Origin of the sequence: Escherichia sp. WS1152 (genome assembly GCF_046487665.1) — a bacterium.
GTDB lineage: Bacteria > Pseudomonadota > Gammaproteobacteria > Enterobacterales > Enterobacteriaceae > Escherichia > Escherichia coli.
In genome coordinates this window covers 172,610-229,604 of the sequence record NZ_JBJQJA010000004.1, presented here as the reverse complement: position 1 = coordinate 229,604, position 56,995 = coordinate 172,610, and the positions used below count along the sequence as shown (strand labels likewise).

At 48.8% G+C, this 56,995-nt stretch carries 58 protein-coding genes and 1 other annotated feature (2 of these 59 cut by a window edge); of the genes, 34 read left to right on the top strand and 24 right to left on the bottom strand.

Annotation, left to right across the window (positions count from 1 at the left end; genetic code table 11):
- From astE to ves, 3 genes are all read left to right on the top strand, one after another.
- A protein-coding gene (gene astE, locus ACJHW7_RS09080) for a succinylglutamate desuccinylase (RefSeq protein ID WP_000368529.1) crosses the window boundary here: on the top strand, positions 1-868 show its 3' portion. Its footprint begins 101 nt before the window's first position; the window shows 868 of its 969 coding nt (coding positions 102-969); its start codon lies beyond the left edge, outside the window; the stop codon is at positions 866-868.
- Between the two features lie 329 nt (positions 869-1,197).
- A complete protein-coding gene (gene spy, locus ACJHW7_RS09075; RefSeq protein WP_001228981.1) occupies positions 1,198-1,683 on the top strand; it encodes an ATP-independent periplasmic protein-refolding chaperone Spy in 486 nt (161 codons plus the stop codon).
- Between the two features lie 202 nt (positions 1,684-1,885).
- Positions 1,886-2,461 (top strand): environmental stress-induced protein Ves, encoded by a 576-nt coding sequence (gene ves / locus ACJHW7_RS09070; protein ID WP_021556873.1) that lies wholly within the window; start codon positions 1,886-1,888, stop codon positions 2,459-2,461.
- Here ves and cho read toward each other — a convergent pair.
- Positions 2,421-3,308: an excinuclease Cho gene (gene cho / locus ACJHW7_RS09065; protein WP_000252379.1), complete on the bottom strand. Its 888-nt coding sequence runs from the start codon at positions 3,306-3,308 to the stop codon at positions 2,421-2,423. The genes ves and cho overlap by 41 nt on opposite strands.
- A gap of 229 nt (positions 3,309-3,537) precedes the next feature.
- A complete protein-coding gene (gene nadE, locus ACJHW7_RS09060; protein ID WP_000175037.1) occupies positions 3,538-4,365 on the bottom strand; it encodes an ammonia-dependent NAD(+) synthetase in 828 nt (275 codons plus the stop codon).
- Between the two features lie 201 nt (positions 4,366-4,566).
- Here nadE and osmE point away from each other — a divergent pair, with 201 nt between their 5' ends.
- The 7 genes from osmE (at position 4,567) to chbG (ending at position 10,446) form a co-directional block, all read left to right on the top strand.
- Entirely contained in the window at positions 4,567-4,905 is a 339-nt protein-coding gene (gene osmE / locus ACJHW7_RS09055; protein ID WP_001039044.1) for an osmotically-inducible lipoprotein OsmE, read from the top strand.
- A 298-nt stretch (positions 4,906-5,203) separates the two neighbouring features.
- Positions 5,204-5,524, top strand: a complete 321-nt coding sequence (chbB, locus tag ACJHW7_RS09050) for a PTS N,N'-diacetylchitobiose transporter subunit IIB (protein WP_000412169.1) — start codon at positions 5,204-5,206, stop codon at positions 5,522-5,524.
- 84 nt (positions 5,525-5,608) lie between these two features.
- The gene (chbC, locus tag ACJHW7_RS09045) at positions 5,609-6,967 is read left to right on the top strand and encodes a PTS N,N'-diacetylchitobiose transporter subunit IIC (protein ID WP_000073041.1); all 1,359 of its coding nucleotides are present in this window, start codon (positions 5,609-5,611) and stop codon (positions 6,965-6,967) included.
- Between the two features lie 50 nt (positions 6,968-7,017).
- Positions 7,018-7,368: a PTS N,N'-diacetylchitobiose transporter subunit IIA gene (chbA, locus tag ACJHW7_RS09040; protein ID WP_000968919.1), complete on the top strand. Its 351-nt coding sequence runs from the start codon at positions 7,018-7,020 to the stop codon at positions 7,366-7,368.
- 7 nt (positions 7,369-7,375) lie between these two features.
- On the top strand, positions 7,376-8,218 hold the full coding sequence (gene chbR / locus ACJHW7_RS09035; RefSeq protein WP_000983653.1) for a transcriptional regulator ChbR: 843 nt from the start codon (positions 7,376-7,378) through the stop codon (positions 8,216-8,218).
- Between the two features lie 104 nt (positions 8,219-8,322).
- A complete protein-coding gene (celF, locus tag ACJHW7_RS09030) occupies positions 8,323-9,675 on the top strand; it encodes a 6-phospho-beta-glucosidase (RefSeq protein ID WP_000078747.1) in 1,353 nt (450 codons plus the stop codon).
- Positions 9,676-9,687: 12 nt separating this feature from the next.
- The gene (gene chbG / locus ACJHW7_RS09025; protein WP_000440441.1) at positions 9,688-10,446 is read left to right on the top strand and encodes a chitin disaccharide deacetylase; all 759 of its coding nucleotides are present in this window, start codon (positions 9,688-9,690) and stop codon (positions 10,444-10,446) included.
- Between the two features lie 46 nt (positions 10,447-10,492).
- Here the strand turns inward: chbG and katE are convergent, their stop codons facing one another.
- Complete coding sequence (katE, locus tag ACJHW7_RS09020) at positions 10,493-12,754, bottom strand: catalase HPII (RefSeq protein ID WP_021556872.1); 2,262 nt, start codon at positions 12,752-12,754, stop codon at positions 10,493-10,495.
- A 182-nt stretch (positions 12,755-12,936) separates the two neighbouring features.
- Between katE and cedA the strand changes: the two genes are divergently transcribed.
- Positions 12,937-13,200: a cell division activator CedA gene (gene cedA / locus ACJHW7_RS09015; protein ID WP_001241561.1), complete on the top strand. Its 264-nt coding sequence runs from the start codon at positions 12,937-12,939 to the stop codon at positions 13,198-13,200.
- 288 nt (positions 13,201-13,488) lie between these two features.
- On the top strand, positions 13,489-14,292 hold the full coding sequence (gene ydjO, locus ACJHW7_RS09010; RefSeq protein WP_021556871.1) for a protein YdjO: 804 nt from the start codon (positions 13,489-13,491) through the stop codon (positions 14,290-14,292).
- A 3-nt stretch (positions 14,293-14,295) separates the two neighbouring features.
- Here ydjO and tcyP read toward each other — a convergent pair whose 3' ends face one another.
- The 3 genes from tcyP to hxpB form a co-directional block, all read right to left on the bottom strand.
- A complete protein-coding gene (gene tcyP, locus ACJHW7_RS09005; RefSeq protein WP_001010706.1) occupies positions 14,296-15,687 on the bottom strand; it encodes a cystine/sulfocysteine:cation symporter in 1,392 nt (463 codons plus the stop codon).
- 132 nt (positions 15,688-15,819) lie between these two features.
- Positions 15,820-16,410, bottom strand: coding sequence for a metal-dependent hydrolase (locus ACJHW7_RS09000; RefSeq protein ID WP_001295408.1), 591 nt, complete (start codon positions 16,408-16,410; stop codon positions 15,820-15,822).
- A 162-nt stretch (positions 16,411-16,572) separates the two neighbouring features.
- Positions 16,573-17,241 carry a hexitol phosphatase HxpB gene (gene hxpB / locus ACJHW7_RS08995; RefSeq protein ID WP_021556870.1) on the bottom strand — a complete coding sequence of 223 codons (669 nt, stop codon included), beginning with the start codon at positions 17,239-17,241 and terminating at the stop codon, positions 16,573-16,575.
- Positions 17,242-17,387: 146 nt separating this feature from the next.
- On the opposite strand from hxpB, the gene ACJHW7_RS08990 reads away from it, so the two are divergent.
- A complete protein-coding gene (locus ACJHW7_RS08990; protein WP_000222172.1) occupies positions 17,388-17,924 on the top strand; it encodes a YniB family protein in 537 nt (178 codons plus the stop codon).
- A 40-nt stretch (positions 17,925-17,964) separates the two neighbouring features.
- Here the strand turns inward: ACJHW7_RS08990 and ACJHW7_RS08985 are convergent, their stop codons facing one another.
- From ACJHW7_RS08985 to pfkB, 3 genes are all read right to left on the bottom strand, one after another.
- Positions 17,965-18,825 (bottom strand): fructosamine kinase family protein, encoded by an 861-nt coding sequence (locus tag ACJHW7_RS08985; protein ID WP_021556869.1) that lies wholly within the window; start codon positions 18,823-18,825, stop codon positions 17,965-17,967.
- A 105-nt stretch (positions 18,826-18,930) separates the two neighbouring features.
- Positions 18,931-19,221, bottom strand: coding sequence for a type V toxin-antitoxin system endoribonuclease antitoxin GhoS (gene ghoS / locus ACJHW7_RS08980; RefSeq protein WP_000146159.1), 291 nt, complete (start codon positions 19,219-19,221; stop codon positions 18,931-18,933).
- Positions 19,222-19,321: 100 nt separating this feature from the next.
- Positions 19,322-20,251 (bottom strand): 6-phosphofructokinase II, encoded by a 930-nt coding sequence (gene pfkB, locus ACJHW7_RS08975; protein ID WP_000251735.1) that lies wholly within the window; start codon positions 20,249-20,251, stop codon positions 19,322-19,324.
- Positions 20,252-20,537: 286 nt separating this feature from the next.
- Here pfkB and ACJHW7_RS08970 point away from each other — a divergent pair, with 286 nt between their 5' ends.
- On the top strand, positions 20,538-21,296 hold the full coding sequence (locus ACJHW7_RS08970) for a YdiY family protein (protein ID WP_000771396.1): 759 nt from the start codon (positions 20,538-20,540) through the stop codon (positions 21,294-21,296).
- Between the two features lie 52 nt (positions 21,297-21,348).
- Here the strand turns inward: ACJHW7_RS08970 and yniD are convergent, their stop codons facing one another.
- Both yniD and espL1 read right to left on the bottom strand, forming a co-directional pair.
- Positions 21,349-21,456: a small membrane protein YniD gene (yniD, locus tag ACJHW7_RS08965; protein WP_001142445.1), complete on the bottom strand. Its 108-nt coding sequence runs from the start codon at positions 21,454-21,456 to the stop codon at positions 21,349-21,351.
- Positions 21,457-21,628: 172 nt separating this feature from the next.
- Positions 21,629-23,527: a type III secretion system effector EspL1 gene (gene espL1 / locus ACJHW7_RS08960; protein ID WP_021556868.1), complete on the bottom strand. Its 1,899-nt coding sequence runs from the start codon at positions 23,525-23,527 to the stop codon at positions 21,629-21,631.
- A gap of 522 nt (positions 23,528-24,049) precedes the next feature.
- Here espL1 and thrS point away from each other — a divergent pair.
- From thrS to selO, 14 genes are all read left to right on the top strand, one after another.
- Positions 24,050-25,978 (top strand): threonine--tRNA ligase, encoded by a 1,929-nt coding sequence (gene thrS / locus ACJHW7_RS08955; RefSeq protein ID WP_001144199.1) that lies wholly within the window; start codon positions 24,050-24,052, stop codon positions 25,976-25,978.
- 3 nt (positions 25,979-25,981) lie between these two features.
- Positions 25,982-26,524, top strand: a complete 543-nt coding sequence (gene infC, locus ACJHW7_RS08950) for a translation initiation factor IF-3 (RefSeq protein ID WP_001700733.1) — start codon at positions 25,982-25,984, stop codon at positions 26,522-26,524.
- Positions 26,525-26,620: 96 nt separating this feature from the next.
- Positions 26,621-26,818 carry a 50S ribosomal protein L35 gene (rpmI, locus tag ACJHW7_RS08945; protein WP_001124225.1) on the top strand — a complete coding sequence of 66 codons (198 nt, stop codon included), beginning with the start codon at positions 26,621-26,623 and terminating at the stop codon, positions 26,816-26,818.
- 52 nt (positions 26,819-26,870) lie between these two features.
- Positions 26,871-27,227 carry a 50S ribosomal protein L20 gene (gene rplT / locus ACJHW7_RS08940; protein WP_000124850.1) on the top strand — a complete coding sequence of 119 codons (357 nt, stop codon included), beginning with the start codon at positions 26,871-26,873 and terminating at the stop codon, positions 27,225-27,227.
- A 116-nt stretch (positions 27,228-27,343) separates the two neighbouring features.
- Positions 27,344-27,468 (top strand) — a sequence feature (Phe leader region).
- Entirely contained in the window at positions 27,350-27,394 is a 45-nt protein-coding gene (gene pheM / locus ACJHW7_RS08935) for a pheST operon leader peptide PheM (protein WP_001386830.1), read from the top strand. It overlaps the preceding feature by 45 nt.
- A gap of 208 nt (positions 27,469-27,676) precedes the next feature.
- Entirely contained in the window at positions 27,677-28,660 is a 984-nt protein-coding gene (gene pheS / locus ACJHW7_RS08930) for a phenylalanine--tRNA ligase subunit alpha (RefSeq protein ID WP_000018588.1), read from the top strand.
- A 14-nt stretch (positions 28,661-28,674) separates the two neighbouring features.
- Complete coding sequence (pheT, locus tag ACJHW7_RS08925; protein ID WP_021556867.1) at positions 28,675-31,062, top strand: phenylalanine--tRNA ligase subunit beta; 2,388 nt, start codon at positions 28,675-28,677, stop codon at positions 31,060-31,062.
- 4 nt (positions 31,063-31,066) lie between these two features.
- On the top strand, positions 31,067-31,366 hold the full coding sequence (ihfA, locus tag ACJHW7_RS08920) for an integration host factor subunit alpha (RefSeq protein ID WP_001229265.1): 300 nt from the start codon (positions 31,067-31,069) through the stop codon (positions 31,364-31,366).
- Between the two features lie 100 nt (positions 31,367-31,466).
- Positions 31,467-32,447 carry a vitamin B12 ABC transporter permease BtuC gene (gene btuC / locus ACJHW7_RS08915; RefSeq protein ID WP_000956516.1) on the top strand — a complete coding sequence of 327 codons (981 nt, stop codon included), beginning with the start codon at positions 31,467-31,469 and terminating at the stop codon, positions 32,445-32,447.
- Positions 32,448-32,509: 62 nt separating this feature from the next.
- Positions 32,510-33,061 (top strand): bifunctional thioredoxin/glutathione peroxidase, encoded by a 552-nt coding sequence (gene btuE, locus ACJHW7_RS08910; RefSeq protein WP_001154167.1) that lies wholly within the window; start codon positions 32,510-32,512, stop codon positions 33,059-33,061.
- Positions 33,061-33,810 (top strand): vitamin B12 ABC transporter ATP-binding protein BtuD, encoded by a 750-nt coding sequence (btuD, locus tag ACJHW7_RS08905; RefSeq protein ID WP_000029466.1) that lies wholly within the window; start codon positions 33,061-33,063, stop codon positions 33,808-33,810. Before btuE ends, btuD begins: the two co-directional genes overlap by 1 nt.
- A gap of 77 nt (positions 33,811-33,887) precedes the next feature.
- On the top strand, positions 33,888-34,352 hold the full coding sequence (locus tag ACJHW7_RS08900; protein WP_001209780.1) for an NlpC/P60 family protein: 465 nt from the start codon (positions 33,888-33,890) through the stop codon (positions 34,350-34,352).
- A gap of 246 nt (positions 34,353-34,598) precedes the next feature.
- On the top strand, positions 34,599-35,312 hold the full coding sequence (gene ydiV / locus ACJHW7_RS08895) for an anti-FlhDC factor (RefSeq protein ID WP_021556866.1): 714 nt from the start codon (positions 34,599-34,601) through the stop codon (positions 35,310-35,312).
- Positions 35,313-35,374: 62 nt separating this feature from the next.
- The gene (gene selO / locus ACJHW7_RS08890) at positions 35,375-36,811 is read left to right on the top strand and encodes a protein adenylyltransferase SelO (RefSeq protein ID WP_021556865.1); all 1,437 of its coding nucleotides are present in this window, start codon (positions 35,375-35,377) and stop codon (positions 36,809-36,811) included.
- Between the two features lie 3 nt (positions 36,812-36,814).
- Here the strand turns inward: selO and hemP are convergent, their stop codons facing one another.
- The 3 genes from hemP to ppsR all read right to left on the bottom strand — a co-directional run bounded on the left by hemP (position 36,815) and on the right by ppsR (position 39,174).
- On the bottom strand, positions 36,815-37,006 hold the full coding sequence (gene hemP, locus ACJHW7_RS08885) for a hemin uptake protein HemP (protein WP_001270809.1): 192 nt from the start codon (positions 37,004-37,006) through the stop codon (positions 36,815-36,817).
- Positions 37,007-37,137: 131 nt separating this feature from the next.
- Complete coding sequence (gene aroH / locus ACJHW7_RS08880; RefSeq protein WP_001082226.1) at positions 37,138-38,184, bottom strand: 3-deoxy-7-phosphoheptulonate synthase AroH; 1,047 nt, start codon at positions 38,182-38,184, stop codon at positions 37,138-37,140.
- 156 nt (positions 38,185-38,340) lie between these two features.
- Positions 38,341-39,174: a posphoenolpyruvate synthetase regulatory kinase/phosphorylase PpsR gene (gene ppsR, locus ACJHW7_RS08875; RefSeq protein ID WP_000368046.1), complete on the bottom strand. Its 834-nt coding sequence runs from the start codon at positions 39,172-39,174 to the stop codon at positions 38,341-38,343.
- A 332-nt stretch (positions 39,175-39,506) separates the two neighbouring features.
- Here ppsR and ppsA point away from each other — a divergent pair, with 332 nt between their 5' ends.
- The 5 genes from ppsA (at position 39,507) to ACJHW7_RS08850 (ending at position 46,016) form a co-directional block, all read left to right on the top strand.
- Positions 39,507-41,885 (top strand): phosphoenolpyruvate synthase, encoded by a 2,379-nt coding sequence (gene ppsA / locus ACJHW7_RS08870; RefSeq protein ID WP_000069369.1) that lies wholly within the window; start codon positions 39,507-39,509, stop codon positions 41,883-41,885.
- A 489-nt stretch (positions 41,886-42,374) separates the two neighbouring features.
- A complete protein-coding gene (locus ACJHW7_RS08865) occupies positions 42,375-43,775 on the top strand; it encodes an anion permease (RefSeq protein WP_001278076.1) in 1,401 nt (466 codons plus the stop codon).
- Between the two features lie 35 nt (positions 43,776-43,810).
- Entirely contained in the window at positions 43,811-44,770 is a 960-nt protein-coding gene (locus ACJHW7_RS08860) for a 2-hydroxyacid dehydrogenase (RefSeq protein ID WP_021556864.1), read from the top strand.
- Positions 44,771-44,780: 10 nt separating this feature from the next.
- The gene (locus tag ACJHW7_RS08855) at positions 44,781-45,260 is read left to right on the top strand and encodes a YhcH/YjgK/YiaL family protein (RefSeq protein ID WP_021556863.1); all 480 of its coding nucleotides are present in this window, start codon (positions 44,781-44,783) and stop codon (positions 45,258-45,260) included.
- A gap of 12 nt (positions 45,261-45,272) precedes the next feature.
- Positions 45,273-46,016 carry an SDR family oxidoreductase gene (locus ACJHW7_RS08850; protein ID WP_000160968.1) on the top strand — a complete coding sequence of 248 codons (744 nt, stop codon included), beginning with the start codon at positions 45,273-45,275 and terminating at the stop codon, positions 46,014-46,016.
- A gap of 50 nt (positions 46,017-46,066) precedes the next feature.
- Here the strand turns inward: ACJHW7_RS08850 and fadK are convergent, their stop codons facing one another.
- From fadK to ACJHW7_RS08825, 5 genes are read right to left on the bottom strand one after another with little or no spacing between them, the layout of a single operon-like run.
- Complete coding sequence (gene fadK, locus ACJHW7_RS08845) at positions 46,067-47,707, bottom strand: medium-chain fatty-acid--CoA ligase (RefSeq protein ID WP_021556862.1); 1,641 nt, start codon at positions 47,705-47,707, stop codon at positions 46,067-46,069.
- Between the two features lie 56 nt (positions 47,708-47,763).
- The gene (locus ACJHW7_RS08840) at positions 47,764-48,057 is read right to left on the bottom strand and encodes a ferredoxin family protein (RefSeq protein WP_021556861.1); all 294 of its coding nucleotides are present in this window, start codon (positions 48,055-48,057) and stop codon (positions 47,764-47,766) included.
- Entirely contained in the window at positions 48,054-49,343 is a 1,290-nt protein-coding gene (locus ACJHW7_RS08835; RefSeq protein ID WP_021556860.1) for an FAD-dependent oxidoreductase, read from the bottom strand. Before ACJHW7_RS08835 ends, ACJHW7_RS08840 begins: the two co-directional genes overlap by 4 nt.
- A gap of 55 nt (positions 49,344-49,398) precedes the next feature.
- Positions 49,399-50,337 carry an electron transfer flavoprotein subunit alpha gene (locus ACJHW7_RS08830; RefSeq protein WP_021556859.1) on the bottom strand — a complete coding sequence of 313 codons (939 nt, stop codon included), beginning with the start codon at positions 50,335-50,337 and terminating at the stop codon, positions 49,399-49,401.
- 19 nt (positions 50,338-50,356) lie between these two features.
- A complete protein-coding gene (locus tag ACJHW7_RS08825; RefSeq protein ID WP_000692154.1) occupies positions 50,357-51,121 on the bottom strand; it encodes an electron transfer flavoprotein in 765 nt (254 codons plus the stop codon).
- Between the two features lie 315 nt (positions 51,122-51,436).
- Between ACJHW7_RS08825 and ACJHW7_RS08820 the strand changes: the two genes are divergently transcribed.
- On the top strand, positions 51,437-52,348 hold the full coding sequence (locus ACJHW7_RS08820) for an AraC family transcriptional regulator (protein WP_000284781.1): 912 nt from the start codon (positions 51,437-51,439) through the stop codon (positions 52,346-52,348).
- 42 nt (positions 52,349-52,390) lie between these two features.
- On the opposite strand, the gene ACJHW7_RS08815 is transcribed toward ACJHW7_RS08820, so the two are convergent.
- From ACJHW7_RS08815 to ACJHW7_RS08795, 5 genes are all read right to left on the bottom strand, one after another.
- Positions 52,391-53,542 carry an acyl-CoA dehydrogenase gene (locus ACJHW7_RS08815; protein ID WP_000347850.1) on the bottom strand — a complete coding sequence of 384 codons (1,152 nt, stop codon included), beginning with the start codon at positions 53,540-53,542 and terminating at the stop codon, positions 52,391-52,393.
- Between the two features lie 13 nt (positions 53,543-53,555).
- Complete coding sequence (locus ACJHW7_RS08810) at positions 53,556-55,151, bottom strand: acetyl-CoA--acetoacetyl-CoA transferase subunit alpha/beta (RefSeq protein ID WP_021556858.1); 1,596 nt, start codon at positions 55,149-55,151, stop codon at positions 53,556-53,558.
- Between the two features lie 145 nt (positions 55,152-55,296).
- Positions 55,297-56,055 carry a type I 3-dehydroquinate dehydratase gene (aroD, locus tag ACJHW7_RS08805; RefSeq protein WP_000860181.1) on the bottom strand — a complete coding sequence of 253 codons (759 nt, stop codon included), beginning with the start codon at positions 56,053-56,055 and terminating at the stop codon, positions 55,297-55,299.
- A gap of 30 nt (positions 56,056-56,085) precedes the next feature.
- Complete coding sequence (gene ydiB, locus ACJHW7_RS08800) at positions 56,086-56,952, bottom strand: quinate/shikimate dehydrogenase (protein ID WP_000383484.1); 867 nt, start codon at positions 56,950-56,952, stop codon at positions 56,086-56,088.
- An 11-nt stretch (positions 56,953-56,963) separates the two neighbouring features.
- On the bottom strand, positions 56,964-56,995 hold the end of the coding sequence (locus ACJHW7_RS08795) for an MFS transporter (RefSeq protein ID WP_001297389.1). 1,234 nt of this gene lie beyond the right edge of the window; 32 of the gene's 1,266 nt are visible here — the last part of the coding sequence; its start codon lies off the right edge, out of view; its stop codon occupies positions 56,964-56,966.

The following is a 56,995-nucleotide window of genomic DNA, read 5'->3' as shown; positions in this document are numbered from 1 at the left end:
GGAACTGACGCCATTAACGCCACCGCAAGGCGCACTGGTGATTTCAGCGGGGATCCACGGTAATGAAACGGCTCCGGTGGAAATGCTGGACGCGTTGCTTGGCGCGATATCTCACGGCGAGATCCCGTTACGTTGGCGGTTGCTGGTGATCCTCGGGAATCCTCCTGCGCTGAAGCAAGGGAAACGTTATTGCCATAGCGATATGAACCGAATGTTTGGCGGTCGTTGGCAGCTGTTTGCTGAAAGCGGAGAAACCTGTCGGGCGCGCGAACTGGAACAGTGCCTGGAAGATTTTTATGACCAGGGCAAAGAATCTGTGCGCTGGCACCTTGATCTACATACCGCAATTCGTGGCTCCTTGCATCCGCAGTTCGGTGTATTACCGCAACGCGACATTCCCTGGGACGAGAAATTTCTGACGTGGCTGGGTGCGGCGGGTCTGGAGGCACTGGTGTTCCATCAGGAGCCTGGTGGTACGTTTACCCATTTCAGCGCCAGACATTTTGGCGCGCTGGCCTGTACGCTGGAACTCGGCAAAGCGTTGCCCTTTGGGCAAAACGATCTTCGCCAGTTTGCAGTAACTGCCAGCGCAATTGCTGCGCTGCTATCTGGTGAGAGTGTTGGTATCGTGAGAACGCCGCCGCTCCGTTATCGGGTGGTTTCGCAAATTACTCGCCACTCGCCGTCCTTCGAAATGCATATGGCAAGTGACACGCTGAATTTTATGCCGTTTAAGAAAGGAACGTTGCTGGCGCAGGACGGTGAGGAACGTTTTACCGTAACCCATGATGTAGAGTATGTGTTATTCCCTAATCCGTTGGTAGCGTTGGGATTACGCGCGGGATTAATGCTCGAAAAAATAAGCTAATACTTACCCGCAGAAATCATTCTGCGGGTATTAAGTTACTTTCTTATAAATTAATACAGATTAATCCTGGTTATTTGCTTTATTTATCACCAGTCATCCGGTATAGTTCTTCATAATCTCTGCAAAATCATCGTGTTGTAATATTCTCTCATCACTCTCCATCAAATTTTCTTTTTTTCTCCATAATTGGCGCAAAAGTGTTTTTTACACTTTCATTGTTTTACCGTTGCTCTGATTAATTGACGCTAAAGTCAGTAAAGTTAATCTCGTCAACACGGCACGCTACTTAAGAAAGCCGTAATAAATAACTGAAAGGAAGGATATAGAATATGCGTAAATTAACTGCACTGTTTGTTGCCTCTACCCTGGCTCTTGGCGCGGCTAACCTGGCCCATGCCGCAGACACCACTACCGCAGCACCGGCTGACGCGAAGCCGATGATGCACCATAAAGGCAAGTTCGGTCCGCATCAGGACATGATGTTCAAAGACCTGAACCTGACCGACGCGCAAAAACAGCAGATCCGCGAAATCATGAAAGGCCAGCGTGACCAGATGAAACGTCCGCCGCTGGAAGAACGTCGCGCAATGCATGACATCATTGCCAGCGATACCTTCGATAAAGCAAAAGCTGAAGCGCAGATCGCAAAAATGGAAGAACAGCGCAAAGCTAACATGCTGGCGCACATGGAAACCCAGAACAAAATTTACAACATCCTGACGCCGGAACAGAAAAAGCAATTTAATGCTAATTTTGAGAAGCGTCTGACAGAACGTCCAGCGGCAAAAGGTAAAATGCCTGCAACTGCTGAATAATCTTTCAGCCAAAAAACTTAAGACCGCCGGTCTTGTCCACTACCTTGCAGTAATGCGGTGGACAGGATCGGCGGTTTTCTTTTCTCTTCTCAAACAGTTGTAAAAAAAGCCTGATCACCACTAACGTAAATCACCCGAGTTGCCGATAACCATCCACGGTTACCTGAACGATAACAATGAAAAGAACGGGCCGGGAGCGAGTATGGAATACTTTGATATGCATAAAATGTCGGTAAATCTGTGGCGAAACGCTGCCGGTGAAACGCGAGAAATTTGCACTTTCCCACCGGCAAAACGTGATTTTTACTGGCGTGCCAGCATTGCATCCATCGCGGCGAATGGGGAGTTTTCTTTGTTTCCCGGTATGGAAAGGATAGTGACGTTGCTGGAAGGCGGCGAGATGTTCCTTGAAAGCGCAGACCGCTTTAACCATACCTTAAAACCGTTACAGCCTTTTGCCTTTGCGGCGGACCAGGTGGTAAAAGCGAAACTGACGGCAGGGCAGATGTCGATGGATTTCAATATTATGACGCGCCTGGATGTCTGTAAGGCGAAAGTCAGAATTGCCGAACGTACGTTTACTACCTTTGGCTCACGCGGCGGGGTGGTGTTTGTGATTAACGGGGCGTGGCAACTGGGCGACAAACTGCTCACTACCGACCAGGGCGCGTGCTGGTTCGATGGCAGGCACACCCTGCGGCTTTTACAACCGCAAGGTAAACTGTTGTTCAGTGAAATCAACTGGCTCGCTGGTCATTCGCCGGATCAAGTTCAGTAATTTCATAGTTACCGGAAAGCAGCGGCTTACAAAGAATTTTATAACCGTCGTGATCAAACCCGGCGGGTGTCCGAATTAACGTTGTCGCTTCTTCCAGCGAATTAACCGCCCCCAGCCACAGCCAGTTTTGAATAATATGATATTGAGTCATTTCCGGGTGCTGTTCTTTCAGCGCCACCGCACCTTGCCAAGGCCAACACACCACCCGCAAACGCTCCAGAGACTGGCGCAAGCGTAGCGCATGTTCCTCATGGCTCTCTTTACCGCAGCATGCTCCGGCGCAACGTTTTAGCGCTGAACGAAAACATGCACGACCGCGACTTAACGGTTCCAGTCCCAGCAGGCCATAACAAAGTTTTTGTTCATCAGCGATGGTCTGCAATGCTTGCAAAGCTGCGCGCCTATTGGCAAACAGGCCAAACAGGTTGGGAGCTTGTGAAAAATCCACCTCTTTGGCATACACCACATCGACGCGCTTTTCATTTAATTGCAGGGCACAGAGCTGGCGATTGCGGCGCAACCGTTTATTAAACAGCGGCTGTTGTTCTTTGATTAATCGCGCTTCAAGGAGCAGAGCGCCGATTTCGCCTGCGGTGCAGATCCAGCTAATTCGCCGGGATTGCCGTAGCATGGCGGCTTCATCCGGGGTGCGTAAATGAGAAAGCACCCGACTGCGGATATTAACGCTTTTGCCGATATAGAGCGGCATGGTGTCACTTTCGCCATGAAACAGATACACCCCTGGTCGGGTGGGTAAGTCATTAAGGAATGAACGTAAATGTTCGGGATATTCATAAATTGCCGCAGCTTCAAATTCGAGCCGCGGAGAAGTTAAACGCCGTACCACTGTTGACTCCGAATGCTGGTTATCTATCCAGTGTAACAGGCGGGAAGCGATTAAAAAAGAGGCGGGTCGATGACAAAGGTTACACCGTCTGACGTGCTACGCCTGTCAGGCCTATTCGACTCCTGCAATGTATTGAATTTGCATAGTTTTGTAGGTCGAACAAGGCGTTCACGCCGCATCCGGCGTGAACAAATTACTCTTTTTCGCACAATCCAATAGGTGCAAATTATTACTTTTTCCAGAAATCATCGAAAACGGTAATTGGCGGACGGCGTTTATGTTCGGTTTTCAGATACCAGTTCTCTATTGTTCTGGCGACCTGTTCAGGTACGTTTTTCCCTTCCAGATAGTCGTCGATATTGTCATAGGTCACGCCGAGTGCCACTTCATCTGGCAGAGAAGGGCGATCATCTTCCAGATCGGCCGTTGGCGCTTTCTTATAAAGGTGTTCCGGGCAACCTAATGCCGCCAGTAACTGTTTACCCTGACGTTTGTTGAGACGATACAGCGGATTAATGTCCGTACCGCCGTCACCATATTTAGTGAAGAATCCGGTAATGGCTTCTGCTGCATGATCGGTGCCCACCACGACACCGCTGGTCATACCCGCAATGCTATATTGTGCTTTCATCCGCTCACGCGCTTTTTCATTGCCACGGACAAAATCGCTCAGTTCAATGCCTGCTTCCCGCAATGCCTGCTCGCTAGCCAATACCGCGCCCTTGATATTAACGGTTAATACGCGATCCGGTTGAATAAAGGCAATGGCATCCTGGCAATCTTGTTCGTCGGCCTGAACACCATAGGGCAGGCGTACGGCAATAAATTGCAGTGATTCGTTGCCAGTTTCCTGGCGCAGCTCATTAATCGCCATCTGGCACAGCTTTCCGGCAAGCGTGGAGTCCTGACCGCCGCTGATCCCGAGCACCAGTGATTTAATGAACGGATAAGTTTGCAGGTAGCTTTTCAGAAAATCGACACTACGACGAATTTCCTCTTCAGCATTAATCTGCGGTTTTGCGCCCAGCGCCTTTATTATTTGTTGTTGCAATGTCATTGAACCCCTCCAGACAGAAAAGACAAAACTTCCTTAAAGCTAACCCGTTGCTACTGAAACGACAAGCGACAGCGGGCTGAATGGTGGTTAAAACATCATACAGGAATCCTCTGAAAGCGGAGCCGTTTCGTTCACGGGCTTGAAAAAGCGCCCAATGTATTCCAGGCTTATCTAACACGCTGATAAACAAGAGGACGGAATATGAACAAGAATATGGCAGGAATTCTGAGTGCAGCGGCGGTATTAACCATGCTGGCGGGTTGTACGGCTTATGATCGTACTAAAGACCAGTTTGTACAGCCTGTGGTGAAAGACGTCAAAAAAGGCATGAGCCGGGCGCAGGTTGCACAAATTGCAGGTAAGCCTTCGTCTGAAGTGAGCATGATCCATGCTCGTGGTACTTGCCAGACCTACATCCTGGGTCAACGTGATGGTAAAGCAGAAACCTACTTTGTCGCGTTAGATGATACCGGACATGTCATCAACTCCGGTTATCAGACCTGTGCTGAATACGACACTGATCCACAGGCTGCGAAGTAATCACTTCGCCTGAAAGCTTGAGTTACAACGGAAACCGGCCATTGCGCCGGTTTTTTTTGGCCTGAGTTCTTAATTATCTTCGCGAATTATTTGCCCGAAATGTGAAGAGGGTCATAACCGCAGGTCAAGGAGAGACAATTTATAAGGTCAAAGAAATACTATTGCTCAGGTCTATACCGTATACTCCTTTCAGCCACAAAAAAAGTCATGTTGGTTTCGCAAGTTACCCAGAGCATGGAAGCAGGTTAAGGCTTGCGGAGTGTCTGGCTGACAGATAATCGTCGATGAGGGCAGTTTTATGGAAAAGAAACACATTTATCTGTTTTGTTCTGCGGGCATGTCTACCTCTTTACTGGTATCAAAAATGCGCGCACAGGCAGAAAAATATGAAGTTCCGGTCATTATTGAAGCATTTCCGGAAACACTGGCTGGTGAAAAAGGTCAGAATGCCGATGTCGTGTTATTAGGGCCGCAGATTGCTTATATGTTGCCCGAAATCCAGCGTTTGTTACCCAACAAACCGGTTGAAGTAATTGACTCGCTGCTTTATGGCAAAGTCGATGGTTTAGGCGTGCTTAAGGCTGCGGTTGCAGCGATTAAAAAAGCCGCAGCAAATTAATTTATTTTAAATTTTCCCGTCAAAGAGTTATTTCATAAATCAATACCGCAATATTTAAATTGCGGTTTTTAAGGGTATTTTTCTATGAGTAATGTTATTGCATCGCTTGAAAAGGTACTCCTCCCTTTTGCAGTTAAAATAGGAAAGCAGCCACACGTTAATGCAATCAAAAATGGCTTTATTCGCTTAATGCCGTTAACCCTTGCGGGGGCCATGTTTGTATTAATTAACAACGTTTTTCTAAGCTTTGGGGAGGGGTCGTTTTTTTATTCCTTAGGTATTCGCCTCGACGCCTCAACCATTGAAACACTTAATGGTCTGAAAGGTATTGGCGGCAACGTATATAACGGAACATTAGGGATAATGTCTTTAATGGCACCGTTCTTTATTGGCATGGCGCTGGCAGAAGAGCGTAAAGTCGATGCGCTGGCGGCTGGGTTGTTATCCGTTGCAGCATTTATGACCGTCACCCCATATAGTGTCGGTGAGGCCTATGCGGTTGGCGCAAACTGGTTAGGTGGGGCGAATATCATCTCCGGGATTATTATTGGCCTGGTGGTGGCAGAAATGTTTACCTTTATTGTCCGCCGCAATTGGGTCATTAAACTGCCCGACAGCGTACCTGCTTCAGTATCGCGTTCCTTCTCGGCATTAATTCCCGGCTTTATTATTCTTTCCGTGATGGGGATTATTGCCTGGGCGTTGAATACCTGGGGCACCAACTTCCATCAGATCATTATGGATACCATCTCAACCCCACTGGCATCGTTGGGTAGCGTGGTGGGCTGGGCCTATGTGATCTTTGTTCCACTGCTCTGGTTCTTCGGTATTCATGGCGCGCTGGCGCTGACCGCACTGGACAACGGCATTATGACGCCGTGGGCGCTGGAAAATATCGCGACCTATCAGCAATATGGTTCCGTCGAAGCGGCGCTGGCAGCCGGTAAGACCTTCCATATCTGGGCCAAGCCGATGCTGGACTCCTTTATTTTCCTTGGGGGCAGTGGTGCGACTTTAGGCCTGATCCTGGCTATCTTTATCGCCTCTCGCCGTGCTGATTATCGTCAGGTGGCAAAACTGGCGCTGCCGTCCGGCATCTTCCAGATTAACGAACCGATTCTGTTTGGTCTGCCAATTATTATGAACCCGGTGATGTTTATCCCGTTTGTACTGGTACAACCGATTCTGGCGGCAATCACCCTGGCAGCGTACTACATGGGCATTATTCCTCCGGTGACCAATATTGCACCGTGGACCATGCCAACCGGTCTGGGAGCCTTCTTTAACACCAACGGTAGCGTCGCCGCATTGCTGGTTGCACTCTTCAACCTTGGTATCGCAACGTTAATTTATCTGCCCTTTGTTGTGGTGGCTAACAAAGCACAAAACGCGATTGATAAAGAAGAGAGCGAAGAAGATATCGCTAACGCCCTGAAATTTTAATCGATGCCGGTACGGGTAATCGTGCCGGTAAGAATAGAGAGGAACGATATATGATGGATCTCGATAATATTCCCGATACGCAAACGGAAGCTGAAGAGCTGGAAGAAGTGGTGATGGGGCTTATCATCAACTCCGGACAAGCGCGCAGCCTGGCGTATGCGGCACTGAAACAGGCGAAGCAGGGCGATTTTGCCGCAGCAAAAGCCATGATGGATCAGTCACGGATGGCATTGAATGAAGCGCATCTGGTACAGACGAAACTGATTGAAGGCGATGCGGGCGAAGGTAAGATGAAAGTGAGTCTGGTGCTGGTCCACGCTCAGGATCATTTAATGACGTCCATGCTTGCGCGTGAACTGATTACAGAATTAATTGAGCTTCATGAAAAACTGAAGGCATAAGGAGTCGATGATGCAGCCAGTGATTAACGCGCCGGAAATTGCCACTGCCCGAGAACAGCAGTTGTTTAATGGCAAAAACTTCCATGTGTTTATCTATAACAAAACTGAGAGTATCAGCGGACTGCATCAGCACGACTATTATGAATTTACTCTGGTATTAACCGGGCGTTATTTCCAGGAGATTAACGGTAAGCGCGTGTTACTGGAACGGGGCGATTTTGTTTTTATTCCGTTAGGTTCGCACCATCAAAGTTTTTATGAGTTTGGTGCCACGCGTATATTGAACGTTGGGATCAGTAAACGCTTTTTTGAGCAGCATTACCTGCCGTTGTTGCCTTATTGCTTTGTAGCTTCGCAGGTATACCGGACCAATAACGCTTTTCTCACCTATGTGGAAACAGTGATTTCTTCATTGAATTTCCGCGAAACAGGGCTGGAAGAGTTTGTTGAGATGGTTACTTTTTATGTCATTAACCGTTTACGTCATTACCGCGAAGAACAGGTGATTGATGATGTACCGCAGTGGCTGAAAAGTACGGTAGAAAAGATGCATGATAAAGAGCAGTTTAGTGAATCGGCGCTGGAGAATATGGTGACGTTGTCAGCCAAATCACAGGAATATTTGACGCGGGCGACTCAACGATATTATGGCAAAACGCCAATGCAGATTATTAATGAAATCCGTATTAATTTTGCCAAAAAACAACTGGAAATGACCAACTATTCAGTGACGGATATTGCGTTTGAGGCCGGTTATAGTAGCCCGAGTTTGTTTATTAAAACGTTTAAGAAATTAACGTCCTTTACGCCTAAGAGCTATCGTAAGAAATTGACTGAATTTAATCAGTAAGTCGTTATACCTGACAATTCACATATCTGTCCTGTTGCTGGATTATTTATGTCCGGGGGGGCAGATATGCCAGATATCAGTATTCTGTACTGAAGGGAGAAATTATGAGCCAGAAATTAAAAGTCGTCACTATTGGTGGCGGGAGCAGCTATACCCCGGAGTTACTGGAAGGATTTATTAAGCGTTATCACGAATTGCCGGTCAGCGAATTATGGCTGGTGGATGTCGAAGGTGGCAAAGCTAAACTGGATATTATTTTCGATCTCTGCCAACGGATGATTGATAACGCTGGCGTCCCGATGAAGCTTTATAAAACGCTGGATCGCCGCGAAGCATTGAAAGATGCTGATTTCGTTACTACCCAACTGCGCGTAGGCCAATTACCGGCGCGCGAACTGGATGAACGTATTCCATTAAGTCATGGTTATCTTGGTCAGGAAACCAACGGCGCGGGCGGTCTGTTTAAAGGTCTGCGTACCATTCCGGTGATTTTTGACATCGTAAAAGATGTCGAAGAACTTTGTCCGAATGCATGGGTGATTAACTTCACTAACCCGGCGGGAATGGTCACTGAAGCCGTTTATCGTCATACCGGATTTAAACGCTTTATCGGCGTGTGTAATATTCCGATCGGCATGAAGATGTTTATTCGCGATGTTCTGATGCTGAAAGACAGCGATGATTTATCTATCGATCTGTTCGGCCTCAACCATATGGTGTTCATTAAGGATGTGCTGGTAAATGGCAAATCTCGCTTTGCCGAATTACTTGATGGTGTGGCATCCGGGCAGTTAAAAGCATCTGGCGTTAAAAATATTTTCGATCTGCCATTTAGCGAAGGCTTAATTCGTTCGCTGAATCTGTTGCCGTGTTCTTATTTGCTTTATTACTTCAAGCAAAAAGAGATGCTGGCTATTGAAATGGGCGAATACTACAAAGGCGGCGCACGAGCGCAGGTAGTACAGAAAGTCGAGAAACAACTTTTTGAGCTGTATAAAAACCCGGAGTTGAAAGTTAAGCCGAAAGAACTGGAACAGCGCGGTGGGGCTTATTACTCTGATGCAGCGTGCGAAGTGATCAACGCTATCTACAACGACAAGCAAGCAGAACATTACGTTAATATCCCGCATCATGGGCATATTGATAATATTCCGGCAGACTGGGCGGTAGAAATGACCTGTAAGCTGGGGCGCGATGGCGCGACGCCACATCCGCGCATTACGCATTTCGATGATAAAGTGATGGGGCTGATTCACACCATTAAAGGCTTCGAGATTGCTGCCAGCAACGCCGCACTTAGCGGAGAATTTAACGATGTGTTACTGGCGCTAAACCTTAGTCCGTTGGTGCATTCCGATCGCGATGCTGAGCTGCTGGCACGCGAGATGATTCTGGCGCACGAGAAATGGCTGCCAAATTTTGCCGACTGCATCGCAGAGCTTAAAAAAGCACATTAACCGAGGCTGATTATGGAACGCTTACTGATTGTTAATGCCGATGATTTTGGCTTAAGCAAAGGTCAGAACTACGGCATTATCGAGGCCTGTCGCAATGGGATTGTCACATCGACGACGGCGCTGGTGAATGGGCAGGCTATTGACCATGCGGTGCAGTTGAGTCGTGATGAACCGAGTCTGGCCATAGGGATGCACTTTGTCCTTACTATGGGCAAGCCACTGACAGCTATGCCGGGGTTAACTCGCGATGGTGTGCTGGGAAAATGGATCTGGCAGTTGGCAGAAGAAGATGCTTTACCGCTGGAAGAAATTACTCAGGAGCTTGCCAGTCAGTATTTGCGTTTCATTGAGCTATTTGGACGCAAACCTACGCATCTTGATAGCCATCATCATGTGCATATGTTCCCGCAGATTTTCCCTATTGTTGCCAGGTTTGCGGCTGAAGAGGGGATTGCGTTACGCATCGACCGTCAGCCGCTATCTAACGCTGGTGATTTACCGGCTAATCTGCGCAGTTCGCACGGATTCAGTAGCGCGTTTTATGGTGAAGAGATTAGCGAGGCACTGTTCCTGCAAGTGCTTGATGATTCCAGCCATCGCGGGGAACGCTCGCTGGAAGTCATGTGCCATCCGGCGTTTGTCGATAATACGATTCGCCAGAGTGCTTACTGTTTCCCACGGTTAACGGAGCTGGAAGTGCTGACATCAGCGTCGTTGAAATATGCAATTGCTGAGCGTGGTTATCGGTTGGGTAGTTATCTTGATGTGTAAGTAAGGTGGTAAGGTCACTCCCCAGGGGACGTGACCTTATCCATATTTACGCCGGAATTTTGTCAATCTTAGGAATGCGTGACCACACGCGGTGTGCTGCCATCAGCGTTAACAGTTCATCCATAAAACTACCGTCGGCGCTGTCAGCTTCCACAATCCCTTCTTCACCCTGGTCAGCGACCTTGATTGTTGCTTTGAACTTGCGCGCGTCTCCCGCCAGCGCAATCGGTTTAAGGTGTTTGTAGGCTTCCATCAGGTAGTAGTTGGCATCGCCGTTGTCAGCGATATCCGCGATATTGCCGCAAGGGACAATGACCGCATCGACCGTCAGCGAAGGCGCACCGGCAAAGGTAGCGGCTATAGGCAACACCGTACCGTCATCCGCAGTCACTTCACCCATTCGGGAGTAGAGCAGTTTGGCATGAACGCCTTTGGCCTTCAGGGCCTTGAGAATGGCCAGAAGGTCTGCCGATCTCACTTCATCATTAAGTAAAATCGCTACCACGCGACCTTTCACATCACCGTCAGGAATGGCGTACAAACTTAAGGATGGATCCTTTTTCAGACCGTTGACGTCCGGAGGTGGGGTGATATTCAGCTGGTCGTCAGTTAGTTCGATACCGAGATTTTTCGCCACCGCCTTGGCCAGAGTGAGATCAATATGCGCCAGCTGGTCAACAACGCGCTCACGAATATAGGGACGAACGACTTTGCTTAACTCAAAACTGAAACCATCGACAATATGACGCTGCTCGAATGGCGTCTGACTTAGCCAGAACAGACGCGGATGGGAATAATATTCGCCAAACGATGGGCTGCGCTCGCGAACTTTATTGCCTTCCACGCGCTCCTGGTATGATTCAAAACCGCCGCGTTTCGGCCCCGGTGGTGTTTCGCGCGGCCAGTTATCGTTGATCGAGTTCGGTTCATAATTCGCCGGGTTAGTGTCGATCCCCATACGATGCATGCCGTCACGCTGGAAATTATGGTAAGGGCAGGTCGGGCGGTTAATCGGAATCTCATGGAAATTCGGCCCACCAAGACGACTGATTTGTGTATCGGTATAGGAGAACAAACGTCCCTGCAACAGGGGATCGTTGGTGAAGTCCAGACCAGGAACAATATGACCTGGATGGAATGCTGCTTGTTCGTTTTCGGCAAAGAAGTTATCCGGATTGCGATTGAGCACCATTTTGCCGACACGCTGAACGGGCACCAGTTCTTCCGGGATCAGTTTGGTTGGATCGAGAAGATCGAAGTCGAACTTGAATTCATCTTCTTCAGGAATCAACTGGAAGCCCAGTTCGTATTCCGGAAAATCGCCTGCTTCAATGGCTTCCCACAACTCGCGGCGGTGGAAGTCCGGGTCACGTCCGGTTAGTTTTTGTGCTTCATCCCAAACGAGTGAGGCTTTACCTGCCAGTGGTTTCCAGTGGAAACGTACAAACGTTGCCTTCCCTTCGGCATTAATCAGGCGGAAGGTATGAATACCAAAGCCTTCCATGGTGCGGTAACTGCGGGGGATGCCGCGATCCGACATCGCCCACATCACGTTGTGCAGAGTTTCAGGTTGCAGAGAAACATAATCCCAGAAAGTATCGTGGGCGCTTTGCCCTTGTGGAATTGCCCAGTGTGGTTCTGGTTTTACCGCATGAACAAAATCGGGGAATTTATGCGCATCCTGGATAAAGAAGATTGGCGTGTTATTGCCAACGAGGTCAAAAATACCCTCTTCAGTATAGAACTTGGTGGCAAAGCCACGGATATCACGCACGGTATCGGCAGAGCCAGCACCACCCTGAACGGTAGAGAAACGTACAAATACTGGGGTGATTTTGTTCGGATCTGAGAGGAAATCCGCTTTGGTGATATCGCTTAAGCTTTTATATGGCTGGAAATAACCGTGAGCTGCTGATCCACGTGCATGAACAATACGTTCCGGGATGCGCTCATGGTCAAAGTGGGTGATTTTCTCGCGCAGAATAAAATCTTCCAGCAGCGTTGGACCACGGCTACCGGCACGCAGTGAGTTTTGATCGTCGGCGATGCGCACGCCCTGATTAGTGGTCAGCGCATAATTTTCACTGCCTTTGCGTACGTCTTCCAGAGAATTAAGTTTTTCGTTACGCGTATCAGGGGCTTTCAGGCTCCCTGGGGCGGTAGGTTGTGCACCTGGCGGTGTTGGTTCAGCCGCTGGACGATGAGAGCCGTCCTCAGGTGCCAGTGAGTCCATCCCCGGTTTCGCTTCGCTGGAATCGTGTAGTGGTGACTGGTGCTGATGTGGGTTCTTTTCGTTTTGTTGCGACATTGAACTCGTCTCCTTAATTTATTACTGAAAGGGCCGCTGTTTTGGTCAAAAAACTCTCTAACTATAGACCACCAGCCAGACCCCGCTTCGGAGACTATTCTGGAAACGGTGTTATGAAATACACGCAAAGCGGGACGTACAGGGGCTAAATCGGCTAAACTACAGTTTTTCTGATTTTTAATATGCGTTTAGTGAAGCCAGTAATGAAGAAACCGCTCCGCCAGCAAAACCGCCAGATTATTAGCTATGTCCCACGCACGGAACCCGCGCCGCCAGAACATGCGATAAAGATGGATTCGTTTCGTGATGTCTGGATGCTGCGTGGCAAATATGTTGCGTTTGTACTGATGGGAGAGTCATTTCTGCGCTCACCGGCGTTTACTGTGCCTGAATCCGCCCAGCGTTGGGCAAATCAGATCCGCCAGGAAGGGGAAGTGACTGAGTAAGGATTACGTACCTCCCGGTTTTGCCGGGAGTTACATGGCCTGAAATTTTGTATTTCATTGCTACATTCATTCAAACCACCTGTAACAAAAAGCTGCCTTTGACGATCTATTGCTATAAATAAGTGATCTTTTTTCTTTAATTGTTTATTTATTTTAAAATGGTTAAGTTTTGCTAATCATGATGAGCTATTTTTGATAGTTCATCCTGTGGCGTCGCTCTTAAACTTATATTGTAAATGACTTAGATTTAAATGAGATAATAATTTTGTTAACAATATGAGGCGGGAGATGTTTTCTACAAACTTAATACAGAGTAATTATGGTGATTTAAATATTAAAAGCCTGGCTTTCGACTCTTTTAAAGAAAGGCTGCAGTCTACCATGGCGGCACTCACTTTCTTTATATCAACGGGTCAATGTGACTGCGATGAAATAGAAGAATCAAATTTTAATTATATGATTGCCTATATGTCTAACATTAACTATGATGCCTCAAAGCCAGGAGCGCCAGCACTTAGTTTTGATACATATCTGCAGGACAATGTTAAATATAGAGTAATAATTAATAATCTTTATGGTAGTGAAATTCGGATAAGAGGTATAAATAAAGATTTTATTGGAATGGATGTTACTTCTGTATTTCGCCCAGAAAAAATGACCAATTTGATCAGTATAAAAAACAGGTTGGTTATTCACTATTTAAGGACTATATACTATGAACAAAATTATATACATCCTGTCGGGAGCATTTTTGCTGCGATTCAAAAAAATGAGAGTCTCCTAAAGTTTCCTTCGATAATATCAATGCTTAATATCAATCTTCTTTTTAATCCACTAAATCTTCCGGGAATGGGAAGTGGTATACTTGAAGATATTATGAGTATTCCAGATAGTTCACTTAGAAAACGTCTCGGGTATGAGGTTTTAAGCTTCTCGCTACAGGCACATTCATTGAGCCAGGAATGTATTGATAAGTTGGACATTTTTTTCGCTGACGATCTGTTTAAATATGAGTCAGTATGCATCGCCGCGATGGAACATTTAAAAAGTAAGGCAACGGCCCCTATACAAAACGGACCGTTGCCAGCATAAGAATTAATGGTGTGCCAGTTCGGCGTCGTCTTCGCTATCCAGAATGGCTTTATCGGTTTGCTTCAGCCACTGGCTGGTCAGCGTGCCAGCTGTCATCGAGCCACTAACGTTTAGCGCCGTACGGCCCATGTCGATAAGCGGTTCAACGGAGATTAACAGCGCCACCAGGGTTACTGGCAGGCCCATCGCAGGCAGCACAATCAGTGCGGCGAAAGTTGCACCACCACCGACACCGGCAACGCCTGCGGAGCTAACGGTAACAATACCGACCAGCGTCGCAATCCACATCGGGTCCAGCGGGTTAATGCCAACCGTAGGCGCAACCATCACCGCCAGCATTGCCGGATACAAACCGGCGCAGCCGTTCTGACCAATGGTCGCACCGAAAGAGGCGGCGAAACTGGCGATGGATTCAGGAACGCCCAGACGACGCGTTTGTGCTTCCACATTCAGTGGGATAGACGCAGCACTGGAACGGCTGGTAAAGGCAAACGTCAGCACAGGCCATACCTTACGGAAGTACTTCAGCGGACTCACGCCATTAATGCCCAGCAGAATGCCATGCACTGCAAACATAATCAGCAGACCGAGGTAGGACGCGACAACGAAACTTCCCAGTTTGATGATGTCTTGCAGGTTAGAACCTGCAACCACTTTGGTCATTAGTGCCAGAACGCCGTAAGGGGTCAACTGCATGACCAGGCGAACTAGTTTCATCACCCAGCTTTGCAGGGTATCGATAGCGGTTAAGACGCGTTCACCTTTCGGCGCATCATCCTTCAGCAGTTTCAGCGCAGCTACACCGAGGAATGCGGCAAAAATTACCACGCTGATAATTGACGTCGGATTGGCTCCGGTCAGATCGGCAAACGGGTTTTTCGGGATAAAGGACAAGACCAGCTGCGGAACGCTCAGGTCAGAGACTTTACCAACATAGTTACTTTCGATGGCGTTCAGACGTGCAGTTTCTGCACCACCCTGAACCAGACCTTCAGCCGTCAAACCAAACAGGTTGGTGACCAGCACACCGACCAGCGCCGCAATCAGCGTGGTAAACAAAAGCGTACCGATGGTCAGAAAACTGATTTTACCTAACTGAGATGCGTTATGCAGACGGGCAACCGCGCTCAGAATAGAGGCGAAGACTAACGGCATAACGATCATTTGCAGCAGTTGAACATAGCCGTTACCAACGATGTTAAACCACTGTACAGAATCTTTAAGTACCTGGCTGTCAGAACCATAAATGGTATGCAGGGCAAGGCCAAAAACCACACCCATCACCAGACCCACCAGCACTTTTTTCGCCAGACTCCACTGTTTATGGCGGGTCTGAGCCAGCGCAAACAGCAGTACAACGAACACCACGATGTTCGCAATTAATGGAAAGTTCATCCCCGTTCTCCTGATCTTATTATTTCTATCACTGCGTAGCAGTCATAGTGTTGGCGCAAGATTAACAGAACTGTGAGTTGGCTCTTATATTCAAATGGAATTGCTTATTCCAGAAAGGTGATTTTTGCCTTTTTAGTATTCAACCTGATGCTTAATAAGCCGATGAAACTGGATCTGCAAGGTATTGATCATTTGCGATGACCAACGAACAGCGCTGTTCTCGGGTAATGAATGGGGCATCCATACCGACCAGACAAATAGTGCCATGCAGATAAAACGTTCCAGTTGGTTACCCTTTTGGGGAACCAGGATAGGCAAGCGGAAACGCCAGCGGCATGGCCAGAGCAGGGGAACACCGGCGGGTGTCAGCATATCGGCAAGTATGTGGCTTAAATAACCCAGCACCATTCCTTGTAGCGCATCAGCCGGAATGAACCAGCTTTCAGGAACCTTAAGGTAAAAGGTTGCCAGCAGCGCAAATACCGCCAGCAGACTGTGGGTAAAACCACGATGCCCAAAAGCGCGGGCGATCGGTTTTGATATCCACTTTAATCGCTGCCCAAGAAACGACTTTGGGTGATCGATGTCCGGTAACAAACACGTCAGGATTGCGGAAGGGACAATATGCCACCAGTCACCCTGTGCCAGCACGGGCGTCAGCTCGGCATTTTTGGCAAATACCGCACAAGCAATAGAAAAGAGAAGGTGACCTTCCGCCGTCATGATAAAACTCACTAAACTGTCGATACGTACAGTATAGGATTTTTATACAGTGCACGGAAGTGGTGACGGTGTAACTCTTTCTCTTAAATTGACGATTAATCCGTCAGTTGAATGCAAATTCAGATAAAGAACCAGGGGCAGCGTGATCACTGCCCCTGGTCATTAACCGAGAAGGTCTTTTGCGGTGAGTTCTGTCAGTGATGAGAGTTTGACGTTTGCTAATACAAAACGTGGATCATTTTGCGCTTCTGGCGCAGGAACGACGATGGAACGCATGCGGGCTGCTTTAGAGGCGATCATGCCATTTACCGAATCCTCCAGCGCTACGCAGGTCAGTGGGTCAACGCCCAGTTTTGCTGCGCAGTCGAGATATACTTGCGGATGCGGCTTGCTGTAAGGCAGTTTTTCGGCCGAGGCGAGGGCATCGAAACTGTCGCGTAAGTCAAACATGGTCAACACTTTTTCCAGCATATGTAGTGGTGACGCGGAGGCCAGTCCCACCAATAAACCTTGTTCTTTGCATAACGCAACGGCTTCGCGCACGCCTGGTAATAATGGACGTGTCTCTTCAACCAGTGAAATGGCACGGGCAATAACCCGTTCTATTACTTCCTGACGGCTTGGCCCATTCCACGGTTGCCGGGCGTACCAAAGATCGACCACCATATCGATGCGTAAACCTAAGGTGTCCGGCAGCTCGTTACGACGGGAGATATCCACCCCCAGGCTTGCCATCACATCCAGTTCGGCTCGATCCCATAAAGGTTCTGAGTCGATAAGTAATCCATCCATATCAAAAATTGCAGCAAGAATCTGACGCGGGGTTGACATTACAACCTCTCCTTTAGAGCATTATGTGTAAGGTATTAAGCCGTGCTTATGATTAAGCGCCTATCATATCGCCTTTAAAGAATGGGCGAAAACAGATATCTACAGGTAAACTAAGTGAAACGACGCGTCTTAATCAAGGAGAACTCATGACGTATCAACAAGCTGGACGCATTGCTGTTTTGAAAAGGATTTTGGGTTGGGTGATTTTTATACCTGCATTGATCTCTACATTGATTTCTTTGCTGAAATTTATGAATACCCGGCAGGAAAACCAGGAAGGCATTAATGCGGTCATGCTCGACTTTACTCATGTCATGATCGATATGATGCAGGCGAATACGCCTTTTTTGAATCTATTCTGGTATAACTCCCCGACGCCCAATTTTAATGGTGGCGTGAACGTTATGTTCTGGGTGATTTTCATCCTGATTTTTGTCGGACTGGCGTTGCAGGATTCCGGTGCCCGGATGAGTCGCCAGGCGCGCTTCTTGCGGGAAGGTGTTGAAGATCAACTCATTCTGGAAAAAGCCAAAGGGGAAGAGGGGCTAACGCGTGAACAAATTGAGTCACGTATTGTTGTTCCGCACCATACTATTTTCCTGCAGTTTTTCTCACTGTATATCCTGCCGGTTATTTGTATTGCTGCAGGTTATGTGTTCTTTTCTCTGCTTGGGTTTATTTAATCAAAAGGCCGCACGGAGCGGCCATTATCTTCAACCCTTATCATGCTGCTAATAATCTATCCAGTGACTGCTGAGCAATAACCAAATGCTGACCGCCAAATAATCTTGCACGATTTAAGAGCGTGTAGAGTTGGTAAACCGGTTGACGTTCAAGGAAATCGGCAGGTAGCGGGGATACTGACTGATAGCCGTCATAGATTTGTGGCGGCTGTTCAGTATGCAGCGGTAACATCGCCAGGTCGCACTCTCGGTCACCCCAGTAGCAGGCCGGGTCGAAAATGTACGGGCCATTCGGACCCAGCGCACAGTTGCCGGACCATAAATCGCCGTGCAACAGAGAGGGCTGCGGTTGATGTGAGGCGAGACGCTGCTGAATATGCTCTACGATGGCGTCGATATTGCCGAAAGCGATCCCTTTTTCTGCTGCCAGTTCCAATTGCCAGCCAATCCGTTGTTCAGCAAAAAACGTTGACCAGCGACGTTGCCAGGTGTTGGGCTGTGGAGTTGTGGAGAGCGCGTTATCGAAATCGAGGCCAAATTGTGGTTGGTCACTCCATTGATGTAAACGCGCAATTTGCTGACCAAGAATAAATGCGCTATGCGCATCCAGCGGACGAGGTGGGAGATAATCCATCACCAGAAAACTGTAGTCACGGTCAGCGCCAACTGCCCAAACCTTAGGCACGGTGACGGTTTTACTACGCGACAGTAACTCCAGTTGGTCGGCTTCGGCGGTAAAACCGGGAAGCAGTTCCCTTTCATCACATTTGACGAAAAAGTCATGTCCTGCATAGCGCAAATGCCATGCGGCATGGACTTCTCCGCCAGGCAGTTCATTACGCAGTTCGATTTCGCCTTCACCTAACTGCTCGCTCAAAAGACGACTGATTGCCTGCCACATGATGTCTCTCCCATGTTGTCTGCCAGATCATAAGGTTAGCGCAAGAATGCGGTGTAAAAACACGAGCTAACGCACACCACAGACTGATTATTGCCCAAAAACCATTTATTTTCTGTTGCTATTCCATTCCTCCCAGGTCGTGATGGTGATTTCAGGATCTTTGCCGGTTGCACTTTGGGTAAGCCCCGAAACCAGTTCTCTAATTTCTTCTTCACTTTGGGTACTGATAAGTCCAAAAGTGTTAGTCCCCAGCTCATGGATATTTCCCTCATCATCCGTCATGGTGAGCAAAAAACCGTCGCGAGTCAGGTAATTATTCAACTCGTTAATTTCAGTCAATGTATCCTCATGCAACATGACGGTTATGACATAACGGACAAGATCGCCACTGGCCATAGTTCACCCCTTTGTTATCACATGACTTTTGAGCATAGTCGGAGAAACGCGTTGCCGACAGGTTGGTGATGATTCCCCCAATGCTGGGGGAATGTTTTTGTTAGCGGGAAAGGTAAGCGTAAATTTTTTGCGTATCGTCATGGGAGCACAGACGTGTTCCCTGATTGAGTGTGGCTGCACTCCCCGCAGCTACGCCAAAACGAACCATCTCTTCAAGAGAGGCATTTTCTGCCAGTTTCAGTGTCATCGCGCCGACCATGCTGTCACCAGCGCCAACGGTACTCTGGCTTTTCACCGGTGGTGGCACCACCTGAATGCAGTTTTCACTATCAACACCCAGCGCTCCTTGTGGACCCAGGGAAACGACAACCCGTTTGGCCTTGCCGCTATTAACGATTTCCTGCGCGGCTTTGCGGACATCGTCTGGCTGGGTGAGTTCGCGATTCACCAGCGCACTGAGTTCTTTTTGGTTAGGCTTAACCAACTCGATGTTACCAATCGCCAGTGCTGCACTTAACGCTTCGCCAGAACTGTCGATGATGCAGCGGATCCCTTGGTTTTGCGCAGCGGAAATCAGTTGGGTTAATTTTTCCAGCTTCACACCTGGCGGCAGGCTTCCGCTTATGACCAGGATGGCCCCGGATTCAATTTCCAGAACTTGCTCTTCAAGCTGGCGAAACTCATCTTCATTTAATGCCGCGCCTGGCATAACAAAACGATACTGCTCACCGCTTGCTTCCACATGTACGTGTAAATTCTGCCGGGTCCAGTCTTTGGCTTCTACAGTAGCGACGGGGACATTTTCATCCGCCAACAGTGAAACCAGGTGTTCGCCGGTCGCGCCACCCGCCGGGAAGATCGCTGTGGCACTGCCTCCAAGATGGGCAATGGCGCGGGCGACGTTGATGCCGCCGCCCCCGGGTTCGAACACCGGTGCGGTACAGCGCAGTTTTCCTTCGGGATAAATTTGCGGGGTAATTGTTGCGCTATCGAGAGAGGGCGCAAGTGTCAACGTATAGATACGTACCATCATTTCCTCCTATAGGCTGATTTCAGTCTGGCACCGAATCAGCGGAAAGTGAAGAAATTAACAATATGATTTATTGGAGCTTTATTTAAAATTTTGCAGATAAATATATATAAATAAAAATCTGTTTTCGCCATATGCTTATTCAAAAAATGAAATAAGAATACATTGCTAAGTTATGCGCGCCTTTTTATAATTCGTTACCTTTCCAGGGACGCTAATCTTTGATCCTTAAGAAAGTTTCCGGGACCGCGATGGTCTCTTTTTTTGTTGTACGGACTCTTGATAAATGAAGCTTTTGAAGACAGTTCCTGCCATCGTTATGTTGGCGGGGGGCATGTTTGCGTCACTGAATGCAGCTGCCGATGATTCCGTTTTTACTGTCATGGACGATCCTGCCAGCGCTAAAAAACCTTTCGAAGGTAATCTGAACGCAGGATATCTTGCACAATCAGGCAATACGAAAAGCTCCTCACTTACGGCTGACACCACCATGACCTGGTATGGACAAACCACTGCCTGGTCGTTGTGGGGGAACGCCAGTAATACTTCTTCTAATGATGAGCGTTCTTCAGAAAAATATGCGGCGGGCGGGCGTAGCCGTTTTAATTTAACTGATTATGACTATTTATTTGGTCAGGCAAGCTGGCTGACAGACCGTTATAACGGCTATCGAGAGCGCGATGTGTTGACCGCGGGTTATGGTCGTCAGTTTTTGAATGGCCCGGTACACAGTTTCCGCTTTGAATTCGGTCCAGGTGTGCGTTACGACAAATATACCGACAATGCCAGTGAAACTCAGCCGCTGGGCTATGCCTCCGGTGCTTATGCATGGCAGCTGACTGACAACGCTAAATTTACGCAGGGTGTTTCCGTCTTTGGCGCGGAAGACACAACGCTGAACTCCGAAAGCGCATTAAATGTTGCTATTAATGAACATTTTGGACTGAAGGTGGCTTACAACGTCACATGGAACTCTGAACCTCCAGAGTCTGCACCGGAACATACCGACCGTCGGACAACCTTATCGCTGGGCTACAGCATGTAAAATTATCTGCCGGACCGTGTTATGCGGTCTGGCTGTCTTCGTTTGTCACTGCTCAGCCCCAAATCATTGCTGCCCAACGTAGCAACAACATAGCGCCACAGATTGCCAGTAGCACCACCACCATCTTCCAGTGTTTTTTATCAAAGCGTTTAGTCGGCATACCAGTGTCCTGCATATCTCTTGTGCGTGATAACGGAGTGTAACAAAAGGGACAGGCATCAAGGGATTTTTTGTTATTACAGCCGTCGGGTGGCGTTGTACACCTGATCACTGTTTCTGCGTTTTATGAAAAAATAAAATTATGCATCAACATATATATCGTAAATAGTTGGTTATAAATACGTCTTTAATTCATCAGCACTAAAACTCAGGCTTTGGTTGATTACATTTATAGCAGCATAATATGTTTCTACAGTTTTATAATGATTATGATGAATGGCTATATGAACAGCTGACATGTTGTCATGATTTTTAGCAGCCAACAGTGTAAATAACTGATGTTGACTAAAAGAATGTTTTTTTGCAAAAGCACCTAGCGTCGATATATAAGATAACACGACGTCTTCATTACCCTTGCTCATGGCGATGTATAATGCAGGGGTTCCCTGTGCTGTAGCTCCTTTTAATAAATCCATGATGTTAGCTTTGCTCAACTTGTATTTAAAGGCGATGCCATTAATTTTAGAGAGGAACCGTGTGACACACAAAGGGTGATTATTTTCCATTGCGGCATATAATCCTGGCTCACCATCATGTATTTTCATGGCTAAAATACTCATCACCAGTTTTTTGTTTAAAAGCTCTTGTGCTATTGGAGTGGTTAATGCATTCAGAAAGATATCGATTATTTCATCAAATCCATACAACATGGAGATATAGAGTCCAGGTGTTTCGTTAGCACTTTTAGTTTGCAACAATTTAACCAGATTATCTTCATGAATGATGTGATTATCTACCAGTGACTGAATTTCTTGCATAAATATTTTCACGTTGTCAGTATGTCCGTTCATCATAGCCAAAAATAAAGCAGGTGTACCAACGCTATTCTGCGCAGTTATTATTTCAATGATTTCTTTTTCAGGGAGTATGGGCAACTGTCTGAATAATGTAATAAGCTGTTGAATCTGGCCTGTGGCCATTATTAACAACATTGCCGATGGATGTATAGGGGCAAATGGCATTCGTGTCGCGATACCCGTGAAAATAGCCCCTGGAACTCCCTCAGGTAATAGGGGCAGAATAGCAATTGCACAGTTGCGAACATACCTATCAGCCCAGGTCTGAGCATCGGGACCTGAACTGATGAACTTATCAAGCGAGAGAAAGCCCCGTGCTGTCCTGTGGGTGCCTCTGACGGCAACGTTGGTATCGTTCGGGTCGTAAACGGACACAACATAATTTAATTGCCCATACGCCGACTGCTTTATTCGTAGCCTTACTGACAAAGTATGATTGTCTATATATAAAACCGCAGACATATGACTGACATTGTTTGCCATCATTCGACAGAAGAAAATATCTAAAGCGAAGCCAAAATCCTTACTCGCGATAACGCGACTCCCTGCAGGAGGATGGCGAAGTAATGCTCTGAACTCCGCGTCCCGGACTAAGGGGACATGCTGCTGTATGGATTCAACGGAGGAGTAATGTTTAATCAGATTGACTTTGCCTTTTCCATTTCTCAGTGAATCAAGGGCGTATTGCAATGACAGATGGCGACAAAAAATAGCGTCAGAAGGAGATTGCAAAAAAAATGCACTACCATTGAGATTTACTGTTGGTTGTATGGTTTTTTCTCTATGGATTTTTTTAGACAGCCTCATACAATGGTTACGTTTTTCGGCAGTTAACTGTTCCTGTTCAATATAATCCAGTATGCTTCGCAAATGGTTAGCTTTAATAGGCGTGGTTTCCAGTAATAAGGAAATGATTTCTTTTTTATAGTGTAATGTAATGAGTATATTTTCTGCATGGATGGGTGAAGTGGCAAAGTTAATGGTAAAAAGGTCAGTGGAATAACAATTTTGTGATATTTTTCGACAGTTTGCGGTAAATTCCTGAGTAACACAGTATGACAGCATCGAACTTAAGTCAGAGGTATCAAGTAGGGTGATGAGTTGGCGCGCAAATTGACTAATAGGCTCTGATGAAGGCGTTGGTATGTCGCTATCGATGTGCAATCTATGAGGAGACTTATAATGAGTTCTGATAATGATATCGTTTTGACTCATAATCTATTCGCCTTATATATATCTGGAGGTTTTGAGGATGATGATTAATTATTATCGCCAGAACGAAATGTGCACGAAAAATTGCTATAAGAATTGTGTCACTTTTATCATTGCGATATGACCACTTCGTCATTAATCTCATGATCGTTTAAATACTACCGCCAAATCACGCAACGAACTTTGCTGGATTCAGTTTATGCTGCTGTAAATCAGCTCGCAGTAAACCTTTCAGACGCACCGTGATGTTATCAGTTGTTCTTTAAGCGTTTTGCTGGTGTACTCACTACAAACGAATTGCGAATCGAATCAATGTGAAACGGAAAGGTACAATCTCCCTTTTTTTAGTGTTAACATCGCTCAACCGGGTGGAAGGTGAGAGGTTAATGTCTTTCATTTGTGTACCTGATTGCGAACCAATTTAGCATTTGTTGGCTAGATGGTTTCGCAATGAACTGTTAATAAACAAATTTTTCTTTGTATGTGATCTTTCGTGTGGGTCACCACTGCAAATAAGGATATAAAATGCCTGTTATAACTCTTCCTGATGGCAGCCAACGCCATTACGATCACGCTGTAAGCCCCATGGATGTTGCGCTGGACATTGGTCCAGGTCTGGCGAAAGCCTGTATCGCAGGGCGCGTTAATGGCGAACTGGTTGATGCTTGCGATCTGATTGAAAACGACGCACAACTGTCGATCATTACCGCGAAAGACGAAGAAGGTCTGGAGATCATTCGTCACTCCTGTGCGCACCTGTTAGGGCACGCGATTAAACAACTTTGGCCGCATACCAAAATGGCAATCGGCCCGGTTATTGACAACGGTTTTTATTACGACGTTGATCTTGACCGCACGTTAACCCAGGAAGATGTCGAAGCACTCGAGAAGCGGATGCATGAGCTTGCTGAGAAAAACTACGACGTCATTAAGAAGAAAGTCAGCTGGCACGAAGCGCGTGAAACTTTCGCCAACCGTGGGGAGAGCTACAAAGTCTCCATTCTTGACGAAAACATCGCCCATGATGACAAGCCAGGTCTGTACTTCCATGAAGAATATGTCGATATGTGCCGCGGTCCGCACGTACCGAACATGCGTTTCTGCCATCATTTCAAACTAATGAAAACGGCAGGGGCTTACTGGCGTGGCGACAGCAACAACAAAATGTTGCAACGTATTTACGGTACGGCGTGGGCAGACAAAAAAGCACTTAACGCTTACCTGCAGCGCCTGGAAGAAGCCGCGAAACGCGACCACCGTAAAATCGGTAAACAGCTCGACCTGTACCATATGCAGGAAGAAGCGCCGGGTATGGTATTCTGGCACAACGACGGCTGGACCATCTTCCGTGAACTGGAAGTGTTTGTTCGTTCTAAACTGAAAGAGTACCAGTATCAGGAAGTTAAAGGTCCGTTCATGATGGACCGTGTCCTGTGGGAAAAAACCGGTCACTGGGACAACTACAAAGATGCAATGTTCACCACGTCTTCTGAGAACCGTGAATACTGCATTAAGCCGATGAACTGCCCGGGTCACGTACAAATTTTCAACCAGGGGCTGAAGTCTTATCGCGATCTGCCGCTGCGTATGGCCGAGTTTGGTAGCTGCCACCGTAACGAGCCGTCAGGTTCGCTGCATGGCCTGATGCGCGTGCGTGGATTTACCCAGGATGACGCGCATATCTTCTGTACTGAAGAACAAATTCGCGATGAAGTTAACGGATGTATCCGTTTAGTCTATGATATGTACAGCACTTTTGGCTTCGAGAAGATCGTCGTCAAACTCTCCACTCGTCCTGAAAAACGTATTGGCAGCGACGAAATGTGGGATCGTGCTGAGGCGGACCTGGCGGTTGCGCTGGAAGAAAACAACATCCCGTTTGAATATCAACTGGGTGAAGGCGCTTTCTACGGTCCGAAAATTGAATTTACCCTGTATGACTGCCTCGATCGTGCATGGCAGTGCGGTACAGTACAGCTGGACTTCTCCTTGCCGTCTCGTCTGAGCGCCTCCTATGTGGGCGAAGACAACGAGCGTAAGGTACCGGTAATGATTCACCGCGCAATTCTTGGGTCGATGGAACGTTTCATCGGTATCCTGACCGAAGAATTCGCTGGTTTCTTCCCGACCTGGCTTGCGCCGGTTCAGGTTGTTATCATGAATATTACCGATTCACAGTCTGATTACGTTAACGAATTGACGCAAAAACTATCAAATGCGGGCATTCGTGTTAAAGCAGACTTGAGAAATGAGAAGATTGGCTTTAAAATCCGCGAGCACACTTTGCGTCGCGTCCCATATATGCTGGTCTGTGGTGATAAAGAGGTGGAATCAGGCAAAGTTGCCGTTCGCACCCGCCGTGGTAAAGACCTGGGAAGCATGGACGTAAATGAAGTGATCGAGAAGCTGCAACAAGAGATTCGCAGCCGCAGTCTTAAACAATTGGAGGAATAAGGTATTAAAGGCGGAAAACGAGTTCAAACGGCGCGCCCTAACCGTATCAATGGCGAAATTCGCGCCCAGGAAGTTCGCTTAACAGGTCTGGAAGGCGAGCAGCTTGGTATTGTGAGTCTGAGAGAAGCTCTGGAGAAAGCAGAAGAAGCCGGAGTAGACTTAGTCGAGATCAGCCCTAACGCCGAGCCGCCGGTTTGTCGTATAATGGATTACGGCAAATTCCTCTATGAAAAGAGCAAGTCTTCTAAGGAACAGAAGAAAAAGCAAAAAGTTATCCAGGTTAAGGAAATTAAATTCCGTCCTGGTACAGATGAAGGCGACTATCAGGTAAAACTCCGCAGCCTGATTCGCTTTCTCGAAGAGGGTGATAAAGCCAAAATCACGCTGCGTTTCCGCGGTCGTGAGATGGCGCACCAGCAAATCGGTATGGAAGTGCTTAATCGCGTGAAAGACGATTTGCAAGAACTGGCAGTGGTCGAATCCTTCCCAACGAAGATCGAAGGCCGCCAGATGATCATGGTGCTCGCTCCTAAGAAGAAACAGTAAGGCCTTCAAGTAGCACTGTCTGTGGAGCCTTCGGGCTTCACAGGCTTTGTTCGCCTTTGTTTCGTTTATCAACAATGCGAAGTGGAAGTTATTAAAATGCCAAAAATTAAGACCGTACGCGGTGCTGCTAAGCGCTTCAAAAAAACCGGTAAAGGTGGTTTTAAGCACAAGCACGCTAACCTGCGTCACATTCTGACCAAAAAAGCGACCAAACGTAAACGTCACCTGCGTCCGAAAGCCATGGTTTCCAAAGGCGATCTGGGCCTGGTAATCGCGTGCCTGCCGTACGCATAAGCCGTTAACGTTTTTAACTTTTTAATTAGAATATAGATACAGGAGAGCACATATGGCTCGCGTAAAACGTGGTGTTATTGCACGCGCACGTCACAAGAAAATTTTGAAACAAGCTAAAGGCTACTACGGTGCGCGTTCTCGCGTATACCGCGTTGCCTTCCAGGCTGTTATCAAAGCTGGTCAGTATGCTTACCGTGACCGTCGTCAACGTAAGCGTCAGTTCCGTCAACTGTGGATTGCGCGTATCAACGCAGCAGCACGTCAGAACGGTATTTCTTACAGCAAATTCATCAATGGCCTGAAAAAAGCCTCTGTTGAAATCGACCGTAAGATCCTGGCTGATATCGCAGTATTCGACAAAGTAGCGTTCACCGCTCTGGTTGAAAAAGCGAAAGCAGCTCTGGCATAAGCCAGTTGAAAGAGGGAGCTAGTCTCCCTCTTTTCGTTTCAACGCCATCAAAACATTGACTTTTATCGCCGTAGCCTTTTCAATAAAGGTCTTTTGAAGAGTACCAAAAGGTAACGCAAGCAATGAATGCTGCTATTTTCCGCTTCTTTTTTTACTTTAGCACCTGAATCCAGGAGGCTAGCGCGTGAGAAGAGAAACGGAAAACAGCGCCTGAAAGCCTCCCAGTGGAGGCTTTTTTTGTATGCGCGTTTTGAAAAATAAAAAGCCAGTCTATCAGGCGTAATTGTCGCAGCCAGTCTGGACACGGCCAGTGCGGAGAAACCGGAGCGTACTTAAGTACGTGAGGATTTCGAGCACTGCCCGGGACCAAAATGGCAAGTAAAATAGCCTGATGGGATAGGCTCTAAGTCCAACGAACCAGTGTCACCACTGACACAATGAGGAAAACCATGTCACATCTCGCAGAACTGGTTGCCAGTGCGAAGGCGGCCATTAGCCAGGCGTCAGATGTTGCCGCGTTAGATAATGTGCGCGTCGAATATTTGGGTAAAAAAGGGCACTTAACCCTTCAGATGACGACCCTGCGTGAGCTGCCGCCAGAAGAGCGTCCGGCAGCTGGTGCGGTTATCAACGAAGCGAAAGAGCAGGTTCAGCAGGCGCTGAATGCGCGTAAAGCGGAACTGGAAAGCGCTGCACTGAATGCGCGTCTGGCGGCGGAAACGATTGATGTCTCTCTGCCAGGTCGTCGCATTGAAAACGGCGGTCTGCATCCGGTTACCCGTACCATCGACCGTATCGAAAGTTTCTTCGGTGAGCTTGGCTTTACCGTGGCAACCGGGCCGGAAATCGAAGACGATTATCATAACTTCGATGCTCTGAACATTCCTGGTCACCACCCGGCGCGCGCTGACCACGACACTTTCTGGTTTGACGCTACCCGCCTGCTGCGTACCCAGACCTCTGGCGTACAGATCCGCACCATGAAAGCCCAGCAGCCACCGATTCGTATCATCGCGCCTGGCCGTGTTTATCGTAACGACTACGACCAGACTCACACGCCGATGTTCCATCAGATGGAAGGTCTGATTGTTGATACCAACATCAGCTTTACCAACCTGAAAGGCACGCTGCACGACTTCCTGCGTAACTTCTTTGAGGAAGATTTGCAGATTCGCTTCCGTCCTTCCTACTTCCCGTTTACCGAACCTTCTGCAGAAGTGGATGTCATGGGTAAAAACGGTAAATGGCTGGAAGTACTGGGCTGCGGGATGGTGCATCCGAACGTGCTGCGTAACGTTGGCATCGACCCGGAAGTTTACTCTGGTTTCGCCTTCGGGATGGGGATGGAGCGTCTGACTATGTTGCGTTACGGCGTCACCGACCTGCGTTCATTCTTCGAAAACGATCTGCGTTTCCTCAAACAGTTTAAATAAGGCAGGAATAGATTATGAAATTCAGTGAACTGTGGTTACGCGAATGGGTGAACCCGGCGATTGATAGCGATGCGCTGGCAAATCAAATCACTATGGCGGGCCTGGAAGTTGACGGTGTAGAGCCGGTTGCCGGTAGCTTCCACGGCGTGGTAGTTGGTGAAGTGGTTGAGTGTGCGCAGCATCCGAACGCTGACAAACTGCGTGTGACAAAAGTGAATGTCGGCGGCGATCGCCTGCTGGACATCGTCTGCGGTGCGCCAAACTGCCGTCAGGGCCTGCGTGTGGCGGTAGCGACCATTGGTGCTGTTCTGCCGGGTGATTTCAAAATTAAAGCGGCGAAACTGCGTGGCGAACCGTCTGAAGGGATGCTGTGCTCCTTCTCTGAACTGGGAATTTCTGACGATCACAGCGGCATTATCGAACTGCCTGCAGATGCGCCGATTGGCACTGACATCCGCGAATACCTGAAACTCGATGACAACACCATCGAAATCAGCGTAACGCCAAACCGTGCCGACTGTTTAGGTATCATTGGTGTTGCGCGTGACGTTGCCGTGCTGAATCAGCTGCCGCTGGTTGAACCGGAAATCGTTCCGGTTGGTGCGACCATCGACGACACGCTGCCGATTACAGTCGAAGCGCCGGAAGCCTGCCCGCGTTATCTTGGCCGTGTGGTAAAAGGCATTAACGTTAAAGCGCCAACTCCGCTGTGGATGAAAGAAAAACTGCGTCGTTGCGGGATCCGTTCTATCGATGCAGTTGTTGACGTCACCAACTATGTGCTGCTCGAACTGGGCCAGCCGATGCACGCTTTCGATAAAGATCGCATTGAAGGCGGCATTGTGGTGCGGATGGCGAAAGAGGGCGAAACGCTGGTGCTGCTCGACGGCACTGAAGCGAAGCTGAATGCCGACACCCTGGTTATCGCCGACCACAACAAGGCGCTGGCGATGGGCGGTATCTTTGGTGGCGAACACTCTGGCGTGAATGACGAAACGCAAAACGTGCTGCTGGAATGCGCTTTCTTTAGCCCGCTGTCTATCACCGGTCGTGCTCGTCGTCATGGCCTGCATACTGATGCGTCTCACCGTTATGAGCGTGGCGTTGATCCGGCACTGCAGTACAAAGCGATGGAACGTGCGACCCGTTTGCTGATCGACATCTGCGGTGGTGAGGCTGGTCCGGTAATTGATATCACCAGCGAAGCAACGCTGCCGAAGCGTGCAACCATCACTTTACGTCGTAGCAAACTGGATCGCCTGATCGGCCATCATATTGCGGATGAGCAGGTAACTGACATTCTGCGTCGTCTCGGCTGCGAAGTGACCGAAGGCAAAGACGAGTGGCAGGCAGTTGCGCCGAGCTGGCGTTTCGATATGGAGATTGAAGAAGATCTGGTCGAAGAAGTCGCGCGTGTTTACGGCTACAACAACATCCCGGATGAGCCGGTACAGGCAAGCCTGATTATGGGTACTCACCGTGAAGCTGACCTGTCGCTCAAGCGCGTGAAAACGCTGTTCAACGACAAAGGCTATCAGGAAGTGATCACCTATAGCTTCGTTGATCCGAAAGTGCAGCAGATGATCCATCCAGGGGTTGAAGCGTTACTGCTGCCAAGCCCGATTTCCGTTGAAATGTCAGCAATGCGTCTTTCTCTGTGGACCGGCCTACTGGCAACCGTGGTGTACAACCAGAACCGTCAGCAGAATCGTGTACGCATTTTCGAAAGCGGTCTGCGTTTCGTGCCAGATACTCAGGCACCGTTGGGCATTCGTCAGGATCTGATGTTAGCCGGTGTGATTTGCGGTAACCGTTACGAAGAGCACTGGAACCTGGCAAAAGAGACCGTTGATTTCTATGATTTGAAAGGCGATCTTGAATCCGTTCTCGACCTGACTGGTAAACTGAATGAGGTTGAGTTCCGTGCAGAAGCGAATCCGGCACTGCATCCGGGGCAATCCGCAGCGATTTATCTGAAAGGTGAACGTATTGGTTTTGTTGGGGTTGTTCATCCTGAACTGGAACGTAAACTGGATCTTAACGGTCGCACTCTGGTGTTCGAACTGGAGTGGAACAAGCTCGCAGACCGCGTGGTGCCTCAGGCGCGCGAGATTTCTCGCTTCCCGGCGAACCGTCGTGACATCGCGGTGGTGGTCGCAGAAAACGTTCCCGCAGCGGATATTTTATCCGAATGTAAGAAAGTTGGCGTAAATCAGGTAGTTGGCGTAAACTTATTTGACGTGTACCGCGGTAAGGGTGTTGCGGAGGGGTATAAGAGCCTCGCCATAAGCCTGATCCTGCAAGATACCAGCCGTACACTCGAAGAAGAGGAGATTGCCGCTACCGTCGCCAAATGTGTAGAGGCATTAAAAGAGCGATTCCAGGCATCATTGAGGGATTGAACCTATGGCGCTTACAAAAGCTGAAATGTCAGAATATCTGTTTGATAAGCTTGGGCTTAGCAAGCGGGATGCCAAAGAACTGGTTGAACTGTTTTTCGAAGAGATCCGTCGCGCTCTGGAAAACGGCGAACAGGTGAAACTCTCTGGTTTTGGTAACTTCGATCTGCGTGATAAGAATCAACGCCCGGGACGTAACCCGAAAACGGGCGAGGATATTCCCATTACAGCACGGCGCGTGGTGACCTTCAGACCCGGGCAGAAGTTAAAAAGCCGGGTCGAAAACGCTTCGCCCAAAGACGAGTAATCTGATCTAACTAAAAAGGCCGCTCTGCGGCCTTTTTTCTTTTCACTGTCGAAGAGTCACCGTAAAATCAACGCCATGACACTTCAGCAGAACGGATACCATGCTGACACTTGCCCGCCAACAACAGCGACAAAATATTCGCTGGTTATTATGCCTGTCAGTTTTGATGCTGCTGGCGCTTCTCTTAAGCCTTTGCGCCGGTGAACAATGGATTTCGCCAGGTGACTGGTTTTCTCCTCGTGGCGAACTGTTCGTCTGGCAAATTCGCCTGCCACGTACGCTGGCTGTATTGCTGGTTGGTGCGGCGCTGGCTATATCCGGCGCTGTAATGCAGGCGTTGTTTGAAAATCCTCTGGCAGAACCTGGACTACTTGGCGTCTCTAACGGCGCAGGCGTGGGGCTTATCGCCGCGGTATTGCTTGGGCAAGGGCAACTCCCCAACTGGGCGCTAGGGCTGTGTGCGATTGCTGGCGCGCTTATCATCACTTTAATACTCTTACGTTTCGCCCGTCGTCATCTTTCGACCAGTCGGTTATTGCTGGCTGGCGTTGCATTAGGGATTATCTGTAGCGCACTAATGACGTGGGCTATCTACTTTTCCACCTCTGTTGATTTACGTCAGCTGATGTACTGGATGATGGGCGGTTTTGGCGGCGTAGACTGGCGGCAAAGCTGGCTGATGCTGGCATTGATCCCCGTGTTGTTGTGGATCTGTTGTCAGTCCAGGCCGATGAATATGTTAGCACTTGGCGAGATCTCGGCGCGGCAACTGGGTTTACCCCTGTGGTTCTGGCGCAATGTGCTGGTGGCAGCGACCGGCTGGATGGTTGGCGTCAGTGTGGCGCTGGCGGGTGCTATCGGCTTTATTGGTCTGGTGATCCCACATATTCTCCGGTTGTGTGGTTTAACCGATCATCGCGCATTACTTCCCGGCTGCGCGCTGGCAGGGGCGAGCGCATTGCTGCTGGCCGATATTGTAGCGCGCCTGGCATTAGCTGCCGCAGAGCTGCCTATTGGCGTGGTCACCGCAACGTTGGGTGCGCCGGTGTTTATCTGGTTATTGTTAAAAGCAGGACGTTAGCCGCAAAAAGACGGTCTATGATTAAAAGCTAAGATTTTTACTGACCACACCCAGGAGAAACGATGCAAGATTCCATTCTGACGACCGTAGTGAAAGATATCGACGGTGAAGTGACCACGCTGGAGAAGTTCGCCGGTAATGTGCTGTTGATTGTCAATGTCGCCTCAAAGTGTGGCTTAACGCCGCAATATGAGCAGTTGGAGAATATTCAGAAAGCCTGGGCCGATCGAGGTTTTGTGGTGCTGGGATTCCCGTGCAACCAGTTTCTGGAACAAGAACCGGGCAGCGATGAAGAGATTAAAACTTACTGTACCACCACATGGGGGGTGACGTTCCCGATGTTCAGTAAGATTGAAGTTAACGGCGAAGGACGCCATCCGCTGTATCAAAAATTGATTGCCGCAGCGCCGACCGCAGTCGCGCCGGAAGAGAGCGGATTCTATGCCCGTATGGTCAGCAAAGGTCGTGCACCGCTGTACCCTGATGATATTTTATGGAATTTTGAGAAATTTTTAGTTGGCAGGGACGGATTGGTCATCCAGCGTTTTTCCCCGGATATGACGCCGGAAGATCCCATTGTGATGGAAAGCATTAAACTGGCGTTGGCAAAATAATGTCTATTGTGATGCAGTTACAGGATGTTGCGGAATCTACCCGCCTGGGGCCGCTTTCTGGCGAGGTTCGGGCTGGGGAGATCCTGCACCTGGTGGGGCCGAATGGCGCGGGTAAGAGTACCTTACTGGCACGAATGGCCGGAATGACCAGCGGTAAGGGAAGCATTCAGTTCGCGGGGCAACCACTGGAAGCATGGTCCGCAACAAAACTCGCGCTGCATCGCGCCTATCTTTCACAACAGCAGACGCCGCCGTTTGCAATGCCGGTCTGGCACTACCTGACACTGCATCAGCACGATAAAACGCGTACCGAACTACTGAATGATGTCGCAGGGGCGCTGGCTCTTGATGACAAACTCGGACGTAGCACCAATCAACTTTCCGGCGGTGAATGGCAACGCGTACGTCTTGCTGCGGTGGTGCTGCAAATCACACCACAAGCCAATCCCGCAGGCCAATTGCTGCTTCTTGATGAGCCGATGAACAGTCTTGATGTTGCGCAACAAAGTGCGTTAGACAAAATTCTGAGCGCGCTGTGTCAGCAAGGACTGGCGATTGTGATGAGCAGTCACGATCTAAACCACACGTTGCGTCATGCGCATCGGGCGTGGTTGCTAAAAGGTGGAAAAATGCTGGCCAGTGGACGCAGAGAAGAGGTGCTCACGCCGCCAAATCTGGCGCAGGCCTATGGGATGAATTTTCGCCGTCTGGATATCGAAGGTCACAGAATGCTGATTTCGACCATCTGATTTCATTAGTATCTTGAAAATCGGGTAATTACGACGCTAAATTAATGCAAGAATAAAAAACAGAGGAACCATACGGAATGCGTTTCTGCCTTATTTTGATCACAGCACTGTTTCTGGCCGGGTGTAGCCACCATAAAGCACCGCCGCCAAATGCCAGACTTTCTGATTCGATTACCGTTATTGCCGGTTTGAACGACCAGCTACAAAGCTGGCATGGCACGCCGTATCGTTATGGTGGCATGACGCGGCGCGGTGTGGACTGTTCGGGATTTGTGGTTGTGACGATGCGCGATCGTTTCGATTTACAGCTGCCCCGAGAAACCAAAGAACAAGCCTCTATCGGCACGCAAATTGATAAAGACGAGTTGCTGCCTGGTGACCTGGTCTTTTTCAAAACGGGTTCCGGACAAAATGGTTTGCATGTAGGTATTTACGATACCAACAACCAATTTATCCACGCCTCTACCAGCAAGGGAGTGATGCGTTCCTCACTTGATAATGTCTATTGGCAGAAAAATTTCTGGCAGGCGAGACGAATCTAGTATGTCGAAAATTGGACGGCGATGATACATCGCCGTCCATTTACTCCAGAATACAGTAGTATTTTGCAGACAAAAATTCCGTAAATGGATTATTCGTTTATAATCAGGATAATCTAAAAAAAGGACCCCTGAAAAAGTGGTTAACATGGAACAAATGAAAGTTACTCCTTATGTAATTGTTATGTCTTATGGCCTCATCCCTTTTAGCCGGATACTGAAAAACATCCTTCGAGAGGGACGGTTACCATGAAGATTTTTTTGGAGAATCTTTATCATTCTGATTGCTATTTCCTGCCGATAAGAGATAACCAGCAAGACCTTGTCGGCGTTGAGTTAATTACCCATTTCTCCAGTGAAGATGGCACGGTGCGTATCCCGACGAGTCGGGTTATAGCGCAACTTACCGCGGAGCAACATTGGCAATTATTTTCAGAGCAGTTGGAATTACTAAAATCATGCCAACATTTTTTTATTCAACATAAACTCTTTGCCTGGCTTAATTTAACGCCACAAGTGGCTACATTATTATTAGACAGGGATAATTACGCGGGCGAACTATTAAAATATCCGTTTATTGAACTGTTGATTAATGAGAATTACCCGCATCTCAATGAAGGAAAAGATAATCGCGATCTTTTGTCCTTATCGCAAATGTATCCCCTTGTGTTAGGTAATTTGGGAGCAGGCAATAGCACAATGAAAGCGGTTTTTGATGGTCTTTTCACCCGCGTCATGCTGGATAAAAGTTTTATTCAGCAACAAATCACGCATCGCTCCTTCGAACCGTTTATTCGTGCGATCCAGGCGCAAATTTCCCCTTGTTGCAATTGCATCATCGCGGGGGGCATTGATACGACAGAAATATTGGCACAGATTACCCCCTTCGATTTCCATGCTCTCCAGGGATGCCTGTGGCCTGCCGTTCCTATAAATCAGATAACGACGTTGGTTCAGCGATAACCCTCCTGTTTGCTGGTGTTTAAGACGAGAGTAACCGTCTACACTATCAAACAGGAGGATCTATGACCCTGTCTTTTATTACCCGCTGGCGCGATGAATTGCCAGCAACCTATACAGCACTTTCCCCTACGCCTTTAAATAATGCTCGGCTGATTTGGCATAATACCGAACTCGCTAACACGCTGAGTATTCCATCGTCGCTGTTTAAAAATGGCGCAGGTGTCTGGGGCGGCGAAACCCTACTGCCTGGTATGTCACCACTGGCGCAGGTTTACAGTGGTCATCAGTTCGGCGTCTGGGCGGGCCAACTGGGTGATGGGCGCGGCATTTTACTCGGCGAACAACTGCTTGCTGATGGCACTACAATGGACTGGCATCTGAAAGGTGCTGGCCTGACGCCTTATTCGCGAATGGGTGATGGACGGGCGGTTTTACGTTCGACGATACGAGAAAGTCTCGCCAGTGAGGCGATGCATTATCTGGGCATTCCGACGACCCGCGCGTTAAGTATCGTCACCAGCGATTCGCCAGTGTATCGTGAAACGGCGGAGCCAGGCGCGATGCTGATGCGTGTGGCACCAAGTCATCTGCGCTTTGGTCATTTCGAACATTTTTACTACCGCCGCGAGTCGGAAAAGGTTCGTCAGTTAGCTGACTTTGCTATTCGTCATTACTGGTCACATCTTGAAGATGATGAGGACAAATACCGTCTCTGGTTTAGCGATGTTGTCGCACGTACCGCATCGTTAATTGCCCAATGGCAGACGGTCGGCTTTGCTCATGGGGTGATGAATACCGACAACATGTCGCTGCTGGGGCTGACGCTTGATTACGGGCCGTTTGGTTTTCTTGATGATTACGAACCCGGTTTTATTTGTAATCACTCGGATCATCAAGGGCGTTATAGCTTTGATAATCAACCTGCTGTCGCGTTGTGGAATTTACAGTGTCTGGCGCAGACATTGTCACCATTTGTTGCCGTAGATGCCCTGAATGAGGCCCTGGACAGCTATCAGCAGGTTTTGTTGACGCATTATGGACAACGGATGCGGCAGAAACTGGGCTTCATGACGGAGCAAAAAGAGGATAACGCGCTACTGAATGAATTATTCAGTCTGATGGCGCGAGAGCGCAGCGATTATACCCGCACATTTCGCATGCTGAGTCTGACCGAGCAGCACAGCGCGGCGTCACCGCTACGTGATGAGTTTATTGATCGTGCGGCATTTGATGACTGGTTTGCCCGTTATCGGGGGCGTTTGCAACAAGACGAGGTTAGCGATAGTGAGCGTCAGCAGTTGATGCAAAGCGTTAACCCCGCTCTGGTATTGCGCAACTGGTTGGCGCAACGGGCGATTGAAGCGGCAGAAAAGGGTGATATGACGGAATTGCACCGCCTGCATGAGGCGTTGCGAAATCCTTTCAGCGACAGAGATGATGACTATGTCAGTCGTCCACCTGACTGGGGTAAACGGCTGGAAGTCAGCTGCTCGAGTTAAAGGCTACTTGGTCAACAGCAGCTTGCCAGCCTGAGTTTTACGGAGCAGATATTCTTGCCCGTCATGATCGATAATCAGTTTGCCATCCGGACCTAACAGTGTCTGGCTGGAAATTCGCCGAATAGGCTGCGGGGAAGCGGTCTTGTGATTGGCATCCGTTTCAGGCGTGAGTTTTCTGCTATCCGTATAACGCATAAAAATTAATAATAATTGATATAACAATGATTCTTATTATCAATATTATGGCTGACCAGAGCAAGCAGTAATGTGTTGAGAAGACAACAAGTTGCGCAGAAATGCCCATCCCATCAGGAATGGGCACGCATTCAGAAGCGGGTATCTACCGCAGAGGCGAGTTTTTCGACCAGGCGTTCGGTATCTTCCCAGCCCAGACACGGGTCGGTAATGGATTGACCGTAAGTGAGCGGCTGACCGCCGACGATTTTTTGCGTTCCTTCGCGCAGGAAACTTTCCGCCATAATTCCAGCAATCGCCGTAGAGCCATTGCGGATTTGCTGACAAATATCCTCACAAACTTCTAACTGGCGACGGTGCTGCTTCTGGCAGTTACCGTGGCTGAAATCCACCACCAGATGTTCAGGTAAATCAAACTCGTGCAGCGTATCGCAGGCTGCGGCGATATCATCGGCATGATAATTCGGTTTTTTGCCGCCACGCATAATAATGTGGCCATACGGGTTGCCGCTGGTCTGATAGATGGTCATCTGACCATTTTTGTCTGGCGAGAGGAACATATGGCTGGCGCGGGCTGCGCGGATAGCATCCACAGCAATCCGCGTATTGCCATCGGTACCATTTTTAAAACCTACCGGACAGGAGAGTGCCGAAGCCATTTCACGGTGGATCTGACTTTCGGTAGTACGTGCGCCAATCGCGCCCCAACTGATTAAATCAGCAATAAACTGACCGGTCACCATATCGAGGAACTCAGTCGCGGTTGGGACGCCCAGCTCATTTACCTGTAAAAGTAATTTGCGCGCCAGCTCCAGACCGTGATTTACCCGATAGCTGCCGTTTAAATCTGGATCGGAGATTAGTCCTTTCCAGCCGACAACAGTTCGTGGTTTTTCAAAATAGGTGCGCATTACGATTTCCAGCCGTGACTGGTACTGGTTGCGCAGCGACTGCAGACGGGTGGCGTACTCCATTGCAGCGGTGAGATCGTGGATCGAGCAGGGGCCAATAATGACCAACAGTCGCTTATCTTCACCATTGAGTATTTTTTCAATTCTGCGGCGGGAGTCGGTGACATGGGTGGCGACGCCAGGCGTTACGGGATACCGTAGCGCGAGTTCGGCGGGCGTTACCAGGCTCTCAATACGCGCAGTACGGAGTTCGTCAGTTCTGTTCATTACAAGTCTCAGAAATTTGTTGCTTCTACGGCAGGACTGCCGGGAAGTGATGCGCATCACGATAAACCAATCGCTGCTGATTTCAAGTGCGAGGTGTGTCACACCTCGCCGGGTGGTTAGCATGATAACAAAAAAATAAGCTAATGCACTAGTTCTTTAGTACATTCGGCGACTAAGGCCCATGATATCGAGGATCTTGGTGGCAATCTCTTCTACCGAATAATTGGTACTGTTAATCCACGGGATCTGATTTTTACGGTACAAGGCTTCCACTTCCGCGACTTCCATCCTGCACTGACGAAGCGAGGCATAGCGACTGTTCTCCCGACGTTCCTCGCGAATCGCCGCCAGACGTTCCGGGTCGATAGTCAGGCCGAACAATTTATGCTGAAGCGGTTTGAGCGACGCGGGTAGCACCAGATTATCCATATCGTCGGCAATAAAGGGGTAGTTTGCCGCGCGGATACCAAATTGCATTGCCAGATACAGACTGGTGGGGGTTTTACCACAGCGAGAAACACCGAGCAGGATCACCTGAGCCTGATCCAGATTGCGCAACGAAATGCCGTCATCGTGGGCGAGGGTGTAATCAATCGCCGCAATGCGCGCATCATATTTATTGAGATTATTAGGGTTAAGGCCATGGGTACGATGAGCAATCGGCGTTGGATCCAGTTTCATCTCTTGTTGTAGCGGGGCAACCAGCGCCTGAACGATATCCTGGCAAAAACCTTCACTTTGCAAGATGATGGCGCGAATCTCCGGCAACACGATGGAGTAGAAGACCAGCGGGCGCACGCCTGTCTGGTGATAAATTGCGTCAATCTGATCCTTCACTGCCCGTGCACGGCTCTCATTTTCGACAAACGGCAGCGTGATGCTGCTGATAGTGACGGGAAATTGTGACATTACTGCGTGTCCTAATACCTCCGCAGTTATTGCCGTACCATCAGAAATATAAAAAACGTGGCGATCAACAGCATTATCCATTTTGTTCTTCCCGTGATGCAGACATAATTCTATGAAAGCATAAATTAAAAACGCACAGAAGCGTAGAACGTTATGTCTGGTTTATAAAATGAACCTTCAATTTTATTTTTTATGAAAACAGCATTTCATTTTTATGGTTTCGTTTATACCGATGGTTTATGTGGAAATTGTCGAAGAGAGCAGATTTGCGCAACGCTGGGATCAGTCTTAAAAAGTAAAAAAATATATTTGCTTGAACGATTCACCGTTTTTTTCATCCGGTTAAATATGCAAAGATAAATGCGCAGAAATGTGTTTCTCAAACCGTTCATTTATCACAAAAGGATTGTTCGATGTCCAACAATGGCTCGTCACCGCTGGTGCTTTGGTATAACCAACTCGGCATGAATGATGTAGACAGGGTTGGGGGCAAAAATGCCTCCCTGGGTGAAATGATTACTAACCTTTCCGGAATGGGTGTTTCCGTTCCGAATGGTTTCGCCACAACCGCCGACGCGTTTAACCAGTTTCTGGACCAAAGCGGCGTAAACCAGCGCATTTATGAACTGCTGGATAAAACGGATATTGACGATGTTACTCAGCTTGCGAAAGCGGGCGCGCAAATCCGCCAGTGGATTATCGACACTCCCTTCCAGCCTGAGCTGGAAAACGCCATCCGCGAAGCCTATGCACAGCTTTCCGCCGATGACGAAAATGCCTCTTTTGCGGTGCGCTCCTCCGCCACCGCAGAAGATATGCCGGACGCTTCTTTTGCCGGTCAGCAGGAAACCTTCCTCAACGTTCAGGGTTTTGACGCCGTTCTCGTGGCAGTGAAACATGTATTTGCTTCTCTGTTTAACGATCGCGCCATCTCTTATCGTGTGCACCAGGGTTACGATCACCGTGGTGTGGCGCTCTCCGCCGGTGTTCAACGGATGGTGCGCTCTGACCTCGCATCATCTGGCGTGATGTTCTCCATTGATACCGAATCCGGCTTTGACCAGGTGGTGTTTATCACTTCCGCATGGGGCCTTGGTGAGATGGTCGTGCAGGGTGCGGTTAACCCGGATGAGTTTTACGTGCATAAACCGACACTGGCGGCGAATCGCCCGGCTATCGTGCGCCGCACCATGGGGTCGAAAAAAATCCGCATGGTTTACGCGCCGACCCAGGAGCACGGCAAGCAGGTTAAAATCGAAGACGTACCGCAGGAACAGCGTGACATCTTCTCGCTGACCAACGAAGAAGTGCAGGAACTGGCAAAACAGGCCGTACAAATTGAGAAACACTACGGTCGCCCGATGGATATTGAGTGGGCGAAAGATGGCCACACCGGTAAACTGTTCATTGTGCAGGCGCGTCCGGAAACCGTGCGCTCACGCGGTCAGGTCATGGAGCGTTATACGCTGCATTCACAGGGTAAGATTATCGCCGAAGGCCGTGCTATCGGTCATCGCATCGGTGCGGGTCCGGTGAAAGTCATCCATGACATCAGCGAAATGAACCGCATCGAACCTGGTGACGTGCTGGTCACTGACATGACCGACCCGGACTGGGAACCGATCATGAAGAAAGCATCTGCCATCGTCACCAACCGTGGCGGTCGTACCTGTCACGCGGCGATCATCGCTCGTGAACTGGGCATTCCGGCGGTAGTGGGCTGTGGTGATGCAACAGAACGGATGAAAGACGGTGAGAACGTCACTGTTTCTTGTGCCGAAGGTGATACCGGTTACGTCTATGCGGAGTTGCTGGAATTTAGCGTGAAAAGCTCCAGCGTAGAAACGATGCCGGATCTGCCGTTGAAAGTGATGATGAACGTCGGTAACCCGGACCGAGCTTTCGACTTCGCCTGTCTGCCGAACGAAGGCGTGGGACTTGCGCGTCTGGAATTTATCATCAACCGTATGATTGGCGTCCACCCACGCGCACTGCTTGAGTTTGACGATCAGGAACCGCAGTTGCAAAACGAAATCCGCGAGATGATGAAAGGTTTTGATTCTCCGCGTGAATTTTACGTTGGTCGTCTGACTGAAGGGATCGCGACGCTGGGTGCCGCGTTTTATCCGAAGCGCGTCATTGTCCGTCTCTCTGATTTTAAATCGAACGAATATGCCAACCTGGTCGGTGGTGAGCGTTACGAGCCAGATGAAGAGAACCCGATGCTCGGCTTCCGTGGCGCGGGACGCTATATTTCCGACAGCTTCCGCGACTGTTTCGCGCTGGAGTGCGAAGCAGTGAAACGTGTGCGCAACGACATGGGGCTGACCAACGTTGAGATCATGATCCCGTTCGTGCGTACCGTAGATCAGGCGAAAGCGGTGGTTGAAGAACTGGCGCGTCAGGGGCTGAAACGTGGTGAGAACGGGCTGAAAATCATCATGATGTGTGAAATCCCGTCCAACGCCTTGCTGGCCGAGCAGTTCCTCGAATATTTCGACGGCTTCTCAATTGGCTCAAACGACATGACGCAGCTGGCGCTCGGTCTGGATCGTGACTCTGGCGTGGTGTCTGAACTGTTCGATGAGCGCAACGATGCGGTGAAAGCACTGCTGTCGATGGCGATTCGTGCCGCGAAGAAACAGGGCAAATATGTCGGGATTTGCGGTCAGGGTCCGTCCGACCACGAAGACTTTGCCGCATGGTTGATGGAAGAGGGGATCGATAGCCTGTCTCTGAACCCGGACACCGTGGTGCAAACCTGGTTAAGCCTGGCTGAACTGAAGAAATAAAATAAATACCCGGCGGCGTTTTGTCGCCGGGTCCATTTCTATATCCCCACCTTTTAACAACCTACTTCAGGCAAACGCGCTCGTGCAATATAAAAAGCTTCCGAGCATCATCTGAATAATTGGCTGGTGTTCTTTCTGATTTTAATTCGTTTGAGATCTTCTCCACAGAATAATTCTCGATACCATTTTTTCTCAAAGTCGAATGTGACCACTCGTCAATTTCCTTAAGCATATGCGTAATTTTTTCGTCCAGAGTTCGTTGGATTGCACGAAGTCACTGGCGAGTCCCGTTTTTATACTGTCTTCAACCACAGCATAAAAAGAGATATGGCTATGAAAAATTACCGCACCGTTATTCAGACATAAGCGCAGATTATGTAATTCAGAGAATTTATTCGAACTAAAGCCGATTTTCTGATTTGTCTGGCTGTACAGAAAACAGGATAAATTCCCTCCACGAGCGGAGGGAAACAGCTACAGGGATTGCATATGAGTTGCTATTTGAAAGTCCTGATTTGTGCGATTGTCGCACTCGCTATATGGTTTTCCCCCGTCCCCGACGGGTTAACACCCTTAACCTGGCACATTCTGGCAATATTCATCACCACTGTGGTGGCGTTTATTCTGCAACCGTTGCCGGTAGGCGCTATCGCGTTAATAGCCATCAGTTTTATTATGCTTACCGGCATGATGAAAACCAGCGAAGCCTTAAAAGGTTTCAGCAGCACCACGGTATGGCTTATTGTCGCCGCATTCCTGTACGCGAAAGGATTCATCAAAACGGGGTTAGGACGACGTATCGCCTATTTACTGATTCGCGGATTTGGCGGCAGCTCGTTGCGTCTGGGTTATACCTTAGCGCTAAGTGATATGATTATCGCGCCCGCAACGCCATCAAACACAGCGCGAGCAGGGGGGATTTTGTTCCCGATTGTTCGCAGTGTCTCTAACAGCTTTGGATCTGAACCGGATCAAGGGCCGCGTAAAATCGGCGCTTATCTGATGCAGACGGTGTTCCATTCCAACTGTCTCTCATCCTCGATGTTTATGACGGCCAGCGCGCCAAATGCGCTAATTGTATCTCTGGCGGCCAGCACCTTATTTGTTGATATCTCATGGGGGATGTGGACGCTAAGTGCACTGGTACCGGGCATTATCGCTTTTATCACTATGCCGTTGGTCATTTACAAACTTTACCCGCCAGAGATCAAAAAGACGCCAGAAGCCAAAGCGTTGGCACAGGAAGAACTTATCAAAATGGGGCCGGTAACCCGTGATGAGCGCGTGACGATTGGCATTTTCCTGCTTTCATTATTGGCCTGGAGTACATCGAAATGGACTGGCCTGGATGCGACGGCTGTCGCGCTTTCCGGCGTCTGTTTAATGTTGATGACCCGGATTATCACCTGGCAGGATGTGCAGTCAGAGAAGGGGGCCTGGGACATTCTGGTCTGGCTGGGAGTCATGATCTGTATGGCAGATAAGCTCAATCAGCTTGGCCTGTTCAAATGGTTTGCCGTCACAACCTCGGCGCTGTTCACCGGCATTCCCTGGGAAATAACACTGACGGTTTTGCTGATAGTTTACTGCTATTCCCACTATTTCTTTGCCGGAAGTACGCCGCATGTAGTGGCGATGTATGCCGCTTTTGGCAGCGTCTCGGTTGCTGCAGGCGCACCGCCGATGATGGCAGCTCTGTCACTGGCGTTCGTCACTAACCTGATGAGCGGCATTTCGCATTATGGCAACGGACCCGCAGTGATCTATTACGGCGCAGGCTATGTCTCGCAACGAGAATGGTGGCGGCTGGGCTTTATCGTCATGTTGTTGAACATTGTCATCTGGTTCGGACTGGGGGCGGTGTGGTGGAAAATTCTTGGCCTGTGGTAAGTGGTCTGCGGCAAACATCAATCAAGGAATAGTGTATGAACTTAAAAGATATTCAGGTGGCGATCGTCGGCAAATTAAGCGACCGCTTAATGGCTAAAGTTGAATCTACCTTCACCGCATATCGCCTGTGGGAACTGACCGACGCAGACGCTTTTTACACGCAGATCGCGCCGGATATTCAGGCGCTGGTGACCAGTGGTAATCCGGTAATGGGAGCTTCTCGGGCGCTCATTGAAAAATTTCCGAATCTGAAGATTATTGCCAGCAACGGTGTGGGCTATGACCCTATTGATATCGTGGCAGCAAGGGAGCATGGCGTTATCGTCACCAACACCCCTGGCGTGCTTAATGATTGTGTTGCAGACATTGGCATGGCGTTGTTACTCAATGTTGCCCGACGTATTAACATTGCCGATCGTTATGTTCGTGACGGCCGTTGGCCAAACGAAGGGCGTTTCCCGATGGCGACGAAAGTGAGTGGTAAGCGTTGCGGAATTGTTGGTCTGGGGAACATTGGTAACGCTGTAGCCCGCCGTGCAGCAGCATTTGAAATGGAAATTCACTATTTCGACCCAAAACCGCATAACAAACCTGGATGGACGGCGCATGATTCGCTGGTTTCTCTGGCGCAAGCGGTGGATTTCCTCGTTCTGACGCTGCCAGGCGGGGCAAGTACACGCGGCGTTATTGACAAAACTGTGCTGCAGGCTCTGGGGGGGACCGGGCATTTGATCAGTATTTCCCGGGGTTCAGTGGTGAACGAAACTGATCTGATTGATGCTCTGCAAAATAACATAATTGCTGGTGCGGCACTGGACGTTTATGCCAACGAACCACATGTGCCAGAACAATTAATGTCGCTGGATAACGTTGTCCTTACGCCACATATCGCCAGTGGTACGAGCGAAACGTTTAATGCGATGGCGGATTTGGTTTTTGATAACTTACAGGCTTTCTTTAGCGGACAGCCAGTTATTACCCCTGTTACTCAATAAGGCGGAAAATATGATTTATGGTGATATCACTTATCTTAGTGAACAACAAAAACGAACATTTCATCCTGTCATCGCTCGTGTCATTGAGTATCTTTCACAACATGATCTGAATAGTGTTCCTGTAGGGGAGAAGGTTTTTATTCAGGATGACTCAATTTTTTATACCGTGGTTGAACCGATGACTAAACCACTACATGAATGCCGACCAGAAGTTCATCGTAAATATCTTGATGTCCATTTCTTAATTGCCGGAGAAGAGCGGGTTTGTGTGGATTTTGATGATGGAGAAAACTCGGTTGTAGAAAGCCACCTGGGCGACCGTGACGTTATTTTTTATGCTGATGAACGTATTAATGATCGGATAATCACGTTGACACCAGGACAGTTTGTGGTGGTCTTCCCGGAAGAGGTACATCGGGCATGTTATAAAGTCGATAACGTGGAGAAAATCAAAAAAACAGTCGTGAAAATCGACATGAGTCTATTATAGGTGGAGCTGGTTATGACAAAAATTGCCCTGGTGACAGGGGGAAGTAAAGGTATCGGCTACGCGGCAGCAAGGGCGCTCTATGACATTGGATATACTGTTATTGTTGCCGCGCGTAACGAAGAAACCTTACAGCAATGTGCACAAGAATTAGCCAAGGAACGCTTTATTCCTCTGGTTGCTGATGTAACGGATGAGTCCGCTGTCGTTGCACTATTTGCCGAGATTAAGGCTCGTTTTGGTCGACTGGATCTCTTGTTCAATAATGCGGGCAATAATAGTCCGGCAAAAAGTATTGAAGAGGTTGAGTTTACTGAGTGGATACGCGTATTTAACGCCAATATTCACTCGACATTTTTGTGTTCGAAAGAGGCGATTAAAATTATGAAAGCGCAGCAGCCAATGGGAGGACGTATTATTAACAATGCGTCGATTTCCGCACTGACGCCGCGCCTCTATACTGCGCCATACACGGCGTCGAAACATGCTGTTACCGGGTTGACCAAGGCCATTTCCCTGGATTGTCGCAAATTTAATATCGCTTGCGGGCAAATTAATATCGGCAATGCGGAAACGACATTATCGAATCGGATGCGTAAGGGCGTTTATCAGGCAGATGGCGCTATTAAAGCGGAAGATATGATGAATGTTGCTGATGTTGCAGCAGCCATTCAGATGATGGCCCAATTGCCAGTAACCACGAATGTGCTGGAAATAACGATTATGGCAAATAATATGCCATATGTCGGACGTGGTTAATCGGGATTGAATAAAGCACCTTGCGTATAAGGTGCTTTATTATTTATGACTTATGCCTCAACGCATGATTGTTCCAGCCGTTGAACAATATCTTTCCGTAACAAAAACTTTTGTATTTTACCTGAGGCAGTACGCGGTAGTTTTTCGATTACCACGATATGTTCAGGATATTTATATTTTGCGACCCGTTTACGGCTAAAAAAAGCCACCACCTCTTCCAGCGATAATGAATGATGCGGTGCTTTCAGCACGACATAAGCGCATGAACGTTCACCTAAGCGTTCATCGGGCATTGCAACCACACAAGCATCGTGAATTTTAGGATGCTGTAATAAAATATCTTCCACTTCACGGCTGCTAATATTTTCGCCGCCGCGGACAATAATATCTTTCTTGCGCCCGGTTATTTTTATATAGCCAGCCTCATCCATGCGGCAGAGATCGCCGCTGTAATACCAGCCTTCTTCATCCATGGCACGGGCGGTTAATTCAGGTTCATCAAAATACCCCATAAACACATTGGGGCCACGCGAGGCTTCTTCACCTTCGCAACCTGGCGGTAAGGTCTTGCGTGCGTCATCGACCACTTTAATCTCTACACCTGCGGCAGCGTAACCATCGGTGTGCATAAAGCGCGACAAAGGATCATCGAGATTCACCACCGCATGCGGCGAACTTTCTGTGGAACCATAAACACTTAATAATTTAATGCCGCGCTGCTGGCATTCACGCGCCACTTTTTTGGGGATTGTGGTACCGCCGCAAAGAAAGAAGCGCAGCGCTGAAAGGTCTGCGGGTTGTTTCTCTAGTAAATTCAAAAGATCATAGACAAACGGCGTTGCGCCGAGCATACAGGTGCAACGCTGCTGCTCAAGCAGCGCGAGACACGCATCAGGAGTGAAAATATCTAACAACACGCTGCGAGCGCCAATTAAGAATGGTGCCGTTACGCCATGCAGAAAGCCCGTTGCGTGGCCGAGTGGCGCAGGCATCATAAAGACATCCTGCCAGGTCAGATTCAGCCGCGCGCAATAAGCCCGCTCACTGGCGAGAATATTGTTATGCGTTAGCATCACGCCCTTTGGCAGACCCTCGGTTCCGGAGGTAAACAGCACCGCAGCTAATTCATCGCCGTGGGTCGTTATCGCCGTGGTCAGTGGGGTATTGTCGGCGATAATCTGACTTAATGAGAGGGAAGAGGTGGCGGGAGCCAGTTTGTCCACGCCGACAATTTGTTGTAGTTGTGGAAGCTGATTTTGCAGCGGCAGGATTAAATCTACCGGACGCGTTTGTTTAAACAACGTCGGTGCAAAGAACATTTTTGCCTGACACTTATTGAGCACCCACACCAGTTCTGCTTCCCGCCAGGAAGGCAACAGCGGCACGGAAACCGCACCGATTTTCAGGCAGGCAAGATAGATAACGGTAAATTCACACCAGCCTGGCAGTTGAAATGCGATGCGATCGCCTGATTCAATACCCTTCGCTAACATCCAGTTTGCCAGACAGCTCGCGGCGTGATCGAGCGCGCTATAGGTGTACGATGCTCCATGATTATCGACCACGGCAATTTTGTCTGGCATCGCACGAGCGGTCTGCTGCCAGTAATCGGCCAGCGAAGCATCGCCCCATAGCCCTTGCTGACGATACGCCGCACGACGTTGTTCGTTAAACGTTAATGTCACTTTCATTTTGGACTCTCGAAACAGAACATCAGGCCCGAGATGCGGGCCTGTGGGATGCATGATTAGCCGTAGCGAAAATCAATACCGAAGGTGCCTGCGGGATATTGCCACTGTTCGAGAATAGTGTTACCGCACAGCACCCGACAGGTGCCGCACTCCAGACAACCGGCAGAATCAAAATGAATGTTGCCGGCGTCATCCTGCTTATAAAGTCCGGCAGGGCAGGCTTTCATTAATTTTTGAAATTCTTTGATGTCGGGATTTGCCGCCAGAATAATATGTGGATGGCCCTCATCAACATGGAATTTATTGACGCCTAATTTGACATCAACGTTAACCGTAGCGTTCTGGCTCATAGCGCGGTTGCTCCCTTAATGCCATCTTTCAGCAGATTGATCAGCCCGATTTTCTTCGCGTGTCCCATGATCATTTTGCGTACCGGCTGGTTTGGTTTGCCGTCAATGGTGAACATCTCGTTCATGATGTCGGCTACCATTCGTGGGTATTGGCTAAACAGGCGCGGGTTTTCCATCAGCGCCGGGATCTTGCGAAAATGCTGCATATCACGCATGACGCAGCTTTGTTCCAGCTCACGTTTGTATTGCGCAAGACTGCTGGCGGAGAAATCCGCGCGTTCTTTGGCGGCGATCACCGTTGTGGCGGCAGCCTGAGCCGATGCAATGGCTAAATCCATGCCGCGGACCGTAAAACCCAAATTCAGGCAGAAGCCTGCGGCGTCACCAACGATCATCACGCCCTCGTTAACCAGTTGCGGCACCATTGCCAGACCGCCTTCCGGCACCATATGCGCGGAATATTCAAGCAGTTTGCCGCCGCTAATCAGCGGGCGAATGGCGGGGTGTTGTTTAAAATCTTCCAGCATTTGCGGCACGCTTTTTTGCGCATGGGCGATATCACCCAATCCACAAACCAGCCCCAACGATATGGAATCCTTATTGGTATAGAGGAATCCGCCACCCATCAGACCGTCAGAAGGGGAACCGGCAAACAGCCAGGCGGCACCTTCCTCGCCCGTAATATTAAAACGATCGTTGATCTGTTCTGGTGTGAGGCCAATAACCTCTTTAACACCAACAGCGTAATGATGCGGTTCGGAAGCGGGAACCATTCCCAGCGAGCGGCCAAGCATCGAGTTAACGCCATCAGCCAGAATCACCACATTCGCTTCGAGAATATCATCCCCAGCCTGGACGCCAGTGACCTTGTTTCCTTCACGAACCAGCGCATCGACGCGAACTCCCGGGATAAACTGTGCGCCCGCCTGCTCGGCTTGTTCCATCAACCACGGGTCCAGACGATTACGCAATACGGTATAAGATGCGTGTTGCGGAACATCTGGTTGCTCGCGGTGAAAATCGAGGGTAACGGCGCTCTCTTCGGTTAAGAAGGAGATTTTCTCGCGTGTGACCTTGCGTTCTACCGGCGCTGATGCTGCAAAGCCTGGAATGATTGCTTCAAGTGTGTGGGCATAAAGACGCCCGCCGGTCATGTTTTTACATCCGGCACTGTCGCCGCGTTCTATCACCAGGACATCCAGCCCGGCTCGTGCCATGACCAGTGCGGCAACGCTACCAGCAACGCCCGCACCGACCACAATGGCATCAAATTTGTCATCCGACATGCGTTATGCTCCCTTCCCGCTGCGTTTACAGCGGGAGATGTGGTTGAAAGGGGAATTAGCGGCTCAACTGGCTAATCAGGGTAGGGACGACTTTGTAGATATCGCCCACCAGACCGTAGTCGGCATAGTTGAAGATTGGCGCATTTTTATCTTTATTGATGGCGACAATCACTTTTGCGCCGTTGCCGCCAACCATATGTTGGATCTGCCCGGAGATCCCCAGCGTCAGGTAGAGATCGGATTTCAGCAACACGCCGGAGACACCGATATAACGTTCACGCTCCATCCAGTTCTCGCCTTCGGCAATTGGACGTGAACAGCCGACTTCAGCATTCAGCACCGCCGCCAGTTCGTGGACCATTTTCAGGTCATCCTGCGCTGCCAGACCACGACCGACGCCAACCACACGTTTTGCTTTGCTCAGGTCCACGCTGCTTGCCGCTTTCGCACGGCGCTCGCGACAGAGAATTTCATGACGCGGAGCAACATAAGGTACCGTTTCTGTCGGGCACTGATGAGAGGTATCACTGGTGCACGGTTCCTGAACACCGGGTGCAAGGGTAATGATCGCCAGCGAGCTGTTGATCTTTTCCTGAGCGAACGCTAACCCGCCATACATCCGGTGTTCGGCGCAAATGTGACCATCGACAATATCCACCGCCGTGGCATCGTTCACCAGCGCCGCATTCAGTTGCACACTTAACCGTGCTGCCAGCGCTTTACCACGTTTCGTCGCGGCCAGTAGCAACATAGCGGGGTGTTTATCTTTCAGCAGAGCAGCAATGCTTTCGGCGTAATTTTCAGTGCGTTGCAGCGCGTCGTTTTGCGCAAGAACATAAATACATTTTGGACCATAAGGCATAACTGCCTGCACCTGGTCGGTATTTTGTACAATGGCATACACCTGTTGGCCCCATTGCTGAGCGCCGCCAAACAGTTCAGCATAACGTTCAGGATTATCGCTAAAGACCCAGACGCTGTTTAATTGACTCATCGTTTCTTCTCCGTAGGCTTCAGTTCAGGGCTTTCTTCAGATGTTCCGCCAGCTCGGCAATGGCCTCCGGCGAATCGTTATCGAGAATGATGTGCTTACGTTCTGTTTGCGGCGGTACGCGAATGCCGGTCAGTTCAGCAAGTGGTGCGCTCTGGCTCCAGCCAATATCACTTGCCTGCCACTGATTTACCGGTTTTTTACCCGCGCCGAGAATGGCTTTCATCGAAGGAATGCGTGGCACGTTAATATCGGAGGTGACGCAGAGCACGGCTGGAACAGAGAGTTCAATAACTTCAACGTCATCTTCAAGCGTGCGTTCAATCACCAGTGTATTGCCCTGACGCTGAATAGCACTCACTGCATTAATCACCGGAAGTTGCAGAATTTCTCCGACCAGCAAGCCAACCTGCTGGGCATAAAGGTCGCCGGAACCTTCACCAAAGATCAGTAAATCGAAGCCGATCTTTTCAACTGCTGCCGCCAGCGCTTTTGCGGTATCGAGAGGCAGTGCATGCTCAAGTTGTGCATCCTGCACCATATACAGGCTGTGCGGCCCGCGGGATAGCACGTCTTTGCGCACTTTCGAGTTCTGCAACAATGAGCCGCCAACGGTCAGCGCGGCTATCTCATCGTCATCTGTTGCAAGCTGGCTTGCAGCTTCAATGGCATTGAGATCGAACTGGCTGATTTTGGCGTCGGCATTGTCGAAATTCAGGGTGTATTCTGGAGTGACAACAATGTCCTGTTCTTCAGGCACCAGCTTAAAGCAGGTTATTATTTTCATGATTTCTCCTGTGAGTCGCATACGGAACCATCTCCGATGGAAGGTAAAAATGGCCTGAAAATAGTGTGCGATAGCGGTGCGGGGTTTTCGACGGAGCAAGCTGTTTTCCTTGCCAACAATCTTGCAAAAAAAATGCGATCGCTAAAACAAAAGTGCAATTTGCGGCAATATAGTTATTCCATGACCGTACAATCTTGCATTCAGTGTAAATAATCTTGTTTAGCTCTCGCTAAACGCGGTTGTATAACCGCAATACACGCCGTATTTTATCCGGCATATATTGTTTTTGCTTGCTCATGGAATAGGGAGGTTGTCATGTATCAACGCTGTTTTGATAATGCCAGTGAAACGCTGTTTGTCGCTGGTAAAACGCCACGGCTTTCACGTTTTGCATTTAGCGATGATCCAAAATGGGAGTCTGGACATCACGTTCATGACAATGAAACCGAGCTGATTTACGTCAAGAAAGGGGTGGCAAGGTTTACCATCGATTCTTCGTTATATGTCGCGCATGCAGATGATATAGTGGTGATAGAACGCGGCAGGCTGCATGCGGTGGCCTCTGACGTTAACGATCCGGCAACGACGTGTACCTGTGCGCTGTACGGCTTTCAGTTTCAGGGGGCTGAGGAAAATCATCTACTGCAACCGCATTCTTGTCCGGTAATTGCCGCGGGGCAGGGAAAAGAAGTCATTAAAACCTTATTTAATGAGCTAAGTGTGATTTTGCCGCAAAGTAAAAATAGCCAAACATCTTCGTTATGGGATGCATTTGCCTATACATTAGCAATTCTTTACTACGAAAACTTTAAAAATGCTTATCGTTCGGAGCAGGGGTATATTAAAAAAGATGTTCTGATAAAAGATATTCTTTTCTATCTGAATAATAATTATCGCGAAAAAATCACTTTAGAACAGTTATCGAAAAAATTTCGTGCCAGCGTCAGTTATATTTGCCATGAATTTACCAAAGAGTATCGTATTTCCCCTATTAACTATGTTATTCAACGGCGTATGACGGAAGCGAAATGGTTACTCACTAATACTGAATTATCACAGGCAGAGATCTCCTGGCGTGTGGGTTATGAAAATGTCGATCACTTTGCCAAACTGTTTTTGCGCCATGTCGGTTGTTCGCCCAGCGATTACCGCAGGCAATTTAAAAACTGTTTTGCGGAACAAGAAATCTTATCTGAATTTCCTCAACCGGTAAGTCTTGCCGGGTAAATCTGGCGGCGCAGTTTGTTAAGAAGCTGCGCCGCCTGCAGATTATTTGTTCTGATAGTCTTTCAGGATTTGCCGACCTGCTACGTAAATCATAATTTCGTCTGTACCGCCGCCAATACGTTCACAACGGACATCACGCCAGAAGCGGGAGACGCGCGCTTCATCGGTATAGCCCAGACCGCCCATGATTTGAATCGCATCATCAATGACTTCCATTGCGGTACGTGCGCAATACAGTTTTGCCAGCGCCGCGCTGGTGCGCAGTGACTGATGCTGATCGGCTTGCCATGCTACTTTCAGCACCATGTTGCGCATGTTGTCGATCTTAATCGCCATCAGCGCCAGTTTTTCCTGGATCATCTGGTTATGACCAATGGGTTTACCAAAAGCGATACGTTGGTTGGCATAGCGGGCGGCATCTTCAAAGGCACACTCGGCAAAGCCGGTGCTGCGCGCGGCGTTGATCAGGCGCTCCATCTCAAAGTTGTACATCACATTGAGGAAACCCATTCCTTCTTCGCCCACCATGTCGCTCTCTTCAACTTCCACGTTGTCGAGATAGACTTCGCAGGTGCTGAGCATATGCCAGCCGATTTTATGCAGCGGGTTAATCTTAATGCCGGGCTTACTGGAGTCGACCCACCACAGGGTGAAGGCTTTTTTGGGATCTTTCGGTTGCGGATCGCGCGCCAACACCAGCATATATGGGTACTCTTTCGCACCGGTAATAAAGGTTTTCTGTCCGTTGATATAAACCTTGCCGTTTTTACGCGTGTAAGTGGTAGTGGCACTGTTGTTGTCTGAGCCTGCGCCTGGCTCCGTCAACGCCAGGGCATAGGCGGGATCACCCGTTTCCAGGGTGCTTTCTGCCGTTTTACGTAGCTGCTCTGCAGAACCGAAACGGCGCATACTGTGAATACATTGACCGTTGGTGATCAAAAATGCCGGAGCACCGCATTTTGACACTTCCATCAGCGCCAGCATCTGGGTGACGTAATCCGCAGGGATACCACCAAATTCTTCCGGCACGCCAAGCATGGAAATACCGTTATCCGCCAGTGCCCGCATAAATTCACGCGGGTATGTCCCGTTTTGATCGCAGGTGCGGAAATACTCTTCCGGAAAGTTAGTCGTAATCAGTTCGCGAATACTGGCCAGCAGCAGTTCTTGTTCTTCAGTTAAAGAAAAATCCATCATTATACTCCTGTTAATGAGCCGCTTCAGGCAGGACAAAACCCATCGCCGCATCGATAAATAATCTTTCGTCCATCAGTTTGAGTTCTGGCGAAATCACTGGGGTGAAATCCATTTTGTCGAGAATATCTTTTTGTAAATCGACGCCAGGGGCGATTTCGATTAAATGCAGGCCGTCTTCTTTCAGCGTGAATACTGCGCGCTCAGTGATATAACGAACATCCAGCCCTCGCTCGAGAGCGATTTTTCCGCTGAAAGTAATTTCCGGTAGTTCCCGAATAAATTTCTTCACCCGTCCTTCCTGGACGATATTTAATTTGCCGTCGGTAATTTCTGTTTTTAAACTGCCCGCAGTTAACGTGCCGCAGAAAATAATTTTCTTCGAGGTGGCACTGATATCAATAAATCCACCGGTACCCATGATTTTGCCATTGAATTTATGCACGCCGACGTTACCGTGCTGGTCGACTTCAGCAAAACTCAAATAACAAACATCCAGACCGCCACCGTGATAAAAATCAAACTGGGACGTCATATCCAGAATGGCACGGGTATTCACGTTCGCGCCAAAGGCGATCCCCTGTGAAGTAATTCCGCCAATCGGACCTGTTTCTACCGTCAGAATAAAGTCATCAGCACAACCTTCTTCTCGGGCGACCAGGCCAATGCCGTCAGCAATACCGACGCCGACATTCCCCACCGCGCCTTTACGCATTTCGAATAATGCGCGCCGCGCAACTAATTTACGTTGGTTTAGGGGCAGGCTAAGTTTGGTACTGTCATCAAGGGTGAAGTCACCAGAAATAAAGCGGTTAACCGGTGCACCGCCATACAGTTGGGTTTGATCCGGATCGACCACCACAATATCCACCAGATAACCCGGAATACGGACAGATTTAGGATGCAGCGTGGCTTTCTTAACCATTTTCTGCACCTGCATCATCACAATACCGCCGTTATTGTGCACCGCCTGGGCAATAACCAATGCGTCGAGATACATCACCTCATCTTCAAAAGTGGCGTAGCCTTCGCTGTCGCAGGTGGTAGCGCGAATGAAGGCGATATCTGGCGCAATCCCTTTGTAATAGAGATATTCTTTGTTATCAAACTCGACCAGTTTAATCAGGTCTTCTTTAGTGACTTCATTCAGTTTGCCGCCTTGCTGGCGTGGATCGACAAATGTCCCGATGCCAATATCACTAATAATACCAGGCTGGTGGGCTGCGGCGGCGCGTAAGGTTTGTGTAAGTACACCTTGTGGGTAGTTATAAGCAATAATTTTATTTTGTTCTGCGAGTTCAGAAATACGCGGCGATTGTCCCCAGTGACCACATAATGCCCATTTCACCAGACCTTCTTGCGCCAGAGGACTAATACCACGATCGGCGCGATCGCCAAGCCCTGTTGGACTAATAATCGATAAATTACGTGGCGTTTGAGTCTGTTTATATTTATCAGCAAGAGCAGTAATTAACGTGGTGGCTTCCAGAATACCGCCGCCAGCGCCTAACACACAAAGTGTTGCTTCGTCGGGAATATAATTCACCGCTTCCTGTGCCGACAGGACCGGCACTCGTCCATTAATACGAGGTGGTTTTACAGGTTTCATTGTTAATTCCTGATTCAGGTGTGATTTTCCCTACGCCAGATGGATAATTAGCGTACAGAGACTCACGAAATATTTTTATTAAATACGGTTGAATATATTTTTTTTAGTTCGGCGGGGGAGGATATTCCCGCCGAAATATTATTGCTTATGCCTGATGTAAAATAGTTAATACTGTGCGCAAATCATTTACCGAGATTTGCCCTGGCGCAGAGGCTTTTTTTACCGCACCAAAAGTTGCCGCCGACCCAAATACTTCACCAGCCAGACGAGAAATTACGCCAGTTTTTGCCATTGACATCGTGATGATTGGACGATCGGCATACTGCTCCTGCATCTCCAGGGTCGCGGCAAGCAACGTCAGCACATCGCTGGTACTTTGCGGCATCAGCGCAATCTTAGGAATATCGGCGTCGAAGGACTGCATTTTGCGCAGACGGGCAATGATTTCTTCGGCTTCCGGCGTTTTATGGAAGTCATGGTTGGACATGACAACTTTCACATCATGCGCGTGGGCGTAGGCGACGGTTTCTTTAACCTGATCATCGCCGGTAAATAACTCCAGATCGATCATATCAACCAGGCCGCTGTCGATGGCTGCACGATTGAGAGCAATATAAGCCTCGGTGGAAATCGCCTGCTCGCCGCCTTCTTTGGCACTGCGGAAGGTAAACAGCAGCGGTTTTTCTGGCATGGTTTCACGGAGAATTTTTGCCGCCGCCATGACAGACTCCACATTGGAGAGGTCGGCAAAGTGGTCCACACGCCATTCCAGAATATCAAAGTCCGCTTCACGATAGGCGAGAGCTTCGGATTTCACGCGGGCGATATCTTTCGCCATCAGCGAGACGATGATTTTAGGTGCGCCCGTACCAATGACGAGATCTTTTACAGTTACGGTTTTCATTTTTTACCCTTTCTGCACGCGGTCAGCCTGTCAGGCACCGAACCCCATGACCTGTTTAACATATTCCAGAGGGAAATCTTTGCCAGTCCATAACGTGAACTGTTCAGCCCCTTGCCACAACAACATGCCGTATCCATCAATCGTTTTGCAACCAGCTTGTTGCGCCTGCTGCAATAACTTCGTCATATGCGGGTTATACACGCATTCAGTGACCAGCAGTCCCGGATGTAACAGACTGATATCATTAACTAATGATTCATTCTCAAGGGGTTTCATACCCACTTTTGTGCCATTGGTTAAAATGTCGGCGGAAGCCAGGGCTTCAGCAAAGGCTTGCTGATCGGCGAGATCGGTAACCGTGACGACACAATCGGTGTTTTCGTTAACCCGCTGCGCGAAGGCGAGGGCTTTATCGAAGAACTCATCCCGACGGTTAAAGAGTTTAATTTCTTTTAAACCTTCAATTGCCCCCTGCGCGCCAATCGCCGTTGAGGCACCTCCGGCCCCTAACAGCACCATTGTTTTGCCTTTGATATCAAAACCGCTCTCTTTAATGGCGCGAATATGGCCCGTGCCGTCGGTGTTATAGCCGCGCAGGTAGCCATCATCATTAACGATGGTGTTGATGGCACCCACCAGTTTGGCTGCTGGCGTTAATTCATCAACATATTCACACGCCAGTTGTTTGTTCGGCATTGATACACCAGTTCCGCGCATTTTTAGAGCTTTTAATCCTTCAATTGCTCTGGGAAAGCTATCGTTATCCACTTCGAAGGCCATATAGGTAAATGGCAATCCCGCTTTTTCTAAGGCTTTATTCTGCATTTCAGGCGATAAACTGTGGCGGATAGGATAAGCCATCAACCCAATCAATTCGTATTTTGCGGTAACATCCATAATTAACTCCTTTAACCTCTATGCTTAATTGTGTTTAACCGGG

What these genes read in the sequence shown, in the direction of transcription:
- spy (WP_001228981.1), top strand. Translation starts at nt 1,198, where the DNA reads ATGCGTAAATTAACTGCACTGTTTGTTGCCTCTACCCTGGCTCTTGGC.
- ves (WP_021556873.1), top strand. Translation starts at nt 1,886, where the DNA reads ATGGAATACTTTGATATGCATAAAATGTCGGTAAATCTGTGGCGAAAC.
- nadE (WP_000175037.1), bottom strand. Translation starts at nt 4,365, where the DNA reads ATGACATTGCAACAACAAATAATAAAGGCGCTGGGCGCAAAACCGCAG.
- osmE (WP_001039044.1), top strand. Translation starts at nt 4,567, where the DNA reads ATGAACAAGAATATGGCAGGAATTCTGAGTGCAGCGGCGGTATTAACC.
- chbB (WP_000412169.1), top strand. Translation starts at nt 5,204, where the DNA reads ATGGAAAAGAAACACATTTATCTGTTTTGTTCTGCGGGCATGTCTACC.
- chbC (WP_000073041.1), top strand. Translation starts at nt 5,609, where the DNA reads ATGAGTAATGTTATTGCATCGCTTGAAAAGGTACTCCTCCCTTTTGCA.
- chbA (WP_000968919.1), top strand. Translation starts at nt 7,018, where the DNA reads ATGATGGATCTCGATAATATTCCCGATACGCAAACGGAAGCTGAAGAG.
- chbR (WP_000983653.1), top strand. Translation starts at nt 7,376, where the DNA reads ATGATGCAGCCAGTGATTAACGCGCCGGAAATTGCCACTGCCCGAGAA.
- celF (WP_000078747.1), top strand. Translation starts at nt 8,323, where the DNA reads ATGAGCCAGAAATTAAAAGTCGTCACTATTGGTGGCGGGAGCAGCTAT.
- chbG (WP_000440441.1), top strand. Translation starts at nt 9,688, where the DNA reads ATGGAACGCTTACTGATTGTTAATGCCGATGATTTTGGCTTAAGCAAA.
- katE (WP_021556872.1), bottom strand. Translation starts at nt 12,754, where the DNA reads ATGTCGCAACAAAACGAAAAGAACCCACATCAGCACCAGTCACCACTA.
- cedA (WP_001241561.1), top strand. Translation starts at nt 12,937, where the DNA reads ATGCGTTTAGTGAAGCCAGTAATGAAGAAACCGCTCCGCCAGCAAAAC.
- ydjO (WP_021556871.1), top strand. Translation starts at nt 13,489, where the DNA reads ATGTTTTCTACAAACTTAATACAGAGTAATTATGGTGATTTAAATATT.
- tcyP (WP_001010706.1), bottom strand. Translation starts at nt 15,687, where the DNA reads ATGAACTTTCCATTAATTGCGAACATCGTGGTGTTCGTTGTACTGCTG.
- ACJHW7_RS09000 (WP_001295408.1), bottom strand. Translation starts at nt 16,410, where the DNA reads ATGACGGCGGAAGGTCACCTTCTCTTTTCTATTGCTTGTGCGGTATTT.
- hxpB (WP_021556870.1), bottom strand. Translation starts at nt 17,241, where the DNA reads ATGTCAACCCCGCGTCAGATTCTTGCTGCAATTTTTGATATGGATGGA.
- ACJHW7_RS08990 (WP_000222172.1), top strand. Translation starts at nt 17,388, where the DNA reads ATGACGTATCAACAAGCTGGACGCATTGCTGTTTTGAAAAGGATTTTG.
- ACJHW7_RS08985 (WP_021556869.1), bottom strand. Translation starts at nt 18,825, where the DNA reads ATGTGGCAGGCAATCAGTCGTCTTTTGAGCGAGCAGTTAGGTGAAGGC.
- ghoS (WP_000146159.1), bottom strand. Translation starts at nt 19,221, where the DNA reads ATGGCCAGTGGCGATCTTGTCCGTTATGTCATAACCGTCATGTTGCAT.
- pfkB (WP_000251735.1), bottom strand. Translation starts at nt 20,251, where the DNA reads ATGGTACGTATCTATACGTTGACACTTGCGCCCTCTCTCGATAGCGCA.
- ACJHW7_RS08970 (WP_000771396.1), top strand. Translation starts at nt 20,538, where the DNA reads ATGAAGCTTTTGAAGACAGTTCCTGCCATCGTTATGTTGGCGGGGGGC.
- yniD (WP_001142445.1), bottom strand. Translation starts at nt 21,456, where the DNA reads ATGCCGACTAAACGCTTTGATAAAAAACACTGGAAGATGGTGGTGGTG.
- espL1 (WP_021556868.1), bottom strand. Translation starts at nt 23,527, where the DNA reads ATGAGTCAAAACGATATCATTATCAGAACTCATTATAAGTCTCCTCAT.
- thrS (WP_001144199.1), top strand. Translation starts at nt 24,050, where the DNA reads ATGCCTGTTATAACTCTTCCTGATGGCAGCCAACGCCATTACGATCAC.
- rpmI (WP_001124225.1), top strand. Translation starts at nt 26,621, where the DNA reads ATGCCAAAAATTAAGACCGTACGCGGTGCTGCTAAGCGCTTCAAAAAA.
- rplT (WP_000124850.1), top strand. Translation starts at nt 26,871, where the DNA reads ATGGCTCGCGTAAAACGTGGTGTTATTGCACGCGCACGTCACAAGAAA.
- pheS (WP_000018588.1), top strand. Translation starts at nt 27,677, where the DNA reads ATGTCACATCTCGCAGAACTGGTTGCCAGTGCGAAGGCGGCCATTAGC.
- pheT (WP_021556867.1), top strand. Translation starts at nt 28,675, where the DNA reads ATGAAATTCAGTGAACTGTGGTTACGCGAATGGGTGAACCCGGCGATT.
- ihfA (WP_001229265.1), top strand. Translation starts at nt 31,067, where the DNA reads ATGGCGCTTACAAAAGCTGAAATGTCAGAATATCTGTTTGATAAGCTT.
- btuC (WP_000956516.1), top strand. Translation starts at nt 31,467, where the DNA reads ATGCTGACACTTGCCCGCCAACAACAGCGACAAAATATTCGCTGGTTA.
- btuE (WP_001154167.1), top strand. Translation starts at nt 32,510, where the DNA reads ATGCAAGATTCCATTCTGACGACCGTAGTGAAAGATATCGACGGTGAA.
- btuD (WP_000029466.1), top strand. Translation starts at nt 33,061, where the DNA reads ATGTCTATTGTGATGCAGTTACAGGATGTTGCGGAATCTACCCGCCTG.
- ACJHW7_RS08900 (WP_001209780.1), top strand. Translation starts at nt 33,888, where the DNA reads ATGCGTTTCTGCCTTATTTTGATCACAGCACTGTTTCTGGCCGGGTGT.
- ydiV (WP_021556866.1), top strand. Translation starts at nt 34,599, where the DNA reads ATGAAGATTTTTTTGGAGAATCTTTATCATTCTGATTGCTATTTCCTG.
- selO (WP_021556865.1), top strand. Translation starts at nt 35,375, where the DNA reads ATGACCCTGTCTTTTATTACCCGCTGGCGCGATGAATTGCCAGCAACC.
- hemP (WP_001270809.1), bottom strand. Translation starts at nt 37,006, where the DNA reads ATGCGTTATACGGATAGCAGAAAACTCACGCCTGAAACGGATGCCAAT.
- aroH (WP_001082226.1), bottom strand. Translation starts at nt 38,184, where the DNA reads ATGAACAGAACTGACGAACTCCGTACTGCGCGTATTGAGAGCCTGGTA.
- ppsR (WP_000368046.1), bottom strand. Translation starts at nt 39,174, where the DNA reads ATGGATAATGCTGTTGATCGCCACGTTTTTTATATTTCTGATGGTACG.
- ppsA (WP_000069369.1), top strand. Translation starts at nt 39,507, where the DNA reads ATGTCCAACAATGGCTCGTCACCGCTGGTGCTTTGGTATAACCAACTC.
- ACJHW7_RS08865 (WP_001278076.1), top strand. Translation starts at nt 42,375, where the DNA reads ATGAGTTGCTATTTGAAAGTCCTGATTTGTGCGATTGTCGCACTCGCT.
- ACJHW7_RS08860 (WP_021556864.1), top strand. Translation starts at nt 43,811, where the DNA reads ATGAACTTAAAAGATATTCAGGTGGCGATCGTCGGCAAATTAAGCGAC.
- ACJHW7_RS08855 (WP_021556863.1), top strand. Translation starts at nt 44,781, where the DNA reads ATGATTTATGGTGATATCACTTATCTTAGTGAACAACAAAAACGAACA.
- ACJHW7_RS08850 (WP_000160968.1), top strand. Translation starts at nt 45,273, where the DNA reads ATGACAAAAATTGCCCTGGTGACAGGGGGAAGTAAAGGTATCGGCTAC.
- fadK (WP_021556862.1), bottom strand. Translation starts at nt 47,707, where the DNA reads ATGAAAGTGACATTAACGTTTAACGAACAACGTCGTGCGGCGTATCGT.
- ACJHW7_RS08840 (WP_021556861.1), bottom strand. Translation starts at nt 48,057, where the DNA reads ATGAGCCAGAACGCTACGGTTAACGTTGATGTCAAATTAGGCGTCAAT.
- ACJHW7_RS08835 (WP_021556860.1), bottom strand. Translation starts at nt 49,343, where the DNA reads ATGTCGGATGACAAATTTGATGCCATTGTGGTCGGTGCGGGCGTTGCT.
- ACJHW7_RS08830 (WP_021556859.1), bottom strand. Translation starts at nt 50,337, where the DNA reads ATGAGTCAATTAAACAGCGTCTGGGTCTTTAGCGATAATCCTGAACGT.
- ACJHW7_RS08825 (WP_000692154.1), bottom strand. Translation starts at nt 51,121, where the DNA reads ATGAAAATAATAACCTGCTTTAAGCTGGTGCCTGAAGAACAGGACATT.
- ACJHW7_RS08820 (WP_000284781.1), top strand. Translation starts at nt 51,437, where the DNA reads ATGTATCAACGCTGTTTTGATAATGCCAGTGAAACGCTGTTTGTCGCT.
- ACJHW7_RS08815 (WP_000347850.1), bottom strand. Translation starts at nt 53,542, where the DNA reads ATGGATTTTTCTTTAACTGAAGAACAAGAACTGCTGCTGGCCAGTATT.
- ACJHW7_RS08810 (WP_021556858.1), bottom strand. Translation starts at nt 55,151, where the DNA reads ATGAAACCTGTAAAACCACCTCGTATTAATGGACGAGTGCCGGTCCTG.
- aroD (WP_000860181.1), bottom strand. Translation starts at nt 56,055, where the DNA reads ATGAAAACCGTAACTGTAAAAGATCTCGTCATTGGTACGGGCGCACCT.
- ydiB (WP_000383484.1), bottom strand. Translation starts at nt 56,952, where the DNA reads ATGGATGTTACCGCAAAATACGAATTGATTGGGTTGATGGCTTATCCT.